The following is a 41,688-nucleotide window of genomic DNA, read 5'->3' on the forward strand; positions in this document are numbered from 1 at the left end:
TTAGGCCCTTGTAAATGAAGTAATGTCCCTGATTCAATGCTGAATTGAATCTCATTTAAAAGCGGCTTTTCTTCATAGTCAAAACAAATAGAGCAAATATCAAGCATAAAGTGTAATAATAAATAGAACCATGAGACTATATAATGTCTTTAATAAGGTATGCAAATATTAATTTATGATTAAATCACTTAAATTGGTAAATAACTAGACTAAATTAATTTTTTAAATGAGAACCAATTCAAGCAAAACACTTGCACCAAAGTGCAGTCACTGTGATAATTATTTCCTTTTTTAATCAAGGGCTGCCATGGATTTTCTCGCACAATATGGTTTATTTGCTTTAAAAGCACTGACAAGCGTTATTGCGATTCTTGTGCTTTTTGCAGGATTATTAGCTTTAAGCAAAAAACATAAACCTAAACTGGAGATTACGCCACTGAATAAGCAATACGATGAGCTTAAACAGCGTATGTATCATGAGATAAAAGGTCATAAGTTAAAAAAGGAGAAAAAAAAGAAGAAGGAAAAAGCCTTAAAAGACAAACCTTCTTTATATGTCCTTGATTTTCATGGCGATATTAAAGCGTCTCAAGTTGAACAATTACGTGAAGTAATTACAGCCATTCTCTCTATTGCCAAAAAAAATGATGAAGTTGTTTTACGTTTAGAAAGCCCCGGCGGCTCAGTAAATGGCTATGGGCTTGCTGCCTCTCAGCTGCAGCGTATTCGCGATAGACAAATACCTCTTACAGTATGTATTGATAAGGTAGCAGCAAGTGGCGGTTATTTAATGTCTTGTGTTGCCAATCGGATTGTCGCTGCTCCGTTTGCTGTAATTGGTTCAATTGGTGTAGTTGCTCAATTACCTAATTTTCACCGTTGGCTTAAGAAAAACAATATTGATGTGGAATTAATTACTGCTGGCGAATACAAGCGTACATTAACCATGTTAGGTGAGAATACCGAAAAAGGACGGAAAAAATTTCAAGAAGAAATTGAAAAAATTCATCACGCCTTTCGCGATTATGTATTTGTCCATCGTCAACAACTTGATATTGATCAAGTATCTACAGGTGAACATTGGCTAGCCACGGATGCTTATAATTTAAAATTAGTTGATTATCTTAAGACAAGTGATGACTATATTATTGAAAGGATGAATGATTTTAATGTCTTTAAAATTAACAAACCAACTAAGCCATCCCTTACAGAAAAGCTATTTAGACCTGCTTTAAACATTCTACAACCTTGGTAATTAAATTTTATACGCTTTAAAAAACTAAAGGCGCCTAAGGCGCCTTAAATTGCTTAGCGGCGTTGACCACCTTGACCACCTTGACCACCTTGGCTACCACCTTGACCGCCTTGCTGACCACCTTGGCCACGACCACCTCGTTCGTCTTGCTGGCCACTTTGACCTTGTTTTTGGCCTTGACCGAATTTTTGGCCGCCTTGTTGGCTATTTTGACCTTGTTTTTGACCGCCGGACTGGTTTTGTTGATTCATATTATCTCTTTCCATGGTATATCTCCTTTTTTTAAGTAGTGTATTAACCATAGTTTAAGATTTCAGAAATGGCAAATCAGTTTTTTATATTAATTTAAAAAATTTGTTAAATAACTAGGAGTTGTATTTTTTAAAGCAATTTTCTGAGAGTTATGTATACTTTAAGAATAAGAAATAGATAGCATGGAGTTTAATTATGAGCGATTTTAAATCCAAGTTACCTAGCTTACAGGAACTTACGCATATGGCAGGTAAGCTATTTAAAGATGTAAAAAATAGTATCTCGGAAATTATTGGTGAATATAAGCAAAACCGAGCTGACGATGAGCAATCTGATAATGTAGACAATACAAACTCTACAGTTTCATCTAATGATGTTGCTGCAAAGCGCTCCACAACCTCTACATCATCTACGACCAATGATATACATCATGGAACTATTAACCAACCAAACACTAATACTACCACAAGCTCAACTTCAGCAAGCTCAACGCAACCACTTAACAGTACAGTGGAAGCTCAAACAGTAGAACCCCTTGATGAGCTTACACCTACAGATACCGGGGTAGGCTACCAATCTACTCCGAAAAAGACTACTAAGCGTAAGCCGAAAACAACACCAATGGAAGATAAATTATCTACTAACGAGTCAAATAAACCATCTACTAAGGTAAATTCAACCGATGTAGAGATAGAGCATCACGTTGATGAACAAAAACCTCTAAAAGATGACGTATTGTAAATTAGACCTCTTTCCAGTTTAGAAAGAGGTTTATTAATTATATTTGCCAATTTGAAATTTAAGCTCTCTCTGGCCGAGACAAACCGTATTTACGCATCTTTTCAACTAAGGTAGTGCGACGCATATTTAAATAATTAGCAGCGTGCGCAACCACCCAATCTGTTTCTTCTAAAGCTTGGCTAATTAATGCTAACTCCGTTTTCACTAAGTGTTCTTTTAAATTGATTCTATCAGCGCACACACCTTGGTTAGCTTTCTGCAATAATGTTTCACGCTCACTATTTAAAACCCCTGTATCAGCTGAATTACCGTCATCAGGCCGGAAACGACGTGGCAAATCATCAACATCAACAATATCATTGGGATATAAAATTGTTAATCGCTCAACTAAATTAGCTAGTTCTCTTACATTACCAGGCCAATCGTACTGTGCCAATGCATTAAGAGCTGCTGGCAACAATCTAACTCCAGGACGACGTTCCCCTTCAATTTTTGAGACTAAGTCATTAAATAATAAATGCAAATCTTCCTTACGCGCACGCAGTGGTGGCACTTCAATTGGAAAAACATTCAAACGATAAAAAAGGTCTTCTCTAAATTTACCTTCTTTTATAGCTTGCTCTAGATTACGATGTGTGGCTGCAATGATTCGCACATCTACAGCAATACTTTTATTACTTCCGACCCGTTCAAAACATCGTTCTTGCAAAACACGTAATAACTTTACTTGCATTGCTAAAGGCATGTCACCAATTTCATCAAGAAACAATGTACCGCCATGTGCTAATTCGAAACGACCTTGTCTTGAAGTAATTGCACCTGTGAAAGCACCTTTTTCATGACCAAACAATTCACTTTCTAACAATTCAGCAGGAATAGCCCCACAGTTTATAGGAACAAAAGGCTTATTAGCCCGTGCTGATAACGCATGAATATTACGTGCAATAACTTCCTTACCTGTACCAGACTCACCTAAAACTAAAACACTTGCTTCTGTCTTAGCGACTTGGCCAATTAGTTTTCTGACTTGACGAATTGCTTCACTGTTACCCACTAAACTTCGAAATAAAGGCGTACGATTTTCATAAGCGACAAGGTAATTAATACTCTCTAAAGCAATTTGGCATTTATGAAGCGCTTCAAGTATTTGTGTATAAGTAAAAGGAAAATGAAGAACAGCAATGACATTGCTAAAATCGGCGGGCACAGTAAATGACGGAGGCCCTATTAATACAACAGGCAATTTTGGCATTGTTGTTTTTAACTTTTGTAGAACGTCAATTGTCGCTTCAAAAGAAGTAAGCGCTCCTACAATGATAATTCGAGTATTTTTAGCATCAAGCTCAAAAGGAATCGTGCTATCAGTCCAGAAATTTGGCTTTTCTAAAAAGTCCATGATAGTGATAAGTTTTTCGCGACGTTGCTGATCCTCATCAATGATTAATATTTCCTCATTGATATGCATAACCTATCCTTGAGAAAGTAGCGTATTGTTATTCTTTGAGTATTAGTTAACGAACCCAACCTGTCAAATAAATGACACAAATATAATTCTTGTCAATAAATTTGACTATTAGGAAACTAACCATTTCAGCATAAATTACACACCTAGGCGCTGTTCATAGAACGCTAGCGGAAACAAGTGATTTGTGTAAAGGCATGACAACACTCTTTGCCAAAACAAAGTTTTTGGTTACCTATTGCTTTCGTCGCTGCGACATGCTTTTGAATAGAGAAACTACTTACTTTAAGATAGCCCATACGACGACAAAAGGAATAAGCCGCTCGTCGCCCACATCCGCGCACCCCATCATAACACCAAGCGACACGATATTCATTGTAACGTGGGTAAACAAAGCGACGATAACGATAATGATAAGCTTTTGGTGGTTTATGTAATTGATAACCTACACAACGAATTGTTTTAAAGCCATTACATCGCCAACCTTTACATCGTTTAGGGCAAGAGATGTAATTAGTTAAGCCTACATTATGAGCAATTCGTTGCTGATCAGCACGCGCATATCCCATCATCTGGCAATATCGATTCGCTACTGGTAAACCACAATTAACGCCCCCAACCATACAATAATCTAGGCGCTGGCCGTGATAATAGGGCTGCCAAAAATTACGATAGAAAAGTTGTGAACGTTGCACAGCATAAACACTTTGCATTAGCAGTAACAATAGAATACAAAGTAAGCTTTTATAGTAAACATTTCTTTTCACAATCTAAAAATCCTTATAAACTTAAATCCAACGTTATTTATGAACCTATTTAATTAACGTGAGTTCGACATAAAAGAGACCTAGGCTCTTTTATGGCGCTAAACGAACGTTATCCCGTAAAATGCGAAGCATTTATACGGGATCTAGATTAAATATAACTAAATTCGACATAAACTATAGCAAATATAGTTTATGTCGAATTCACGTTAATTACTCATCGTAGCTGATGGTAATAAACAAAAAAAGAAGTTACTTTAAAAAAATCTTAAGTTTCAAGAGCTATTCAATAATTTAAAACAATGTTTGCTATACCTAAGAGATCTTTAAGTGAGTTAATGACCTCATCGCTTGGCGTTATCCACCATTGTTGCGGTAAGCTCAGCAGCCCTTGTGCCTTTTCATTACAATATTTTATTTGGACAGCGCACTTGCCAGGGCTAGAAGATAAAATAGTTCTTATCCTGGTAATCAATGCATTATCACTTGTCTCATTTACAGTGAGAATTAATGATTTGGCAAAACGAGTTCGTGCTTCACTAATAGAAAAAAGTTGCGTCGCTGTCATTCTAGCGTTTCCACTAAATTCATCATGAGCCACTTCTCCTTCAGAAAAAATCATCTGGCCTACCTGTAAAGGTATTGATAATGCTTCGTAGATTTCTGAGAAAATAACAACATCTATTTTGCCCGTTGCATCTTCTAAGCTAGCAATGACTAATTTTTTACCTCGTTTAGTGATAATTCTCTTTAATGAAGTTATTAAACCACATAGACAAGCTTTTTTAACTAAGGCGGTATTTAAACGAATAATGGGTGTAGTATAAGCCTTAAATTCATCCATATATTGTGCAGCTGGATGGCCAGTCAAATAAAACCCTAATGTTTCTTTCTCACCATCCAAGCGTTGCATAGTAGGCCAAGGCTTACACTGTAAATACTCTTCCTCTTCATTTCCTACTTCTTCAAATAAAGAAAATAAATCGGCTTGGCCTGTTGTTAAATTTTGTTGTGCTTTATCTGCCAATTTTAATGCTTTTTCCAACGATTCAAAAAGAGCAGAACGCTCTACTTGCCAATCATCCATAGCACCACTTTTGATTAATGCTTCTAGCACACGGCGGTTAACTTTTCGTAAATCAAGGCGACGGCAAAAATCAAATAAACCTTTATAAGTCCCATGCTGCTGCCTTTCATTCACAATACAAGAAATGGCTGACTCACCAACGCCTTTTATTGCACCTAGCCCATATAAAATAGTTTGCTCTTGGGTGACAGTAAAAGTGAAGTTAGATAAATTAACTGAGGGTGGTAAGACTTTTAAGTTCATCTGCTTACTTTCGTTAATAAAATTAACTACTTTGTCTGTATTATCCATATCTGAGGATAATACCGCAGCCATAAAAGCAGCTGGATAATGTGCTTTTAACCATGCTGTTTGATAAGCTACAAGCGCGTAAGCAGCTGAATGTGATTTATTAAAGCCATAGCCTGCAAATTTTTCCATTAAATCAAAAATGTAGGTTGCCGTATCTTTTTCAACCCCTCTGGCAACAGCACCTTCTGTGAAAATAGCTCGTTGTTTAGCCATCTCCTCAGGTTTTTTCTTTCCCATTGCCCGTCTTAGTAAATCCGCTGCACCCAACGTATAATTTGCCAAAACCTGAGCAATCTGCATGACCTGCTCTTGATATAAAATAACGCCATAAGTAGGTTTTAAAATAGATTCAAGATCAGGATGCGGGTATTCAACTTTTGCACGCCCATGTTTACGATCGATAAAGTCATCCACCATACCTGACTGTAAAGGACCAGGACGAAAAAGCGCTACAAGTGCAATAATGTCTTCAAAACAATCAGGTTGTAAGCGATTAATAAGTTCTTTCATACCGCGAGATTCTAACTGGAACACCGCTGTAGTTTGACAAGCTTTAAGCAAATTAAAGGTCGCATTATCATCAGTAGGAATTAGAGCAATATCAATTTCTTCTTCCTGCTTATCCCGCTTTTGCTGATTAATGATTTTAAGCGCCCAATCAATAATTGTTAAGGTACGTAAACCTAAAAAGTCAAATTTAACCAAGCCCACCGCTTCAACATCATCTTTATCAAACTGACTTACTATTTGCTGTGAGCCTTCTTCACAATAGATAGCAGTAAAATCAGTAAGCTTAGATGGCGCAATAACAACCCCGCCCGCATGTTTACCCGCATTACGCGTCACTCCTTCTAATTTTAAAGCAAGATCAATAAGCTCTTTAACCTCTTCTTCCTCTTGATAGCGCACGCGCAGCTCTTCCTCATCCTGCAAAGCTTTTTCAAGTGTGATACCAATTTCAAATGGGATTAATTTAGCAATTTTGTCTACAAAGCCATAAGGATGGCCTAAGACGCGGCCTACATCACGTACTACAGCTTTGGCCGTCATTGTACCGAAGGTAATGATCTGAGAAACGCTTTGCCTACCGTATTTTTCTGCAACATAGTCAATGACTCTGTCTCGTCCTTCCATACAGAAATCAATATCGAAATCAGGCATAGACACACGTTCAGGATTTAGAAATCGTTCAAAAAGTAACTCATAGAGTAAAGGATCAAGATCCGTTATTTTAAGTGCATAAGCTACTAAAGAACCTGCACCTGAACCACGTCCTGGTCCAACAGGCACGCCATTTTGTTTGGCCCATTGAATAAAATCAGCAACAATTAAAAAATACCCAGGAAACCCCATGTTATTAATAACATCAAGTTCTATCTGTAAACGTTTGTCATAAGGAATACGTTTAACTGCAATTTCTTCCGCAGATTGACTACGGAAAATTATTTCTAAGCGTTCTTCTAGGCCTTTCTTCGCTAATTGTGACAAATAACTATCAACAGTAAAATTGGCAGGTATGGGAAATGTAGGTAAAAAATTGTTACCTAAATCTAATTTAACTGTACAACGCTGACTAATCTCTACCGTATTTTGAATTGCCTGGGGTAAATCTTTAAATAAAGTTGCCATTTCTTCTGCTGAACGAAGATATTGCTGCGAACTATATTCTTGCGTGCGTCTTGGATCAGCTAATGTGCAACCTTGATGGATACATACTCGTGCTTCATGGGCATCAAAATCATTTTTATCTAAAAAACGGACATCATTAGTAGCAACAATAGGTAGATTTAGCTCTTCAGCAACATCTATTAAACGTTCATTGTAAAGTGATTCTTCAGGCCTTCCTGTTCTTTGTATCTCTAAATAAAAACGATTTGGAAACAACTTGGCAAAATGGCGACTTAATTCATAGGCTTGCGCAAGATCATCTGCCAAAAGTGCTTTACCTATAATTCCTTTATAACCACCTGATAAAACAATTAAACCTTCAGCAAATTCCTCTAACCATTCGTATTGAACCCGTGGTTGGCCTTGATATTGCCCTTCTAAATAAGCTTTAGAAATTAAACAAGTTAAATTGCGATAACCTATATTGTTTTGACAAAGAAATAATAGTGATGAATAAGTATTAGGTTGCTCTTGAAAACAACAAGGCAAATCACTACCAAGAATAGGTTTTACGCCATTATCCACAGCTGCTTTAAATACTTTGACTGCAGCAAATAAATTACAAAAATCTGTAATGGCAACTGTATTCATCCCCCTCTTAATAACAGCCTTCATTAAAGGTTTAATACAAACTAATCCATCAACTAAAGAAAATTCTGTATGTAAACGTAGATGAACGAACTGCGATCGCATAAGAGAAGTAGTCCTAACATGAGTATTTAAGCAATGCCTAAATTCTATTGTAATTAATACTTTTGTTTATGGGTACCCTTTACTTCAATTTTTACAATGATTAATTAAAAAAAATTTTGCTATTTTTATACTAGAGGTTTTAGCAAACTAGATTATAAAGCAAAAAGAAATTAATCTTACTATTTAGCAACATTGGTATGAATAAATTAATAAAAATTATAACGCTTTGATTATCAACTTATGATTAAGGGCCTATTATGATAGAAGCTGTGATTGCTTTAATTATTATTATCTTAGAGGCGCTCGTGGTTAGAAAGATCACTTCTTCAAAGCGCGATATTCATACGGAAACTAAAACTGTTGATATAAAAAATAAAACAGTGAGCTTTAATTATCCGTGTTATATAAATACGGCTCTTATTAATTTACGAGCTCAAGGAGAGCAATATCTCTTTCTTGGTGGTTATAAAAAAGCAAATAAACTTTGTTTAATTAAAAATGATCGTTTAATTGATGTTTCTAATCAGGTAGGTTTAATAGACTCTTCTAATATTACTTACTGTGCTATAGCGGTTGATGTCAATAATGATGATTTACCTGATTTATTTGTAGCTCAAGATGATGGATTTTATTTGTATGAAAACCGGCAAGGTATGTTCAATATTAAAAAGCTTGATATTGACATTGATAAAAACCTCATCCCTATTTCTATGGCTGTTACCGATATTCAACAAAATGGTTTAGTTGATCTGTTTGTAACTGCTTATCGTAAAAAGACTGATGATAAGCAACTGATGAATCATTACCAAAGTTTTCTATTTAAAAATAAGGGAGATAATACCTTTGAAATTTTTAAGAAATAAGTTATTTATTTTAGGGTTTTTAAGTTTTAATACTCATGTTTATGCAGACTTAACTGATTTACACCGTCTGCAACAAGCTTACCCAGAACATATAAAATCTATTTCTAAAGATTACATTGTTTGGTCAGATGGTACCCACATGGAAACTAAAGATAAAAAAATCAATAAAACGCCGCAAGAAAAATTAGATTTTCCTTCCTTAATTGATCAAATCGAAAATGTTTGTTATGAGCTTGGCATACCTGCAGATCCTAAAACTTTCCAACCTAAAAATGACCCTGGCCGAATACGGTATGAGCCTTTTTTTCGTAAAATGTATGGAAATTCTAAAGAGGAAGTAAAAACACATTTAGTAACAATTTATTGGATGCCCAACCAATTTGGCCATAAGTATCCGCTTCGAGTAACAACAGTTAATCAAGTTAATCAAAAATTACAAAAGATATCGCAAGAGTTAGAGAACCTCGTTATTAAACATCCAGAATATATACCTTTTTTAAGTAATCCGGGTGGGACTTTTAATTGGCGACTAATTGCCAATACAAATCGTCTTAGCAATCATAGCTTTGGCATGACTATCGATATAAATTCAACTAAAGCGGATTACTGGCAATGGGATCTTAAAGCAAAAGGTAAACCCATTAATGAAACGACACCTTTAACTTACCATAATAATATTCCCTGGGAAATTGTACCTATTTTTGAAAAATATGGCTTTATCTGGGGAGGAAAATGGTACCATTACGACACGATGCACTTTGAATATAGACCTGAATTGCTATTACCTTGTTGATTACTATTTTTTATTTAACATTTGCTGTTTCCCTTAAGATTGAATATTTTTCAAGCTTCTCTAAGTTTTAATCATTTGACTTATACTTTTAAGTAATGTACTAAATAAGAAATGAACTAATGTATAGCTTATTGATTTAATAAGTAATTTATTTTAACTTGAAAATATGCTTTTATTCTTGTCAACCTAAATACGCTATCTACTTTTCATATAGAAAGTTAGTTAATTTTACTAGAGGGAAATAATTATAAATTCGTATGCCAATGCTAAATTTTACCGTAATTTAACATGCTTATATCACCTTTAAGTGAATTGCTAAATAAGCTGACAGTGCAAAAAATATACCGTACATTATATGGAGCGCAATAGGAATAAGATATTTACCAACTTTAGGTAAAATCACATAAAGGATAAAAATGCCTATTAAGATCACAACTGGATTAAAGATTACCATCCATTTAGGATAATAGGTAGTTCCATGCCAAACTAAATAAATGAAACAGACAGATAACACTTGTAAAATAAATCGTGTAATTGCTAAAAAAGCTTTATCATAGGATTGGTATACGCGTATTAAGCGACTTAAATCTCTAGTTGTAATTTGTACTTGCAAAATTAAACTCAAAATTGTCTTTAAACTAATCCAGGCTAATTGAACAATCAGACTATATACTGCTAAAAATACAATAACGGTAGGCAGAATTGCTGCACTTGGCGCTAACATTTTATATAGATGCCAAAAACCAAAACTATAAAAGGGCGTTATGAATATAACAATAAAGTAACCACCCTTTAGATAATTTTTAGATTTGGTTAAGATAGATTGTGGAGAGTCAAGCGCAGTTCTTTCAATATTACTCTGTAAAAAAAACTCCCCTATTCCTACCAAAATTGCGGCAATACAGCCAATAAATCCTGTAAGAATAAGGGCATCCATTAAGCTTCTCCTGAGGCTTTATTTAATTAACTAACTGAGCTTTTTAGCCCATTTATATATTAAACAAGCCACTATATTAGTGCCAGTCTCTATCGCGAGTTCGATTATGCGTTCTGCGAAATAAACGAAAAATAATAAATATTAATCCAGCGATAATTAACCAAGAAAATAAAGCACTACCAAAGCCATGTCCGAAAAAAAGACTAGCTAATAAGCCACCCATGATAAAACCCGCTAAACCGCTTCGCCATCGACTACCGGTACGATTATTTACATAAGATTGCTTTGGCGCAGTTTTACTGTAAGAAGACGTTGAGCGAGAAAAACCTATTGCGCGACCGCCACCAAAGCGTTTCGCGGCTGCTTCATTAACTACTAAGCCAAAAGAAAGCAAGGTAATCATAAGTAAGGAAAATATTGTACGCATAAAATAATCTCATCTAAATTGAGTGCTATCATACTAACATGAAAATGAGCGAATGAATGTGCGTTTGCTATAAAGATTAATAAATTTTTATCGCTTAATGCGATGTGGATCAAAGGCTTCACGAATAGCATCTGCAAATAAATTACTGGCAAGAACTAACGTAAACATAAAGAGAAAGGCTGCCATCATTGGCCACCAAACAACAGGTTCTCGTGCAAGCTCAAGCCGAGCACTATTAATCATATTTCCCCAACTAATGGTCATAGGCGATACACCAACTCCCACATAGGATAAAACAGCTTCGGCTAAGACTAAAAAACTAAAATCAAGCACGAGATTAATTAATACGATCGGCATCACATTAGGTAATAAATGTTTATAAAGAATTCGCCAAGCACTACTACCTAGTGCTTTCGCCGCGAGAACAAAATCAATTTCACGTAACTTAAGGGCTTCTGCGCGTAAAATTCGACATAAACTAGTCCAGCTGGTAATCCCTAAAATTAAACATAGCGCTAAAAGACGTGCATCAGCACTTTCTTCTAAAGTAGGAAACTCTTCAGGGTGATTAGCAATGTAAGTTTGCATAGATAAAACTGATGCAGTAATTAGTAATACGCCTGGAATAGAGCTCAAAGTTGTGTAAACATATTGAATGATATCATCGATTAACCCACCAAAATATCCAGCAGCAATACCGAAGATAATAGCTAAAGGCAACATAAATAATGTCGTAAGTGTCCCAATGATAAGACCCGTACGAATACTTTTAATTGTGTAATAAAAAATATCCTGACCAATTTTCCCTGTACCAAACAGGTGAAAATTGCGCGATAACCAATAGCTAGCAAATATAAACAGTAAACATAAAAAGAAAGTAATAAGCCCCCAAATCAAGCTAGGATTTATAATGATTTTATTTGTTAAAGAAAAATAGATTGCGCCACCTAGAATTAAAAATAAAATGAAGACAATCGAACTTTGCATTAACGATCTCTTGAATAGAAAAAAAATTAGCTTTTGTTTTTGCTCTGGGGTTTTAATCTCTGCAGGTGGATACTTTAAACGTGGGTGAACTTGCTTTGCTTGTCCGTTTAAAATTGTTGTTTCCAAATTATAGAGGTTTAAAGCTAAGGGTGCAGAATAAGTCTTTTCATAAACTTGGTTCACTGGTGCTATGAGCTTATCTAAGAGAGAAACTAAATTGCTACTTTCATGTTCACTACTTGCCCGGAAATGAATTGAATCCAAAATACCTATGACGAGAAAAAAAAGGAGAATAATGCCTGCGCTTACCGCAATAGGGTTACTCAGTAAGTAACGAAATGAACGTCTAACAGGTTTTTTGCTTAAACTAACTATTAATGCGATAAAGCTAATGCCAATTAAAAGTAAAAACCATTGATCAGTCCACAATAATTCCATTAATTTAGCCTTACACGAGGATCTGCCCAAAGATAAGAAATATCAGTTAAAATCAAACCTATGATATATAAAATGGAACCTAAAAAAACCATTGCCCTTACAATAGCAAAATCTTGTTGCCCAATTGCATCAATAATATAACTACCTAAGCCTGGCACACCAAAAAAGGATTCTAAAATTAAACTTCCCATAAATAAGGAAGGAATAATTACCACAACACCGGTTAGAATAGGCAACATGGCATTTTTTAAAATATGCTTAAATAACACCCTTGATTCTGCTAATCCTTTTGCACGAGCAGTTTTCACATATTCTTTATTCATCTCTTCTAAAAATAAAGTGCGATACCATCTGGACCCTGCGCCAATTCCACTTAATACAGCAACCAGTACCGGTAAAAATATAAATTTTAAACTGTTTAATCCATCATCATAACCAGAAATAGGTACCCACCGAAGTAACTTACCGAAAACATATTGCCCACCAATAATATAAAATAAACTTGAAATTGACATTAAAATAATACAAATGACTACCCCACTTAAATCTAGAAAAGTAGATCGGAAAAAAGCCATTCCCATTGCAAAAATAATATTTACTAGCATACCTAAAATTAAAATAGGTATAGCAATTGCCAAACTTGGCCACATACGATGAGAGATATCAAAACTAATATCTCGTCCGGCATCTGACATACCGAAATCAAACACAAATAACTTTAATGATTTTTGAAAAAATAATGTTTGCGTCAATTTTTGTAACCCTGGTTTATTATCATTGTAAAATAGAGGCAAGTCATACCCATGCAGTACTTTCCATTGAGCAATTGCCTCAGGTTTTATATGCTTTTGACCAAGTTGCATACGCGCCATATCATCAGGTGAATTAATCATAAAAAATAAGGCAAAGGTAAGAAGATTAATACCAATTAAAATAGGAATAGCATAAAGTATGCGTCTAATAAAATAATAAATCATAGCTTAATTCGCCTAGCTGACTGTTTTTGTGTTTGCCGATAAACTAAAAAAATAGGCAATATTAAAAGAAGAAATAAAACCAATATAATCACTAGCAGTGGCCATAAAATAGGCTTATTCCATAAAAGCCTAAATTTATTGCGCAGTGAAACATCAATGCTTATATACTTTAAAAAATTTAAACTAATTGTGTTAGGTTTTGTTAAAGACAACCATTGCTGAGTTAATGTAAAGGTCTCTGTATTTATTCCCCATACCCAAGGCGCGTCATGCCTTACTATCTCCACCATTCGATCAATTATTGCTTGCCGTTCCATGTCATTAGGGCGATTTTTCATTAAATTAAATAATTTATTGTATTCTTGATTATCATAATTCGCGGCATTCTCGCCACCATGTCGAACTTTGCCATTACCGCCGTAAAGCATAAAAAGAAAGTTTTCAGGATCAGGGTAATCAGCGTTCCAACCCCAACTGAAAATTTGTGCATTACCATTGCGCATTTTCTCTTGAAAACGATTATATTGTGTAGCACGTATATTTAAATCAATGCCAATTTTGGCAAATTGTTTGCGCATCCATTCTAATTGCGATTTATCATCAGGACCACCCGTTATAGGGGCATCATAATGTAGGATTAATGGTCTACCTGTGTTTTTATCTCGACCATTTGGATAACCTGCTTGTCTTAATAACTCTTTCGCTTCCTCGATAGAACGCCTTTCACTACTATTACCCTTCCAATGGTAAACATAAGGATTAATTCCCGCTTTACCTACTTTGTAACCAAAAATTCCAGGCGGAATTGGCCCCTGCGCCGCGATTCCGCGGCCATTTAAGAAAATGGCAATATTTTCTTCAAAATTAACGGCAATAGAAATTGCAAGTCTAAGTTTACGTGCCCGTTCAGTATTGCCACCAACAATAGGATCCAGCATATTAAAACCCATATAATAAATACTAGGATCCACAGTGGTAGTTAAATGCATATTTTTAGCTTGCATTTCTGGACTTAAAATAGGTTTTCCTTGCGAATTAATTTGTATAGCTTGCGCGTAACTGTCAGTACTGATTCCTGATAAATCGTAATAGCCTTGCAAAAATTTATTCCATCTAGGAATCGCTTCTTTCTCAAGCGTATAAATTGCTCGATCAATAAATGGCAATCGCTGCCCTAAATGATGGGCATAACCTAATCGCTTATCCTCATTACTTGCATTTACAGGGAAATATTCTTCATGAAAATTCGGATTTTTATCAAGAACCATACGTTTATTGGGATTATTTTCACTAATCATGAAAGAGCCTGTGCCAACAGGATACCAAGCAAAACTTAAATTTTTATCATCCATCCCGGGTTGACTATAAAATTGATCAGCTTCCCAGGGAAGAGGCGCAAAAAACGGCATGGCTAACCAAAATATAAATTGTGGATATTGGCCTATAAGTGTAATTTCAAACCTATAATTATCTATCTTACGAACGCCGCTTAAAGAATAGTTACGAAGATCGATAAACCCTGAGGTTGGTAATACCTTTGCAAACGCCCGAAACCCCATAATTTTTTCACTCATCAAGCCATAAATTGGGGAATTTATAGCAGGGTTTGCTAAACGTTTAATTTGATAAATATAATCATCGACGATTAACTCTCTAGTTCCTGTATAAGGAAAATCAGCTAATTCACTAATATCATTTTCATCTAAATAAGCTGCTGTTATATTTAAATACCGATATTGTCCGGTTTCATCTTTGGCAAATGCTGGGTGCGGCTGGTATAAAATGCCTGGTTTTATTTTTAAAGTATAAACAGTATAAGCAATGTCTGTAGAGCCCGCTGATACTGTTTTTAACTGGGTATTTAAATATCGAATACTTGGCATTGCTTGAGCTATTAAAGGAATAAGCTGGTAAGGTCTAATAAAATAATCATATTGCAGAAGAGGCTCATAAATTTGCGAAATAAACTGATACTCATTACTGGAATATGAACGTGCTGGATCAAGTGTTTTAGGTTGCTCACTAAATGAAGAATAGTAAATCTTTTGAGTTGATTCATTCTTAGGATAAGGATTGTTAAGTATCCAATTGAAAGCATACCCTTGTAACCAAGTTAGCAGCAAAACTAAAACAAAAATCCTTTTTGTATAACGTTTTGCCAAAATTGTAGTCCTAAGAAATAAATTATTATAATGATCCCTTTTAATCTTAAAGCGAACAGAGATGATTTTCTACTGTTAGTTAGAAAAGCGAGTATTGTAATGGATTTATTAGAAAAAATTGTCTTTTTAGAAAAAGAAGCAGCGCAATTTGGCTTTCGTTGGGAAAATGCTAAGCAAATTATGGCACAAATTGAAAGCGAATATCATGAAGTTAATGAACATCTACCTAACTTAGCTAAAAATTCTGTAAATAGAGATTTGCAAGAAGAAATTGGCGATCTATTGCATGCTGTTTTTTCTCTTTGTGTATTTTGTCAATTTGATCCTAAGGAAACGTTAAACCAAACCTTAATTAAATTTGAGCGCAGACTTAAAGCCGTTAAACAATTGGCAGTAAGTCGCGGCGAGACGAATTTAGAAGGCTACTCTTTTACCCAATTAATGGAACTCTGGGAACAAGCTAAAAGGATAGCAAATAACAGTTAATCAGCGCTCTTAGTATTTATATGCATATTTACCACTCATAAAGATCTTCTTGGATACCGCGAACAAGTCGCGGTACGTAGGAATGATCAGATAAAAAATTCCCACAAACCTAATATCTACATAGTCGATCCTACTTACTTGTTACTGGTTCACAGCATCCAGAACCAACCCCGCCTACGTGCTGCAACTCGTTCGCAGCATCCAGAAGATGGTGAAGGTTTGGTATTATGGTGTTTGCCTGCGCACAAATCTCAGTACGTAGGACAACGGTAATAACTTCTAAGTATCTAAGAATGATAGAACTTACAGTATATAGAAATGGAGCCAATCACGTGGTCTACTTATCTCTTTATAAGCACATTTATTTTCAAATTTCAGGTAATTCTATTTTCTGTATTTATAACGACATTATTAACATTTTCTTGACTTTCTGGGTTAAAAAATCGCAATGAATAGTTATTTCCTACTGCATTTTTACTTTCTAAATTCTCAACTTCATTTTCTAAACTATTATCATTAATTAAATCATCGTTATTATATTTTTCCGTTTCTTTCAAAAATAAAGTTGAATCAGCTAACGAATAATCTTGCGCAAAATCCTCCTTTAGATTCTCTTTTACTAGTAATTTCCATTTCTCATAGCGAGATTTTAAATAACGAATAAGCGCATCAACAGAATAATCTTCAGGATCACTTTGTTTGAGGCTAGCTTGAATAAGCTCTCTAGTAGATTCATCCTCTACATGAGCCAAACTTTTTTCTAACATTATTTTTCGATGAATTGACAAAGAAGATGTGATTGTTTCTCTAATAATAGCCTCAAATACTGTAAAGGGAGTGTCTGCAATTAACTTTATCATTGCAAATTTTTCATCTTGAAAAGTCCTAGAAGCTACAAGATTCTTAGGTAAAATAAGTTCAGATACACCTTCGTAATTTTTTTCTACTAAATAAGGGATTTTTTTTAGGGCAGATAATTCTAAGGACTCTCCTAGCATTTCAAAGTCAAGCGCTTCAGCCATATCGAGACCAAAAGCTAATTTTTTATTATCTAGCGCTGCTAAACCATAATTGCCCGAATGAGTATCTGTTTGAGCTATAAAATACCAAATAATAAAGATTGATATTAGCCCTTTAACTTTTAAAGAGTCTTGTTCTGTTAGTCCATAACACCCTTCAGAGAAATTTTTGATTTTGCGGCTAGCAATAAAATATTGATTATTTTCCTGGACTATTTCCATTTCTAAACCATAGCCCATTAATTGCTGAAAGATCTTGGCGCATGCTAATTCAACCTGCGCTGCATATTGGCTACGGCGATACAAAATAAAAAATTCATTATCAAAAAAGGCGCTATCTTTACAAGCAAAATTAGGTAATGCTGTGAAACCGTAATTAAATCCTTCTTCAGGCGAGCCAAACTTAAGTTTAATATCACTAAAATCTTTAAAACTTTTATATGTCATAATATTTTTTATTAAAAAAAACCGATTATACGTATTTTGATATTAAAGTACATAGTTTTAACTTTTAGATCTATTTAAGACTTTCAAGAGCAAAATAATTACAACTAAATTGATTAATTACAAAGTGGTTTTTAATCATTTAAACTAATAAATGCAGAATTTTTTACACGGATTTTATTAACAAGCATGAATGTGTTACATTGTTAGATTGATATAACTATTTTTTTATAATGATTAAAAAAGTAAAACCAGTCATTCGTTTCGCTACTTTAGATGATGCTAAAGCTATCGCTAAAGTTCATATCTTATCATGGCAAGCTAGCTATAAAGCTTTTATCCCAAAGAGTATATTGCAAGCTCTTTCTGTAAAAGAAAGAACGCAGCAATGGCAAGATTTAATGAAACAAGATGTAAAAATATTAATTGTTGAAGTAGAACAGAATATAGCTGGCTTTGTAAGTATGTGCATGCTTCGAGATATTTATCCTAGTCCATTAAATGGTGAAATAAGTGCTCTTTACCTACATCCAACTTATTGGCGTTTAGGATTAGGGACTAAGCTTTGTCAGGCTGCTTTCTCTGAATTAGCAAAAATGCATTATCAATATGCGTATGTTTGGGTACTCTCTGATAACCATCAAGCTTGCCACTTTTATGAAGCATTAGGGTTTGAAAATACGACTATTACCAAACTTGAAGAGTTTTATGAAAATGGTGCTCTCCTGAAAGAAATTCTTTATAAGAAAAAAATATAATTCTTGTTGTTGTAAAAACTCCTAATTTAAATGAATCATTTAAAACACTATAAATTTAAACAGATTTTTCAAGATAAGTAGACTGGGTACAGGCCGTTAGGCCGAAATCCAGGTTTCCCTTTATTTCACCCAAGTTACTTCCATGTATGCCACACCTTTCAAGCATGCCTACGTCCTGCGGCTTGTCCGCAGGATCCAGTGGTATAGTTCGACTCCTAGATTCCGCAAACAAGTCGCGCAGCGTTGGCATAAGTTTCATGTTTATAAAGTAGATACGGTCATCAAATCCTTTTTATCTACGTAACAATGCTACTTAAGAGAGATAGAAAGACAAAAGAAATGCTACCGATTACACGTTACAGAATGCTTAAAGTCAGAATTACATAAAATTTAATTTAAATACTGCAATAAATCCTCTTCGTTTAATACGGGCACTCCTAGCTGATTAGCTTTATCTAATTTAGAGCCAGCATCACTACCAGCAATGACAAAATGGGTTTTAGCTGAAACACTACCCGTTACTTTCGCACCTGCTGCCGCTAATTTTGCCTTTGCTTCATCGCGGCCCATGCTCGCGAGCGTGCCAGTAAGTACGACTGTTTTACCATACAAGGGATGCTCTTTATTAAATTCTTGCTTAGCCGTATCAGGCCATTGCACACCAAAAGCAATTAATTTATCAATCACTTCAACATTGTGCGTTTGAGCAAAAAAATCAACAATATGTTGCGCAACCACGGGCCCAATATCTTTAAGCATCATTAATTCATCTATCGTCGCTTTCTTTAACGAGTCTATAGAAGCATAATGTGACGCCAAAACACCGGCGCCTACTTCTCCAACTTCTCGTATTCCTAAAGAATAAAGGAATCGCTTAAAGGTTGTCTGTTTACTTTTTTCTATTGCCTGCAATAAATTTTCTGCTGATTTTTTACCCATCCTGGGCAAATTTATTAAGTCTTCTAATTTTAACTGATAAAGACCGGCAACATCTTTTACCAATTTTGTATCAACTAAGAGATCAACAATAGCCTGTCCTAATCCATCAATAAACATGGCTTTACGTGAAGCAAAATGCCAAATAGTACGTTTAAGTTGTGTTGCGCAAAATAAACCGCCCATACAGCGCGCAACCGCTTCTCCTTCCTCACGTATTACATCTGCACCACATACAGGACATGTTTTCGGCAGGGTGATAGGCATTGTATGTTTTGGTCGCTTCTCCTTAACGACTGAAACTACTTCAGGAATAACATCACCAGCACGGCGAATGATTACTGTATCACCAATTAAAATATCTTTACGAATAATTTCGTCCATATTATGTAGTGTGGCATTACTGACTGTAACACCTGCTACATTAACAGGCTTAAGCCTTGCCACAGGCGTTAAGGCGCCGGTACGACCCACTTGGAAATCAACCGCAATAATTTCGGTCATTTCTTCTAAAGCTGGATATTTATGCGCGCATGCAAAACGTGGTGCCCGTGCGACATAACCTAATTCTTGTTGCTGTGTAATACTATCTAATTTATAAACTACACCATCAATTTCATAAGGCAGCGAGAGTCGTTTATTAGCCATACTCTCATAATAAGCTAAGCAACCATCTAGACCCTTTGCCTGTTTATTTTCAGGAGAAATTCTAAAACCCATGTGATGCAATAGTTGCAATTGTTCAAAGTGACTATTAGGTAACGAACTACCTTCATAAGCACCAATACCATAATAATAAATAGCCAATGGTCTTGCTGCTGTGATTTGTGGGTTTAGTTGGCGCAAACTCCCTGCTGCTGCATTACGAGGATTAGCAAATGTTTTTTCACCTGCTTCTCGGGCACGCTCATTTAGCGCTTCAAAACCTGCTTTAGGCATATAAACCTCGCCCCTCACTTCAATAAAAGCTGGCGGATTTTTTATCATTAATTTAAGAGGAACAGCAGAAATCGTTTTAATATTAGAAGTGATATTTTCTCCAACAGCACCATCACCACGTGTAGCAGCATGAATTAGTAACCCATTCTCATAAGTTAGATTTACAGCTAAGCCATCTAGCTTAGGTTCACAAGTAAAAAGCAAATCATCTTCTTTACAGTTTAAGCGATCAGCGACTCGCTTAACAAAAGCATGTAAATCTTCAACTGTAAAAACATTGCCCAAAGAAAGCATAGGCTGCCTATGAGCCACAGGCTCAAAGGTAGTGACAGGCTGTACGCCTACACGCTGAGTGGGCGAATCATTAGTAATGTATTGTGGGTGCTGGCTCTCTAACGCCTGCAATTCGCGAAAACACCGATCATATTCGATATCGGGAACTAAAGGTTCATCGAGAACATAATAATGATAATCATATAATCTAATCTGTTGGCGTAACGCCTCTATCCTTTCTAAATCTTTATCCAAACTCACCATTCGCCAACCTAAAACAATTAAATTTAAAAAAAGATAAGTATGAACAGTTCATCGATTTGCATCAATACAATTATTTAATCTTAATTAAAATTATATGAGTTGCTTTCTAAACGCTTGCCGAGAGTTTTAAAATTATGGTATAGAATGAGCCAATGCTTTAAACACGGCTTAAATTTATGGACCTGCCCCGTTTTATCTTTATATTTTTTATCGTATTTTTCTCATCTACTTCTATAAGTTATACGCAAACACTTGATAAACATTATGGTATCGCTTTTATTCATGGCAATAATGATCATCGTGCTGATGCGGAAGGTGGTTATTGGAAAAAGGAATTAATTGACTCCTTAAGATCAACGTTGCCTAACTCAGAAAATTATATTGTTGTTGGCTGTGACTATAGTCAGTATATGTGGCATGAAGATGCCGCTGGCTGTACAGCAGACCAATTATTATCATTTATCAACAATAAACATATCAGCAAATTAAAAATTTATACGCACTCAAATGGGGCCAACGTTATCCGCTGGATTCTATCTAACCCAACCTATGATGAGCGATATTTATCATTATCTAATAAAATAATTGAAGTTATTGCTCTTTCTCCTTCCAGTGGCGGCACGCCACTTGCTGAAGAAGTTGTGGAAGGTAATTTATTTGAGTCTTCAGTGAGTTGGTTAATTGGCTATCTCAATGATGCTGTTCGCCAGCAACGTGTTACTGATATGGCAATTTATAATAATGAACTACTATACGGTAGTCTTGGCCGTCCCTCACTGTCTATCCCCTTTCGAACAATTATTGGTACTGATGTCACAGCTTCCCCTTTTAATCGAGCAAGTTATTGTAATGGTTATAGTTATAATGCAGGTCTCAAAGTAACTAAACTCTATCTTGATAAATGCGCGGACGGCTTTTTAGAATGTCTATCACAACGTACTGTTGGCTCAATTTGGTTTTACGATATTCAAAAAACTGAACATAATAATGCGTTGAGCCATAATCAAAGTCGTCATAGTTGTTTTGGGCTTGACGCAATATTAAGCAAAGACTTAGCTGATGGAGTGGCTTAATGAGTAAAGTATTCTCTTTTTTTTTAGCTATTGGGTATTTGAGTCAGGTCTGGGCAATATCAATGCCTACTCAACCATTAAAAGAATATGAATGCGCCCATTGCGATTCTCTTTCACATACCCCTTTAAGTACCTCTTGGCCCATTCATGATAAACTTTTTAAATTTAATCTTACCAAACAAAAAAGTAATAAGTATCATTTTGAGGTAACCGCTGCTGAGTTGCAACGAGGGATACCTATTTATACTTTAGCACCACAAGCTGTCCTTCGTATTGTTCCTAACAATAAGAAAATAGTTTTACCCGATTCAGTACTTTATCTAGCTAAAAGCCCAAACATAAGGCTTTCCTTTTTGGAAGCATCCACTTTATCGCAAAATAAATCATTAGATTCATCCTTAAGTAATTTAGACAAAGTTATTGAGTTAAAACCTGAAATCGGTAGTGGGCAATTCATATTGTCATTAACTGACTTTACTATTTTATCAACAGAGCGTTTTCAAATACGAATATTTGATAAGGCTTCAACCTCCTATCTTCATGTAGAAACGAATCAGCCTTATTACCAATATGGTGATGAACTTATTACCACTGTTTTTTTAACAAAAGACAAGCAGCGCACTCTTGTTAATTCTATTAAAGCAAGCCTGCTAAGCCCAGATGGTGAACGCTTACCCATTACTTTAGAAGAAATTGAGCCAACACTTTATCGCGGTAAAATAAAATTAAATAATGAAAAAAATTTTCCTGGTCAAAACTGGTATGTTGAAACGGATGTAAATGCTAAAGTTGGTGATCAAACTATCAATCGACATGCGCATACAGCTTTCTCTTACGCTATTCCCTCAGCACAAGTGACGCAAATTACAAGACTCCCTTCTTCGTTAAGATTTGTTGCAACTATTAACGTCGCTACAGGCAGTCGTTATATGCTTCAAGCTGTTCTTTTTAAAGGAGATTCACGAGGTAGAAAGAATGCAATAGAAATTGCTCAAACAGCCCATTGGATAGCGCCAGGTTATTCTACTTTAATAATCTCGTTTAAACATAAGATTGATAAAAAAGAACATTCACCGTATTATTTGGGGTCGATTCAACTTATCGATTATGGCCAACTTAAACCTGTGTATGAACACAATTCGCCTATCGATATTTCTCATTTAGGTTAATATGATTGGATGGTCTCAGTTTACACTGACACAGGGAATAATAGCGCTATTAGCCTTTCAATGTTGTTTTATTTTCTTCTTTTGTCGACGGTTAATCGGAATTCAGCAGCATACTGATGACCAATTTAGCAAATTACAACAGCTCATCGTAGATGAGTTACATCAACTGCAACTTGACCTACAAGATCACCACCAAATTAACCAACAACGTATTTTAGAGCAGATTAATCAAGGGCAATTAACTAATCATCAACTTATCAACCAAACCATTCAGCAATCTATGACAGATGTGCGAGAGCAAATTAATCATAGTTTTATGCAGCACGCTCATTCGCTAACCTCTCATTTACAAAGCTTAACTGAGGAGATACGTAGTCACTTAAATAATTTAACTCAGCAAGTTAATCATAAATTAGCTGAAGGTTTTGAAAAAACGTCAACTACATTTACGGATATTGTGAGACGGCTCACTATTATTGATGAGGCGCAGAAAAAAATAACTGAACTCTCATCACATGTTGTCAATTTACAAGATATTTTAGTGGATAAGCGCGCACGAGGCGCCTTTGGTGAGGTTCAACTGGCAACACTTATTGCCAATATGATTCCTAGTTCTCACTATCGAATGCAATACACGCTGAGTAATCAAAAGCGTGCTGATTGCATCTTATTTTTACCTGAGCCAACAGGACATGTTGTTATTGATGCAAAATTTCCCTTAGAAACTTATCAAAAATTAATGTCTACTGATGTTAACTCGGTTGAAAGAAAACTCCTACATCAGCAATTTAGACAAGACATTCAAAAACATATTAAAGACATTGCTGAAAAATATATTATTCCTAATGAAACAACCGATGGTGCAGTCATGTTCATTCCAGCTGAAGCTATTTTTGCAGAGATTCATGCCGGCTATCCTGAGGTAATTGCCCTATCACAACGTCTTAAAGTATGGCTAGTCTCCCCTAGTACTTTAATGGCTGTTTTAACTACAGCCCGGGCAGTGCTTAAAGATGATGCCACTCGCAAACAAGTCCATATTATTCAACAACACTTACAAGCCCTCGCTCAAGATTTTCAGCGTTTTGAAAAACGAATGGATAAGTTATCAAAACATATTGATTTAGCTCATCAAGATGTTGGTGAGGTTAGTATTTCAGCGAAAAAAATAACACAACAATTTCAGAAAATTGAATCAGTTGATTTATTGGCACATGAGGAATAGTACACCTAAATATTTGAACTGATGCCTCTCATAAGTAAAATTAGAGTGGTGTATATTTCAAAAAAATAATAAATATTTGATCAACTAGGTTTGTTAAAGTATATTATGCAAAAAATTTAAATCTGAAGAAAAGAAATTATGCTAAAATCAACTTGCCCGACTTCTACTTCAACCTTCGAAGAAATGATAAATCAACTAGATTTACTTGCAAATGAGATACATCTTATAAGATTAGCTGGAAACTTTACAAGATCAACAGTGTCTTATGATGACTTGTTTTTTAGTACTTATAAACGATGGACTGAGAAAAAAGAAGGATGGCTTTACAGCGAAGATCAAGCGCTTATTCTAAAGGCTCAAATTGCAAGCTTAACTAAAACAACTCAAAACCTTGTCAAAAATGATTCTTCTCTTGAAATTCAAGCAAAAAGAGTCTTATTACAGACCTATAAAACACTTATAAATCCAACTGAAGAAGCATATAAGCAGTTAAAAAAGATTGCTAATGAAGTACAAGGACGGCCAAATATTTGGGCTCAAACAGGTATAGTACTACTTTCTATTCTTTGCCTTATTAGCGGTATTATCCCAGGCGTTATTTATATTAAAGATATTAGTCAAAAAGAAGGCGCATGGGATCGCTATAAACGAAGTGGATTATCTGCAGAAACAAATAAGATGGCCCGAGTCATTCAACAAACTAAAGCTGCCGATAGATTATGGCAGGGTTCGTTTTTTACAGATAAAAGAGCTCAAGATAATACTTCCCCTGATTTAGATCATACTTTAGAGGTACATTTACCAATATAAATATTATCTTAACTTTTATACTGCTCAGGTAGTTAATTAAAATAAAATTAGTTAGAGCAGCACAGATAGATGTAATGCTCTAATTAAACAGACTCAAGTCTAGTGAAAAGTCAATTCATAATAACCGATGTTGTTGTGTAACATTTACTATTAGGCCTGAGCTTAATATTAAAAGTTCGTCGATTATTTCAGCAATTCAAATAATGCTTCTGAACAAAAATCTTTTACTGGCGTATAAGGCGAAAAAATAATAATAAATTAGCGTTATAACGTACAAGGTTGTTGTTTATGGCAAATAGGCGTATTGACTATTGTTAGGGCCTTGTTATTCGTCATGATGAGCTTATTTCTGAGCTTTTTTCGTACATGCTTTAGTCTGGCGCTGGTATACTTTGTATTCCTGGTTTAAAGATATCTGGCTGTTTTATTTTGGGTTCACTTTTTATTTGCTCCACTACTCTAGAAACAGGATCTAATAAATAGACTCGATTTCTTTCATCAGTAATCATAATTTTACCGTTTTGTAGAGCTAAATATTTAATGTAAACATCTTGCACATCCTCTTCCATATCAGTATAAATTGTTTTATATATTTGTACTGACCATAAAAAGGCATTTGTTTTACTATCGAATGCTTCAATGTAACCACCTGGCGATGAAGTAGGATGGTAATCTGTACCTCTCTTAGGCGACAAATACATATACTTATTAGCAAAGGCAGCATAGTAAGTCACATTATTATAAGTAAGTGGGGTCACAGGTTTAGGAGGCAATCTAAGTCCTAAAGTAAATAAGAGTAAAAAGCTAAAAATGATAACTGAGATACTTTTCTTCATCATAAACTCCTCATAAGCAGCTTTTCTGTTAACTATAGTTCACCCAATAAAAACAAACCAAATCTTTTTACTTTACTTAAGCAAATAATTTATCCGCAACTATTTTATTGCTCAAATAATATCTTATTCCATTTAGATCCCTTATTTCTTTCGCTTAATAACCTATGTTATTCTTCTTAATAAAAATTGTGGAAATCATTATGCAATTAATTGCTCGGGTGTTTGCAGTTTGGGTATTTGCTGTTTGCTTTACGCAAGCTTATGCAGGACGCTGCGGTGATTGCCAAGGCGATGATTGCCCTAAACACTGTCCCGGCCAATGCTGCGAAAAGATGGGTGGCGTTAGTTATTGCGATTCCTCTGCCGGCCGTTTGGTCTGTAAAAATGGTTATTATTCCTCTTGTTATTGTACACGCCATGCCATTATGGATTTACAAAATGTACAAGGTTGTTGTTTATGGCAAGGGGGCGTTTTGACTGTTGATGAAGGAGGCTTGGTGATTTGTAATAATGGTGGTATTTCTGAGCTTTGTTCCGCACATGGTAATGCAGGATCTAATAACTGTAATATTAATGGGACATTTAGCCCATAAATTTTCATTAAAAAAAGTATAATTGTGATTGTGACTGGACAATTTATATATCAACAATCATAATTGTGCTTTTGTTTTGAACTTATCATGACGGTACCGCTAATTGAAATTCGGCAAGTCTATAAATCTTATGGCAGTGCCTTAATCCTTAATAATATTTCACTGTCTGTTTTTGATGGAGAATTCTTAACCTTACTAGGTCCTTCAGGTTGCGGTAAAACCACTTTACTTCGCCTTATTTCTGGCTTTGAACAGCCCAGTGAGGGTGAGATTTTTATTAATGGTCAATGTGTTAATGCCTTACCACCCCAAAAACGGGATGTTCATACGGTATTTCAAAGCTATGCACTTTTCCCTCATTTATCCGTTTTTGATAATGTTGCCTTTGCTTTGCAGTGTAAAAAAATTAACCCTCAAGAAATTAGTCAACGAGTTAAAGAAGCATTACAACTCGTACAATTAGAATCATTAGCTGACCGCAATATTAAACATCTTAGTGGTGGGCAACAACAGCGAGTAGCTATTGCACGTGCTATTGTTAATCGTCCGCAAGTCTTGCTGCTCGATGAACCCTTAAGTTCACTTGACTACCGTTTACGTAAAGCAATGCAGTCCGAGTTAAAGCAATTACAGAAAAAATTAAATATGACTTTTATTTTTGTGACTCATGATCAGGAAGAAGCGCTATCGATGTCCGATAGAATCGTAGTCTTTAATCATGGTCATATTGAGCAAATAGGCACACCAAGAGCCGTTTATGAAAATCCTGCAAATTTAGAGGTAGCTAAGTTTATAGGTGAAACAAATATTTTTGATATTGAAGTTCAAAAAAGTGATCAACAGCAACTAACCACGGTTATAGAAGGCGTAGAATTAACCTGTAAAAATACAGGCAATTATCAACCAGGTGAACAACTGCATCTTGTTATTCGGCCAGAGGATATTCGTGTCTGGAGTCTATCTGAAGTAGATGATACGAATAAGATGTTGCCTGGACGAATTGTAGAAATCGTTTATAAAGGTTCAACTGTTGATTTAAAAGTTGCATTACCTTCGGGTAAACTTATTAATGCGTCTGAATTTTTTGATGAAGATGATGATAAATTAGAATACTCACCCAACGAATCTGTTTGGGTTGAGTGGCTGCCTGGTTGGGAGGTTTTACTGCCTTATGAAGGTTAAATCTGTCTCCCTTTATATACTTTATACCTGGTTAATTATCTTTAGCTTTGTTCCTCTATTACTTGTTTTAATAGCAAGCTTCTTAACCAATGATAGTACTAATTTAGTATCTCTACCTTTAACCTTTACCAATTATACGTCTTTATTGACGCCAGTTTTTGCGAAAATTTTTTTTAGGTCGATAATTATTGCGCTAGTAGCAACAGGTTGTTGTTTATTATTAGCCTATCCTTTTAGCTATTTACTTATCAAATCCAAGCATCAATCTGTACTTTTATTACTAATTATTATCCCTTTTTGGACAAGCTCTTTAATTAGGACATATTCTCTTATTGCCATTCTTAAATATAAAGGTGTTCTTAATGCCTTATTACTTAAATTTCATCTAATTCATACGCCTTTAAATTTACTTTATTCTAATTTCGCCGTGATTACCGGCTTAGTTTATAACTTATTCCCTTTTATGGTATTACCCATTTTTACCAATATGGAACGTTTTGATTTTCGCTTAATTGAAGCTGCGAAAGATTTAGGCGCAGGAAAATGGGCTATTTTCACGCGTGTATTCTTACCTAATACCGCACCCGGGATTCTTTCTGGTTGTCTACTCGTACTACTCCCGGCGATGACTTTATTTTATATACCCAATATTTTAGGGGGCGCCCGTTCTATTTTATTAGGTAATTTAATTCAAAATCAGTTTCTAGTTATAGAAAATTGGCCACAAGGCTCAGCAACTAGTGTAATTCTTACGCTTCTATTACTACTTTTATTAGCTTTTTATCGTCGAAAAAGCAGTGAGGTTATTCAATGAAAGCGCTAATTCAACGTAGTTTTTTAGTATTTGTTTTTGCTCTACTTTATATACCTATCTTTATTCTAATCCTTTATTCCGTTAACGATGCGAGATTTTCACTTCAATGGCAGGGTTTTACATGGCAATGGTATTGTGAACTTTTTCAAGATAGAGGACTTTGGTCTGCTTTTTTTAATTCTATTTTCTTAGGTTTTTGCGCTTCTTTTATTGCCACCTTATTAGGCTTGTTAGCCAGTGTTAACTTGTTTCTTTTCCGTGCTAAAAAACAAAAAACGTTCTATATTTTACTTTTATTACTTATTATTATCCCTGATCTAGTATTAGGCGTTGCTTTACTCATTTTCTTTAATGTAACTCAAATACCGCTAGGTTTTTTTAGCTTATTAATTGCTCACATTACATTTTGTCTTCCTTTTGTCATTTTAACGATTAAGTCGCGTATAAATACCTTAGATCCCAATATTTATTTTAGTGCTCTTGATTTAGGCGCAAGTCGCTATATAGCATTGTCTAAAATTTTATTACCTTTATTATGGCCTGGTGTATTAAGTGCTTTCCTCTTAAGTTTTACCCTCTCGTTTGATGACGTTATGATTAGTTATTTTGTTGCCGGTCCTGATTTTAATATTTTACCATTAGCCATTTACTCCTTAGTACGTACTGGGGTCACACCTGAGCTTAACGCGTTATGTACTATCACTTTCTTACTTTCGATGATTTTAGTTACTTTATCTTATCGGCTTTCAGGTAAAACATTATGATACGCTTGAGCTTATTATTAATCACTCTTTTTTGTTCAACTGTATATGCTAAATCAGTAGTTAATGTTTATGTTTGGGGCGGAGAAATCCCAAAAGAGGTGGTGCAACAATTTGAGAAAGAGACTGGCATTACCGTTAATTTTTCTACTTATGATAGCAACGAAACAATGTATGCTAAATTAAAAGCAAGTAGACAAGGCATTTATGATGTTATTTTGCCATCCGCTTACTTTGTGGAGCGGATGCGAAATCAGCATATGTTAGCTAAGCTTGATCATCGTCAGTTAACTAATATCACCAACCTTGATCAAAAATTTACTCAGAATGACTATGATAACGGCAATAACTACAGTATTCCTTTTATTTGGGGAAGCACCGGGATTTTTTTTAATAGTACGAACATCACTACACCGCCTTCAACATGGCGAGCTTTATGGGATAAACGTTGGCTAAATCAATTAATGATGCTTGATGATTCACGTGAAGTATTTGCCATTGCTCTACTTAGCTTAGGCTTTGACCCTAATACCAAAGACCCAAACCTTATTAAAATAGCTTATAATCAACTTGTTAAACTTGTACCTAATATTAGAATATTTGCTAGTGATAGCGTTCAAGCAATCTTAATTGATGAAGATGCTTCTTTGGGCTCTGCTTGGAATGCTGATGTTTACAAAGCATCTAAGGAAAATAATAATGTTCATTTTATCTATCCCAAAGATGGGTTTATTATTTGGGTCGATTGTCTAGCTATTCCTCAGAACGCACCACATCCACAAGCGGCACTAACGTTTATTAATTTTTTATTGAGGCCCGATATTGCTTCACAGGTGGCCTTAATTACCGGACAAGCGATTACAAATAGACAAGGTCGTACGCTTCTCCCTAGTACAATTCGCGACAATCCTGTTGTTTACCCTTCAACAGAAATATTAATGAAAGGCATTTTCCAACGTGATGTTGGTGAAGAGACACTTAATTTATACAACCAATACTGGCAACAGCTAAAGTTAGCGTTTTAGTTTGTTAAGTAGAGTAAAGCCATAGTAGGTTGAAATGGAAGTCATCTTCATTAGTCATATGTCATTCTCATTAATTCTATGTCATCCCGCGCAGGCGGGGATCCATCTATATAATTTGCATTAAGTTTAATTTTAAGATAGATTCCCGCCTGCGCTGGAGTGACAGTCATTATTTGAAATAATGTTGGTTATTTAAATAGTACTGTGGACTCGTTTATGGAATCAATCCGATATCTTGTGGTGGAGGATAAAAATCTCTCTAGGATTTACTAGATAACAAGTTAGCAGATCTTTGTATTTAGCCTAAAAAAATAAGCTATTTTTTCTTTTTTAAAGGCGCCTTATCACTTAGGGACTTTTCTGGTTCAATAAGCGTGTCTTCCTGGTTAAACTCATGCTGCTCTTCCATAATTTCCTCATCAATAGCAGTCACCTCTGGAGCCAACTCCTCTTTCTCAATTATTTCTTCAGCTAGTTGCTCTTCTTCGCTCTCTTGCTGAAAGGGATGAAAAGGCGCGCTATCATCTAAGGATTTTTTTGGCTCAATAAGCGTATCTTCAGAATTAAACTCATGTGGTTCTTCTATGATTTCCTCATCAGGAGCATTCGCCTCTGGAATTAACTTATCTTTCTCAATCATTTCCTCAGCTAATTGCTCTTGTTCTCTTTCTGGCTGTAAGTGTTGTTCGGCTGACGCAGGTAAATTTTCCTCAACGTTTTGATTTTGTTTCTGAACTTGATCGTTATGATCCGCTGGTATTTGGCCAGTTGGTAAATCTGCCACCTCTTGTACTTCTTGTTTACCGGGTGATAATGAAACGCTAGGTCTGACATCAGGATAACGTTGCTTAATACCCCGATAAAAAGTACCCTGCGCATTAAAAACAGCTAATAAAAACCCTTCTGCTCCCTCCATAAAACCACGCTGTAGAAAAAAGCAGCGAAAAAACATCCAGATTGTGCTAGACAGAATTTTCATAATTCCTGGTGGCTCATCTTTTTGAGATCTTATTTTAGCACTATAGGATGTATAGCGATTAATTTTATACAAGGCATGACTTACATCCCGAAATGAGTGGTGCATAATAGGGAGCGTTATTCTTCCAATTCTTGTTTCTGGCGGTAAAATAATCTTTTCATGCACAATATCATCACTATATTGCGCACCTTCTCGTTTAAATAAGCGTATGTGTCTTTTAGGGCTAGAAGAATAGCGTAAAGGCTTACCGTAAAAATTCATAAATATGGGAATACGATAAGCATCTGCCTCATCAGATTTTATAGCGTCTTCGATAGTAGTACGCAGATCCTCTGTAATTGACTCATCGGCATCAATGTTTAAAACCCAGTCTCCTGTTGCAAGATTGAGCACACGTTGCTTTTGAATACCATAGCCATGCCAATCCTCACTTTGATAGACATTGTCTGTGTATTCCTGCGCAATAGCAATTGTATTATCAATACTTCCTGAATCAAGTACAACAATTTCATCCGCAAAGCTTACGGATTCTAAACAGCGTTTAATATTAGCTTCTTCATTTTTACAGATAATAATCACGCTTAACATAAAGTAACCTAAAAAACCTAATTTATTAATTTACATAGAATTTTGTAATTGTAGCTAGGAGTATGAATTCAAGCAAATGCATTTAAACGTCAATTCTATTTAAGGATATAAAAAAATTCCGCCTATTTAGGCGGAATGCTTGATAGATAAGTTAGTTATATTATTAAATGACACCTTCACGATGATCATGGCTGTCAAAATGAAGCTTGCCATCTTTGACTCTAATAACAACATGGCCACCCTTCATTAATTTTCCGAACAATAATTCATCTGCTAGAGGCTTTTTAATTTGTTCTTGAATTAAGCGAGCCATTGGACGAGCACCCATGGTTCTATCGTAGCCATGTTCAATTAACCAGTCACGAGCTGCTTTATCTACTTTAAAGGTGACACCCTTATTACTGAGTTGTTCATCCAACTCCATAATAAATTTATCCACAATGAGTCCAACTGTATCCGTATCAAGGGAAGCAAAGTTAATAATTGCATCCAATCGATTTCTAAACTCCGGACTAAATTGTTTTTTAATTACCTCTAACCCATCACTGCTATTATCTTGAAATGAGAAACCAATGGAATTTCGGGTAATCTCAGCAGCACCTGCATTACTTGTCATAACTAAAATGACATGCCTAAAATCAGCTTGGCGACCATTTGTATCAGTTAACGTACCATGATCCATAATTTGGAGCAGTAAATTAAATACATCAGGATGTGCTTTTTCAATTTCATCCAATAATAAGACTGAGTGTGGATTTTTAGTCACTGCTTCGGTTAATAGTCCACCTTGATCATAGCCAACATAACCTGGAGGCGCTCCAATTAAGCGAGATACAGTATGTTTTTCCATGTACTCAGACATGTCAAACCGTAAAAGTTCAATGCCTAAAACATTAGCCAATTGACGAGTTACTTCTGTTTTACCCACGCCCGTAGGCCCTGCAAATAAAAAGCAACCAACCGGTTTTTGTTGATCTCGTAATCCAGAACGAGCCAGCTTAATAGCTGAAGCCAAGGCCGTAATAGCATTATCTTGACCATAAACTAGCAATTTCAGATCACGCTCTAAATTGCGTAATGTATCTTTATCCCTCGCAGAGACCTTTTTGAGAGGAATTCTGGCAATTTTTGCAACTACATTTTCAATTTCGTTTACATTAATAACCTTACGGCGTTTATTAGCTGTTAATAAGTTTTGATAAGCACCTGCTTCATCGACAACATCAATCGCTTTATCAGGAAGGAATCTATCATTGATATATTTAGCTGCTAATTCAGCAGCTGCTTTTAATGCAGGAATAGAGAATTTAACCCCGTGATGTTCTTCTAGTTTTTGCCTTAATCCTTTAAGGATTTCAAAAGTTTCTTCAATGGTCGGTTCACTGATATCAATTTTTTGAAAGCGACGAGCGAGCGCTCTATCTTTTTCAAAAATACCTCGATATTCCTGATAGGTTGTTGAACCTATACATTTTAATTCACCATTGGCAAGTAAAGGTTTTATTAAATTTGATGCATCCATAACGCCACCTGAAGCAGCGCCAGCGCCAATGATAGTATGAATTTCATCAATAAATAATACAGCACCATCTTGTTGACCTAACTGTTTTAATACCGCTTTTAGACGCTTTTCAAAATCACCGCGATATTTTGTACCAGCTAACAAAGCGCCTAGATCAAGTGCATAAACCACGCAATTATTAATTGATTCAGGTACTTCACCATCGACGATACGTTTAGCTAATCCTTCAGCAATCGCTGTTTTACCAACGCCTGCCTCACCAACCAATAAGGGATTATTTTTGCGGCGACGACATAGCACTTGAATGGTTCGTTGAATTTCTTCATGACGGCCAATAAGAGGATCAATTTTACCTAAGCGAGCGCGTCTATTAAGATTTAAACAATAGCTTTCAAGAGGTGATTCACTGCCTTCACCAGACATAGCGTCTTCATCCATTGCAGAATTAAGATGATCACTAGCATCATTATTATGATATTTAGATACACCATGAGAGATGTAATTAATAACATCTAAGCGAGTAATATTTTCGCGTCGTAGAAAATAGACTGCTTGGCTCTCTTGCTCGCTAAAAATAGCTGCTAAGACATTAGCGCCTGTTACTTCTGTTTTACCAGCTGATTGCACATGAAAAACAGCACGCTGCAAAACACGTTGAAATCCTAAAGTAGGTTGCGTTTCCCTATCATGCTCTCCCTCAGGAATTCGAGGCGTTGTTTCATCAATAAATTCAATTAGATCTCGCCTTAGCGCTTCAATATTTGCATCACAAGCCTGGAGAACATTGCCTGCAGCGGGATTATCAAGTAAAGACAACAGTAGATGTTCAACTGTCATAAACTCATGACGTTTTTCTTTAGCTTCCTTAAAAGCAAGATTTAAGGTGAATTCAAGTTCTTTGTTTAACATTGGCATTGCTCCTCTTCACCCACCTGCATTATTCCGGCTCCATCGTACATAACAGAGGATGCTCATGGTTTCTGGCATAATCATTTACCTGAGCAACTTTGGTCTCTGCTATATCCCTGGTATAAATACCACACACCCCTTTTCCCAAAATATGAATCTGTAACATAATTTGGGTTGCCAGTTCTTCATTTAGTCGAAAAAAACGCTTTAATACATCTACTACGAAATCCATTGGTGTATAGTCATCATTCAATAAAACTACCTTATATTTCTTCGGAACTTTGACTGCAGGGAGAACCTCTGCCTCTGCGCTTTCATTTTCAATATATTCTTCTAAATACCGGCCACTCATCTTTATTACCCTTTACTAATTTTATAGACTTTCAATGAGCATTTGGCCAGTAAAAAAATGATTTTATTACTCTAAAAAATCAAACTTTGTGACAATGTACATCACGGTGATTAGATAGAACCCATTTTGACATTCTTAAATAGGACATATATCGACTTTATATTAAATTGCTAATTTCATTTTTCTATAAAGTAATGTCATCAAAAAACGTTCTTCTTTTATCTTAAATTCAACACCAAGATACCTGGGATAATCGCCATAACTATCCCAAATTAATTAAACCTTTAGTTTGAATTTAATTAGTTTGACCTAAATGCTGAAGTTAATTTATTAAAGTTTATTAGTCATTTTAGGGAAATCAGTATAGATATGCCTATTAAACTGATCTCCCTTAGGGAATACAGTTAACTTAAATTAAGTTAATTATAGTCTCTTTTACCAAATATTATGCAAAGCCTAAAGAAAATTATTTATCCTCTTTTACCCTGATAACTTAAAAGAGACCAAATTAAGTTAGAACCTACATATTTTCAATCATTGCTTGTGCAAAGCCTGAACAGCTAACACAATTTGCATCATCCATCATACGAGCAAAATCATAAGTTACTGTTTTTGATTCAATAGTATCTGCCATAGATTGAATAATTAAATTAGCTGCCTCTACCCATCCTAAATGGCGTAACATCATTTCAGCTGATAAAATGAGCGATCCAGGATTCACTTTATCCTGTCCTGCATACCTTGGTGCTGTTCCATGGGTGGCTTCAAATACCGCAATTTCATTACTTAAATTAGCCCCTGGCGCAATACCTATGCCGCCTACTTGTGCAGCTAAAGCGTCAGAAATATAGTCACCATTTAAATTTAGAGTAGCAATAACACTATAATCTTCTGGGCGTAATAAGATTTGTTGCAGAAAAGCATCAGCTATCACATCTTTTACAATAATGGGCTTACCAGTCTTAGGATTAGTTAACTTCATCCAGGGTCCGCCTTCATACAATTCAGCACCAAACTCATCACGTGCTACTTGATAACCCCATTCCTTAAAAGCACCTTCAGTAAATTTCATGATATTACCTTTGTGCACTAAAGTGACGGAATCTCTATCGTTATCAATGGCATATTGGATAGCTGCTCTGACTAAGCGCGCTGTCCCCTGCTCTGAAACAGGCTTAATACCTATACCACAATTTTCTGGAAAACGAATTTTGGTAACGCCCATTTCATGGGTTAAAAAATTAATGACTTTGTTAGCATTCTCACTGTTTGCCTGCCATTCAATACCCGCATAGATATCTTCAGAATTTTCACGAAAGATCACCATGTCTGTTTTCCAAGGCTCTTTTAAGGGACTTGGTGTGCCAGAAAAATATTTAATAGGACGTAAGCAAGTATATAAATCAAGCTCTTGGCGAATAGCTACGTTTAATGAACGAATCCCACCACCAACAGGTGTAGTTAATGGCCCTTTAATGGCAATGACAAATTGCTTAATGGCTTGCAATGTTTCAGCTGGTAACCATTGATCGCCCCCATAAACTTGGGTCGCTTTTTCACCAGCATAAATTTCCATCCAAGCAATTTTCTTCTTATCGCCATAAGCTTTAGCAACAGCAGCATCAACAACACTACGCATTGCAGGCGTTACATCTACCCCAATACCATCACCCTCAATAAACGGAATGATGGGAAAATCAGGTACATTTAACCGTCCATTAGCACAAGTAATTGCTTGTCCTTGCTCTGGTATATGAATTTTCTCAAATGTCATCGATATCCCCTACTTTTAAAGATAAACATCATATCATGCGAAAACACTTGCCCCAAGAAAGAATAACGCCATAATTATAATTTTATATCGCGCTACCTAATAAACTTTAGACAAGGCGCAAGTGAAGCAAGGCGAAGGATTGTATATAGAAGCACTGTACTTCGCCGAGCGAGCATGCAACGCAGTATAAAGCTTAGTGAATGGCGATTAAGGTGTAGTTAACCGAATGACTAATATTTTACTTTTTAATAAACCATATGGCGTGCTTAGTCAATTTACCGGCAATTTAGGTGAAAAAACATTGGCTGAATTTATTTCTATACCCAATTTTTATGCCGCAGGACGGTTAGATAAAAATAGTGAAGGCTTACTCCTTTTAACCGATAATGGTAAACTCCAGCATAAATTAAGTCATCCTAACTATAATAAAAACAAATATTATTGGGTTCAAGTCGAGGGCAGTCCTACTGAAGAGGATTTACAACCACTAAGAGATGGTTTGAAGCTCAAAGAAGCCCATTTTTTACCAGCTGAAGTTAAGTGTATTAATGAACCAAAACTCTGGAAAAGGACACCCCCTGTTCGCTTTAGAAAATTAATTCCTACGACGTGGTTAGAAATCACACTTCGTGAAGGAAAAAACCATCAGATTCGTAAGATGACAGCTGCAATAGGCTTCCCAACCTTAAGATTGGTTCGCTACCGGATAGCTAATTGGTCTTTAGATGACTTATTACCAGGAGAATACCGCTTACTTACAATACCAAAACTGCCTTAAGTGCGATAAGCTTTAATTTTGTTACGTATCACATCATCAGCAATAAGTCGCAACCATGGCCATATTAAAATACTTATTATGGTGTTAACTAAGATTAATACTAAATTAATATGAAATCCTAAAAAGGTATCGGTTATAACCATAATAAGCTGATATAGAAAGCAGAAAAAACCTATTAAAGCCATTTGTTGGCCTATAGAAAAAAAATAAAAACGTCTAGCCTTGCTATTAGCAATCCAAGTAGTTAATGATAAAGCTAACACGTGCTCACCAATAACAGTTGATAATAATGCATCTAAAATAAGTCCAAGTATAATTACTGTGAATAAGTTAAACCGATCAGGTAAATAAAACTGTATATATAAAATAAATAGTAATATCCAAGGCGGCTTAATTCCCATTAATAAACTAGGCATAGGACAAATTGTTAGGCAAAGGGCAACAATAAATGCAATAAATAAACGCATAATGGTGAACCTTAAGAAGTCTCAATAATATTCATACGCTCATTAATCTGAGCAGTTAATTCTGCTTGTTCTTTATCTGGCCATATTAAAAGCACCAGCCGATTTCTATTTAATAAGGCGATGGGGCTTACGTCTACTTTAATAAATGCTTCACCTGGAATACTTTTAACATTCTCTACCTTACCAACTGGATACCCTTCTGGATAAAGGCGGCCTAAACCTGAGGTTACTAATAAATCGCCTTTAGCTATAGATGAAGTTCTAGGTAAATTAATTAAAGACAACTGACCAATACTATTTAAGCCTACTAAAATAGCACGCTCGCCGGTACGATTATTTCTTACTGGTACCGCACTTTTAGCATCAGAGATAAGTAAAACTGTACTTGTCATATAACCAGCGTCAATCACCTGCCCCATAACCCCTTTAGCATCTAAAACAGGCTGACCAACATAGACCCCATCGCGTTTACCTTTATTCAAAATAACGATTTGTCTAGCAATAGTGGTATCTACAGCTAAAATTTGGGCTGCCATGGCTTTCATCTTAGCTTTGGAAGAGGTTAAAAGTAACTCTCTTAATTGTGAATTTTCTTCTTTAATAACCAATAACTTTTGTAACTCTGCTTCTAGGAGTGTTTGTTGATAACGTAGTTGCATATTTTCATTAATTAACGACGTTTTTGTACTGACTAATGATTGTACCCACCCCATAATACGGACTGGGTAGTCAACGACATATTGCAAGGGCGCTACAATAAAAGAAAAAGCATGACGAACACTATTTAAGTAGTGATAATGATAGTCAGAAAACATAAGTCCAATAGATAGAACACAGGCAAACAAGAAACCTAAAAAATGATGTTTGCCACGCGAAAACAACCTATTTTTATAGTTATTCGGTTGAGAGGAAATCACCGCCACGTAAATCCATTGTTTCAAGTGCCTTACCACCACCCCGAGCGACGCAAGTTAAAGGATCTTCTGCGACTAAAACGGGTAGCCCTGTTTCTTCCATTAAAAGGGTGTCCATGTTCTTTAACAAAGCACCACCACCTGTTAGCACCATGCCACGCTCAGCAATATCTGCTGCTAATTCTGGCGGTGCTAATTCAAGCGCTGCTCTTACCGCACCTACTATACCTGAAAGTGGCTCTTGTAATGCTTCTAAGATTTCAGCACTCGTTAAAGTAAAACTACGTGGAACACCTTCAGCTAAGTTTCTTCCTCTTACCTCTATTTCAAAAAGATCACGACTCGGGAAAGCTGAGCCAATTTCATGTTTAATACGCTCTGCCGTTGTTTCACCAATTAAAGTACCGTAATTACGCCTGACATAAGAAACAATCGCATCATCAAATTTGTCTCCACCTATGCGGACAGATTGATGATAAACAATCCCACTTAAAGAAATAATTGCAACTTCGGTTGTACCACCACCAATATCAACTACCATAGAACCGCTTGCCTCTTCAACAGGCATACCTGAACCTAAAGCAGCTGCCATGGGTTCTTCAATAAGAAATACTTCTCGAGCGCCTGCACCCATTGCAGATTCTCTAATCGCACGTCTTTCTACTTGTGTTGACCCACACGGTACACACACAAGGACACGTGGGCTTGGCCTTAGAAAACGATTTTCATGTACTTTGTGAATAAAATGCTGCAGCATTTTCTCGGTAACAAAAAAGTCTGCTATCACACCATCCTTCATTGGGCGAATCGCATTGATATTGCCCGGAGTCCGGCCTAACATACGCTTTGCTTCTAAGCCAACTGCGGCGACTCGCTTTTGTCCTGACTCACTTCTCAAAGCCACAACTGAAGGTTCGTTTAAAACAATTCCTTTGTCCCTAACATAAATTAAGGTATTGGCAGTACCTAAATCAATAGATAAGTCATTGGAAAAAACACCCCTTAATTTCCTTAACATAGACTACATCACTCTCACACTTTTTTGGGAGAGTACTGTATCCTAAATTTGCCTAAAAATCGACAGCTGTTTGTGATGTTTTGTAATTATAGCCATCAAATTTATCTAATGATTAAATACAACACCTGAGGGAAAATACCAAACAAATAGATTTCTTTTAAATCTTTTAAAAAACAAGATTGTCTATAATAAATTTAAATTCATTGAAATTCAGGTAAGTTATTATGCAAGAGGTTCTTAAAACATTAGAGAATTTAAATACTAGTAATGTAATAGAGATTAGACATTTTCTTGAAAGAGCTGCTTGGCCAGGCGCTGACTATAGTAAATTTTTAGCCAACTTTCCTCAAGCTGTTGTCGACAGTGATAATAAGGCCAATCTTGCAAGAAAAGTAGCTGAACTAAAATCTACCTGGGATGCCTTTGAAGCAGAATGGAATGCAGCAGAAAAAGACCCAAACAAAGATAAGATTTATAGAGGTTTTACATCATTTAATGTGATGGGTTTTTCAAATATGGTTAAGGATATTAACTCTAAACTTAAAGCTCACCCTGAACTTAAAATCATAGTGCAGAGTAGGGAAAAGGAGATTTTAGAAATAAAAAAAATAGACACGGTAGTTAAAGGCATGGAAAGCCGAGCAAGTACCCCTAGGTTAGATACAGCAACCAAACTACATGATACACAAGTCGGTATCGAAGGATTAATTAAAGAAGCTTCTCTTTCTGGTCTATATCATTTATTAACTATTCTACAAGACAAAAATCAGTTAAAACATTTACATGCAGAAACTAAATTTTTTGGTCAAACTACTCTGCGTTCTCTCATTAATCAGATTCAGCATAAAGCGCACGAGCTTTTAGATGCACGAATCCAAGACAAAAGTATAACTGAGGATGATTTGAGAAAAGGTGAAGCAATAGCACATACTAAGGTAGGGGTAAGCTTTTTTAAATCTAAAGAAGAAACCCAAAATGCAGCTACCCATGCAGATAACTTTAGCAATTTAAAAACTCGATATCAATCTATAGTAGAGAATCCATCTCAAAAAAAATCACCTGAAGACATCCTACCGCCACATCCATAAAGTTTAGGATAAAAAAGCTATACAAAATTAGCTCATTATTAAAATATGTCTTAACAAATTAATGCTATATTCTTATTATTTAATTGAAAGCAGTTAAATATTTTATGAAACCAAAACGCTTTTAGGTCATAATAGATTTATTTGCAACGTGATATAATACTAAAGCTCTACAGGAATATTAGCTTGTATATTTAAAATTAAACTTAATGCCGTAAATTCTTTTTTATATTAAATCCTCCGAACTTTTAAAATTATTTTGTTTAGGTGGTAATAAAACCACCTATTAAACTATTTCACTGTAAAGACTCGCTCTAATTCTTCTAAGTGACTATTAATAAATTTTTGACCGAAACCAGGTACTTGTGCTAAATCATTTACCGACTTAAATTTGCCATGATTTTCACGATATTTGATAATCGCTTGAGCTCGCTTTGCACCAATACCTTTAGCAGATTTAGTTAACAATTTAAAATCAGCTGTATTTAAGTTAATTTGCTTATCGGTTATGGAAATTGCTGATGAATGATTGGTGGGAACAGCATAAGAAAAGGAAGGTAAAACAAAAAAATATGCCGCACTGACTAAATGTCTAATTTTCATTATTTTCTCCGTATTGATTGGACTATGAGATAAACTAATCTCGCTTCAGTAATGTTCCGTCACTGAAGTAGGCGAAGTATGTCAGCAATTTTAAGAATTGTCGAGTGAAAAGATATATAATTTCATGATTTATAAGTTATTTATTTTTAAATGATTATGTTGCTAAAATTATAAGCGACAGTGAAGTTATAACAATTAGCTATTACTTCATAAGAATCTGATAATTTAGTTTTAAAATGCTTAAAGCTTCGTACCTCACAGATTGTTAACTAATTCCACCATTTTCTGGATGGGG

The 41,688-nt window shown here is 35.5% G+C and carries 37 protein-coding genes and 1 pseudogene (1 of these 38 cut by a window edge); 17 read left to right on the plus strand and 21 right to left on the minus strand.

All coding sequences use genetic code 11. The annotated features are described in order from the left end of the window. Nucleotides 1–107, minus strand: partial view of a cytochrome c biogenesis heme-transporting ATPase CcmA gene (ccmA, locus tag E1P04_RS12695; protein ID WP_131783278.1) — the 5' portion only. It extends 499 nt beyond the left edge of the window; only the first 107 of its 606 coding nucleotides appear in the window; it begins with the start codon at nt 105–107; its stop codon lies off the left edge, out of view. A gap of 200 nt (nt 108–307) precedes the next feature. Between ccmA and sohB the strand changes: the two genes are divergently transcribed. Beyond that, nucleotides 308–1,255, plus strand: a complete 948-nt coding sequence (sohB, locus tag E1P04_RS12700) for a protease SohB (protein ID WP_131783279.1) — start codon at nt 308–310, stop codon at nt 1,253–1,255. A 53-nt stretch (nt 1,256–1,308) separates the two neighbouring features. On the opposite strand, the gene E1P04_RS12705 is transcribed toward sohB, so the two are convergent. Further along, nucleotides 1,309–1,521, minus strand: coding sequence for a hypothetical protein (locus E1P04_RS12705; protein WP_207386026.1), 213 nt, complete (start codon nt 1,519–1,521; stop codon nt 1,309–1,311). Between the two features lie 181 nt (nt 1,522–1,702). Between E1P04_RS12705 and E1P04_RS12710 the strand changes: the two genes are divergently transcribed. Further along, nucleotides 1,703–2,248, plus strand: a complete 546-nt coding sequence (locus tag E1P04_RS12710) for a hypothetical protein (protein WP_131783280.1) — start codon at nt 1,703–1,705, stop codon at nt 2,246–2,248. Nucleotides 2,249–2,306: 58 nt separating this feature from the next. Here the strand turns inward: E1P04_RS12710 and E1P04_RS12715 are convergent, their stop codons facing one another. From E1P04_RS12715 to dnaE, 3 genes are all read right to left on the minus strand, one after another. Further along, complete coding sequence (locus E1P04_RS12715) at nt 2,307–3,713, minus strand: sigma-54 dependent transcriptional regulator (protein ID WP_131783281.1); 1,407 nt, start codon at nt 3,711–3,713, stop codon at nt 2,307–2,309. Nucleotides 3,714–3,877: 164 nt separating this feature from the next. After that, nucleotides 3,878–4,477 carry a hypothetical protein gene (locus E1P04_RS12720; RefSeq protein ID WP_242604460.1) on the minus strand — a complete coding sequence of 200 codons (600 nt, stop codon included), beginning with the start codon at nt 4,475–4,477 and terminating at the stop codon, nt 3,878–3,880. 283 nt (nt 4,478–4,760) lie between these two features. Continuing rightward, complete coding sequence (gene dnaE / locus E1P04_RS12725; RefSeq protein ID WP_131783282.1) at nt 4,761–8,213, minus strand: DNA polymerase III subunit alpha; 3,453 nt, start codon at nt 8,211–8,213, stop codon at nt 4,761–4,763. A gap of 257 nt (nt 8,214–8,470) precedes the next feature. Here dnaE and E1P04_RS12730 point away from each other — a divergent pair, with 257 nt between their 5' ends. Together E1P04_RS12730 and E1P04_RS12735 are read left to right on the plus strand one after the other, a co-directional pair. Next, nucleotides 8,471–9,076 carry an FG-GAP repeat domain-containing protein gene (locus E1P04_RS12730; RefSeq protein ID WP_131783283.1) on the plus strand — a complete coding sequence of 202 codons (606 nt, stop codon included), beginning with the start codon at nt 8,471–8,473 and terminating at the stop codon, nt 9,074–9,076. Beyond that, nucleotides 9,057–9,869 carry a M15 family metallopeptidase gene (locus tag E1P04_RS12735; RefSeq protein ID WP_131783284.1) on the plus strand — a complete coding sequence of 271 codons (813 nt, stop codon included), beginning with the start codon at nt 9,057–9,059 and terminating at the stop codon, nt 9,867–9,869. Before E1P04_RS12730 ends, E1P04_RS12735 begins: the two co-directional genes overlap by 20 nt. A gap of 292 nt (nt 9,870–10,161) precedes the next feature. On the opposite strand, the gene E1P04_RS12740 is transcribed toward E1P04_RS12735, so the two are convergent. The 5 genes from E1P04_RS12740 to E1P04_RS12760 all read right to left on the minus strand — a co-directional run bounded on the left by E1P04_RS12740 (nt 10,162) and on the right by E1P04_RS12760 (nt 15,773). Next, nucleotides 10,162–10,806 carry a DUF6796 family protein gene (locus E1P04_RS12740; RefSeq protein ID WP_131783285.1) on the minus strand — a complete coding sequence of 215 codons (645 nt, stop codon included), beginning with the start codon at nt 10,804–10,806 and terminating at the stop codon, nt 10,162–10,164. Nucleotides 10,807–10,882: 76 nt separating this feature from the next. Next, nucleotides 10,883–11,233 carry a DUF1517 domain-containing protein gene (locus E1P04_RS12745; RefSeq protein WP_131783286.1) on the minus strand — a complete coding sequence of 117 codons (351 nt, stop codon included), beginning with the start codon at nt 11,231–11,233 and terminating at the stop codon, nt 10,883–10,885. A gap of 87 nt (nt 11,234–11,320) precedes the next feature. After that, nucleotides 11,321–12,658, minus strand: coding sequence for an ABC transporter permease (locus E1P04_RS12750; protein WP_131783287.1), 1,338 nt, complete (start codon nt 12,656–12,658; stop codon nt 11,321–11,323). After that, nucleotides 12,658–13,635, minus strand: a complete 978-nt coding sequence (locus E1P04_RS12755) for an ABC transporter permease (RefSeq protein ID WP_131783288.1) — start codon at nt 13,633–13,635, stop codon at nt 12,658–12,660. Before E1P04_RS12755 ends, E1P04_RS12750 begins: the two co-directional genes overlap by 1 nt. Continuing rightward, nucleotides 13,632–15,773, minus strand: a complete 2,142-nt coding sequence (locus E1P04_RS12760) for an ABC transporter substrate-binding protein (RefSeq protein ID WP_207386028.1) — start codon at nt 15,771–15,773, stop codon at nt 13,632–13,634. Before E1P04_RS12760 ends, E1P04_RS12755 begins: the two co-directional genes overlap by 4 nt. Nucleotides 15,774–15,896: 123 nt before the next feature. Here E1P04_RS12760 and E1P04_RS12765 point away from each other — a divergent pair, with 123 nt between their 5' ends. Next, nucleotides 15,897–16,283, plus strand: coding sequence for a MazG nucleotide pyrophosphohydrolase domain-containing protein (locus E1P04_RS12765; RefSeq protein WP_131783343.1), 387 nt, complete (start codon nt 15,897–15,899; stop codon nt 16,281–16,283). Nucleotides 16,284–16,657: 374 nt separating this feature from the next. Here E1P04_RS12765 and E1P04_RS12770 read toward each other — a convergent pair whose 3' ends face one another. Next, the gene (locus tag E1P04_RS12770; RefSeq protein WP_131783289.1) at nt 16,658–17,749 is read right to left on the minus strand and encodes a hypothetical protein; all 1,092 of its coding nucleotides are present in this window, start codon (nt 17,747–17,749) and stop codon (nt 16,658–16,660) included. A 230-nt stretch (nt 17,750–17,979) separates the two neighbouring features. On the opposite strand from E1P04_RS12770, the gene E1P04_RS12775 reads away from it, so the two are divergent. Then, entirely contained in the window at nt 17,980–18,504 is a 525-nt protein-coding gene (locus E1P04_RS12775; protein WP_131783290.1) for a GNAT family N-acetyltransferase, read from the plus strand. A gap of 390 nt (nt 18,505–18,894) precedes the next feature. Here the strand turns inward: E1P04_RS12775 and ligA are convergent, their stop codons facing one another. After that, nucleotides 18,895–20,916 carry an NAD-dependent DNA ligase LigA gene (ligA, locus tag E1P04_RS12780; RefSeq protein WP_131783291.1) on the minus strand — a complete coding sequence of 674 codons (2,022 nt, stop codon included), beginning with the start codon at nt 20,914–20,916 and terminating at the stop codon, nt 18,895–18,897. Between the two features lie 176 nt (nt 20,917–21,092). Here ligA and E1P04_RS12785 point away from each other — a divergent pair, with 176 nt between their 5' ends. From E1P04_RS12785 to E1P04_RS12800, 4 genes are all read left to right on the plus strand, one after another. Continuing rightward, a complete protein-coding gene (locus E1P04_RS12785; RefSeq protein WP_131783292.1) occupies nt 21,093–21,989 on the plus strand; it encodes a hypothetical protein in 897 nt (298 codons plus the stop codon). Beyond that, nucleotides 21,989–23,158, plus strand: a complete 1,170-nt coding sequence (locus E1P04_RS12790) for a DUF4785 domain-containing protein (protein WP_131783293.1) — start codon at nt 21,989–21,991, stop codon at nt 23,156–23,158. The genes E1P04_RS12785 and E1P04_RS12790 overlap by 1 nt, the downstream gene beginning before the upstream one ends. A 1-nt stretch (nt 23,159) precedes the next feature. Further along, nucleotides 23,160–24,383: a DNA recombination protein RmuC gene (locus E1P04_RS12795; RefSeq protein WP_131783294.1), complete on the plus strand. Its 1,224-nt coding sequence runs from the start codon at nt 23,160–23,162 to the stop codon at nt 24,381–24,383. A gap of 138 nt (nt 24,384–24,521) precedes the next feature. Then, nucleotides 24,522–25,193: a hypothetical protein gene (locus E1P04_RS12800; protein ID WP_131783295.1), complete on the plus strand. Its 672-nt coding sequence runs from the start codon at nt 24,522–24,524 to the stop codon at nt 25,191–25,193. Nucleotides 25,194–25,564: 371 nt separating this feature from the next. On the opposite strand, the gene E1P04_RS12805 is transcribed toward E1P04_RS12800, so the two are convergent. Next, nucleotides 25,565–26,032: a hypothetical protein gene (locus E1P04_RS12805; RefSeq protein WP_131783296.1), complete on the minus strand. Its 468-nt coding sequence runs from the start codon at nt 26,030–26,032 to the stop codon at nt 25,565–25,567. Between the two features lie 197 nt (nt 26,033–26,229). On the opposite strand from E1P04_RS12805, the gene E1P04_RS12810 reads away from it, so the two are divergent. From E1P04_RS12810 to E1P04_RS12830, 5 genes are all read left to right on the plus strand, one after another. After that, the gene (locus E1P04_RS12810) at nt 26,230–26,622 is read left to right on the plus strand and encodes a hypothetical protein (RefSeq protein WP_242604461.1); all 393 of its coding nucleotides are present in this window, start codon (nt 26,230–26,232) and stop codon (nt 26,620–26,622) included. An 87-nt stretch (nt 26,623–26,709) separates the two neighbouring features. Continuing rightward, nucleotides 26,710–27,804 (plus strand): spermidine/putrescine ABC transporter ATP-binding protein PotA, encoded by a 1,095-nt coding sequence (potA, locus tag E1P04_RS12815; protein WP_131783297.1) that lies wholly within the window; start codon nt 26,710–26,712, stop codon nt 27,802–27,804. Further along, entirely contained in the window at nt 27,794–28,618 is an 825-nt protein-coding gene (locus E1P04_RS12820; protein WP_131783298.1) for an ABC transporter permease, read from the plus strand. The genes potA and E1P04_RS12820 overlap by 11 nt, the downstream gene beginning before the upstream one ends. Next, a complete protein-coding gene (locus E1P04_RS12825) occupies nt 28,615–29,382 on the plus strand; it encodes an ABC transporter permease subunit (RefSeq protein ID WP_131783299.1) in 768 nt (255 codons plus the stop codon). The genes E1P04_RS12820 and E1P04_RS12825 overlap by 4 nt, the downstream gene beginning before the upstream one ends. After that, complete coding sequence (locus E1P04_RS12830; protein ID WP_131783300.1) at nt 29,379–30,404, plus strand: ABC transporter substrate-binding protein; 1,026 nt, start codon at nt 29,379–29,381, stop codon at nt 30,402–30,404. The genes E1P04_RS12825 and E1P04_RS12830 overlap by 4 nt, the downstream gene beginning before the upstream one ends. Before the next feature lie 832 nt (nt 30,405–31,236). Here the strand turns inward: E1P04_RS12830 and E1P04_RS18310 are convergent. The 4 genes and pseudogenes from E1P04_RS18310 to icd all read right to left on the minus strand — a co-directional run. Further along, nucleotides 31,237–31,971, minus strand: a pseudogene (locus E1P04_RS18310) (glycosyltransferase family 2 protein); the annotation flags it as partial. Nucleotides 31,972–32,134: 163 nt separating this feature from the next. Beyond that, nucleotides 32,135–34,402: an ATP-dependent Clp protease ATP-binding subunit ClpA gene (gene clpA, locus E1P04_RS12840; RefSeq protein ID WP_165482780.1), complete on the minus strand. Its 2,268-nt coding sequence runs from the start codon at nt 34,400–34,402 to the stop codon at nt 32,135–32,137. Between the two features lie 28 nt (nt 34,403–34,430). Further along, nucleotides 34,431–34,754 (minus strand): ATP-dependent Clp protease adapter ClpS, encoded by a 324-nt coding sequence (gene clpS / locus E1P04_RS12845; RefSeq protein WP_131783303.1) that lies wholly within the window; start codon nt 34,752–34,754, stop codon nt 34,431–34,433. 520 nt (nt 34,755–35,274) lie between these two features. Next, nucleotides 35,275–36,528: an NADP-dependent isocitrate dehydrogenase gene (icd, locus tag E1P04_RS12850; RefSeq protein WP_131783304.1), complete on the minus strand. Its 1,254-nt coding sequence runs from the start codon at nt 36,526–36,528 to the stop codon at nt 35,275–35,277. Between the two features lie 226 nt (nt 36,529–36,754). On the opposite strand from icd, the gene E1P04_RS12855 reads away from it, so the two are divergent. Beyond that, entirely contained in the window at nt 36,755–37,306 is a 552-nt protein-coding gene (locus E1P04_RS12855; protein WP_131783305.1) for a pseudouridine synthase, read from the plus strand. Here E1P04_RS12855 and mreD read toward each other — a convergent pair. The 3 genes from mreD to E1P04_RS12870 are packed head-to-tail and all read right to left on the minus strand — an operon-like array spanning nt 37,303 to nt 39,705. Further along, nucleotides 37,303–37,773 carry a rod shape-determining protein MreD gene (mreD, locus tag E1P04_RS12860; RefSeq protein WP_131783306.1) on the minus strand — a complete coding sequence of 157 codons (471 nt, stop codon included), beginning with the start codon at nt 37,771–37,773 and terminating at the stop codon, nt 37,303–37,305. The two genes, E1P04_RS12855 and mreD, sit on opposite strands and share 4 nt — an antisense overlap. Before the next feature lie 11 nt (nt 37,774–37,784). Then, nucleotides 37,785–38,690 carry a rod shape-determining protein MreC gene (gene mreC / locus E1P04_RS12865; RefSeq protein WP_131783344.1) on the minus strand — a complete coding sequence of 302 codons (906 nt, stop codon included), beginning with the start codon at nt 38,688–38,690 and terminating at the stop codon, nt 37,785–37,787. Then, the gene (locus E1P04_RS12870; protein ID WP_115302113.1) at nt 38,668–39,705 is read right to left on the minus strand and encodes a rod shape-determining protein; all 1,038 of its coding nucleotides are present in this window, start codon (nt 39,703–39,705) and stop codon (nt 38,668–38,670) included. The genes mreC and E1P04_RS12870 overlap by 23 nt, the downstream gene beginning before the upstream one ends. Before the next feature lie 224 nt (nt 39,706–39,929). Between E1P04_RS12870 and E1P04_RS12875 the strand changes: the two genes are divergently transcribed. Beyond that, on the plus strand, nt 39,930–40,793 hold the full coding sequence (locus E1P04_RS12875) for a hypothetical protein (protein WP_131783307.1): 864 nt from the start codon (nt 39,930–39,932) through the stop codon (nt 40,791–40,793). Nucleotides 40,794–41,081: 288 nt separating this feature from the next. Here E1P04_RS12875 and E1P04_RS12880 read toward each other — a convergent pair whose 3' ends face one another. Next, nucleotides 41,082–41,393, minus strand: a complete 312-nt coding sequence (locus E1P04_RS12880) for a ComEA family DNA-binding protein (RefSeq protein WP_131783308.1) — start codon at nt 41,391–41,393, stop codon at nt 41,082–41,084. Nucleotides 41,394–41,688 lie beyond the last annotated feature (295 nt).

Origin of the sequence: Legionella gresilensis (assembly GCF_900639865.1) — a bacterium.
Lineage (GTDB): Bacteria > Pseudomonadota > Gammaproteobacteria > Legionellales > Legionellaceae > Legionella_C > Legionella_C gresilensis.

Bases quoted from the DNA above. Each gene is read 5' to 3' on its own strand.
- sohB (WP_131783279.1), top strand. From the start codon at position 308: ATGGATTTTCTCGCACAATATGGTTTATTTGCTTTAAAAGCACTGACA.
- E1P04_RS12705 (WP_207386026.1), bottom strand. From the start codon at position 1,521: ATGGAAAGAGATAATATGAATCAACAAAACCAGTCCGGCGGTCAAAAA.
- E1P04_RS12710 (WP_131783280.1), top strand. From the start codon at position 1,703: ATGAGCGATTTTAAATCCAAGTTACCTAGCTTACAGGAACTTACGCAT.
- E1P04_RS12715 (WP_131783281.1), bottom strand. From the start codon at position 3,713: ATGCATATCAATGAGGAAATATTAATCATTGATGAGGATCAGCAACGT.
- dnaE (WP_131783282.1), bottom strand. From the start codon at position 8,213: ATGCGATCGCAGTTCGTTCATCTACGTTTACATACAGAATTTTCTTTA.
- E1P04_RS12730 (WP_131783283.1), top strand. From the start codon at position 8,471: ATGATAGAAGCTGTGATTGCTTTAATTATTATTATCTTAGAGGCGCTC.
- E1P04_RS12740 (WP_131783285.1), bottom strand. From the start codon at position 10,806: ATGGATGCCCTTATTCTTACAGGATTTATTGGCTGTATTGCCGCAATT.
- E1P04_RS12745 (WP_131783286.1), bottom strand. From the start codon at position 11,233: ATGCGTACAATATTTTCCTTACTTATGATTACCTTGCTTTCTTTTGGC.
- E1P04_RS12750 (WP_131783287.1), bottom strand. From the start codon at position 12,658: ATGGAATTATTGTGGACTGATCAATGGTTTTTACTTTTAATTGGCATT.
- E1P04_RS12755 (WP_131783288.1), bottom strand. From the start codon at position 13,635: ATGATTTATTATTTTATTAGACGCATACTTTATGCTATTCCTATTTTA.
- E1P04_RS12765 (WP_131783343.1), top strand. From the start codon at position 15,897: ATGGATTTATTAGAAAAAATTGTCTTTTTAGAAAAAGAAGCAGCGCAA.
- E1P04_RS12770 (WP_131783289.1), bottom strand. From the start codon at position 17,749: ATGACATATAAAAGTTTTAAAGATTTTAGTGATATTAAACTTAAGTTT.
- E1P04_RS12775 (WP_131783290.1), top strand. From the start codon at position 17,980: ATGATTAAAAAAGTAAAACCAGTCATTCGTTTCGCTACTTTAGATGAT.
- ligA (WP_131783291.1), bottom strand. From the start codon at position 20,916: ATGGTGAGTTTGGATAAAGATTTAGAAAGGATAGAGGCGTTACGCCAA.
- E1P04_RS12785 (WP_131783292.1), top strand. From the start codon at position 21,093: ATGGACCTGCCCCGTTTTATCTTTATATTTTTTATCGTATTTTTCTCA.
- E1P04_RS12790 (WP_131783293.1), top strand. From the start codon at position 21,989: ATGAGTAAAGTATTCTCTTTTTTTTTAGCTATTGGGTATTTGAGTCAG.
- E1P04_RS12795 (WP_131783294.1), top strand. From the start codon at position 23,160: ATGATTGGATGGTCTCAGTTTACACTGACACAGGGAATAATAGCGCTA.
- E1P04_RS12800 (WP_131783295.1), top strand. From the start codon at position 24,522: ATGCTAAAATCAACTTGCCCGACTTCTACTTCAACCTTCGAAGAAATG.
- E1P04_RS12805 (WP_131783296.1), bottom strand. From the start codon at position 26,032: ATGATGAAGAAAAGTATCTCAGTTATCATTTTTAGCTTTTTACTCTTA.
- E1P04_RS12810 (WP_242604461.1), top strand. From the start codon at position 26,230: ATGCAATTAATTGCTCGGGTGTTTGCAGTTTGGGTATTTGCTGTTTGC.
- potA (WP_131783297.1), top strand. From the start codon at position 26,710: ATGACGGTACCGCTAATTGAAATTCGGCAAGTCTATAAATCTTATGGC.
- E1P04_RS12820 (WP_131783298.1), top strand. From the start codon at position 27,794: ATGAAGGTTAAATCTGTCTCCCTTTATATACTTTATACCTGGTTAATT.
- E1P04_RS12825 (WP_131783299.1), top strand. From the start codon at position 28,615: ATGAAAGCGCTAATTCAACGTAGTTTTTTAGTATTTGTTTTTGCTCTA.
- E1P04_RS12830 (WP_131783300.1), top strand. From the start codon at position 29,379: ATGATACGCTTGAGCTTATTATTAATCACTCTTTTTTGTTCAACTGTA.
- clpA (WP_165482780.1), bottom strand. From the start codon at position 34,402: ATGTTAAACAAAGAACTTGAATTCACCTTAAATCTTGCTTTTAAGGAA.
- clpS (WP_131783303.1), bottom strand. From the start codon at position 34,754: ATGAGTGGCCGGTATTTAGAAGAATATATTGAAAATGAAAGCGCAGAG.
- icd (WP_131783304.1), bottom strand. From the start codon at position 36,528: ATGACATTTGAGAAAATTCATATACCAGAGCAAGGACAAGCAATTACT.
- E1P04_RS12855 (WP_131783305.1), top strand. From the start codon at position 36,755: ATGACTAATATTTTACTTTTTAATAAACCATATGGCGTGCTTAGTCAA.
- mreD (WP_131783306.1), bottom strand. From the start codon at position 37,773: ATGCGTTTATTTATTGCATTTATTGTTGCCCTTTGCCTAACAATTTGT.
- E1P04_RS12870 (WP_115302113.1), bottom strand. From the start codon at position 39,705: ATGTTAAGGAAATTAAGGGGTGTTTTTTCCAATGACTTATCTATTGAT.
- E1P04_RS12875 (WP_131783307.1), top strand. From the start codon at position 39,930: ATGCAAGAGGTTCTTAAAACATTAGAGAATTTAAATACTAGTAATGTA.
- E1P04_RS12880 (WP_131783308.1), bottom strand. From the start codon at position 41,393: ATGAAAATTAGACATTTAGTCAGTGCGGCATATTTTTTTGTTTTACCT.